This window comes from Desulfoluna spongiiphila (assembly GCF_900101345.1).
Classification (GTDB): Bacteria; Desulfobacterota; Desulfobacteria; order Desulfobacterales; family Desulfolunaceae; genus Desulfoluna; species Desulfoluna spongiiphila.
Genome location: NZ_FMUX01000001.1, coordinates 549,746 through 607,416, shown reverse-complemented (window position 1 = coordinate 607,416; position 57,671 = coordinate 549,746). Strand labels below are relative to the sequence as shown.

Annotated in this window: 49 protein-coding genes (1 of these 49 cut by a window edge); 20 read left to right on the top strand and 29 right to left on the bottom strand. The window is 60.6% G+C overall.

Features of this window, described 5'->3' with window-relative positions; all coding sequences use genetic code 11:
* On the top strand, positions 1-2,510 hold the 3' portion of the coding sequence (locus BLQ12_RS02590; protein WP_092207898.1) for a hypothetical protein. 1,549 nt of this gene lie to the left of the window's left edge; only the last 2,510 of its 4,059 coding nucleotides appear in the window; its start codon lies beyond the left edge, outside the window; it ends in the stop codon at positions 2,508-2,510.
* Positions 2,511-2,797: 287 nt separating this feature from the next.
* Here the strand turns inward: BLQ12_RS02590 and BLQ12_RS02585 are convergent, their stop codons facing one another.
* The gene (locus tag BLQ12_RS02585; RefSeq protein ID WP_092207896.1) at positions 2,798-3,085 is read right to left on the bottom strand and encodes an integration host factor subunit alpha; all 288 of its coding nucleotides are present in this window, start codon (positions 3,083-3,085) and stop codon (positions 2,798-2,800) included.
* Positions 3,086-3,287: 202 nt separating this feature from the next.
* Entirely contained in the window at positions 3,288-4,139 is an 852-nt protein-coding gene (locus tag BLQ12_RS02580; RefSeq protein ID WP_175469449.1) for a ribonuclease H-like domain-containing protein, read from the bottom strand.
* Between the two features lie 217 nt (positions 4,140-4,356).
* Between BLQ12_RS02580 and BLQ12_RS02575 the strand changes: the two genes are divergently transcribed.
* Positions 4,357-4,857: an acyl-CoA thioesterase gene (locus BLQ12_RS02575; RefSeq protein WP_092208163.1), complete on the top strand. Its 501-nt coding sequence runs from the start codon at positions 4,357-4,359 to the stop codon at positions 4,855-4,857.
* Positions 4,858-5,057: 200 nt separating this feature from the next.
* Here BLQ12_RS02575 and BLQ12_RS02570 read toward each other — a convergent pair whose 3' ends face one another.
* A complete protein-coding gene (locus BLQ12_RS02570) occupies positions 5,058-6,539 on the bottom strand; it encodes a sigma-54-dependent transcriptional regulator (protein WP_092207892.1) in 1,482 nt (493 codons plus the stop codon).
* A gap of 193 nt (positions 6,540-6,732) precedes the next feature.
* Between BLQ12_RS02570 and BLQ12_RS02565 the strand changes: the two genes are divergently transcribed.
* Complete coding sequence (locus tag BLQ12_RS02565) at positions 6,733-7,875, top strand: ATP-binding protein (RefSeq protein WP_175469448.1); 1,143 nt, start codon at positions 6,733-6,735, stop codon at positions 7,873-7,875.
* A 251-nt stretch (positions 7,876-8,126) separates the two neighbouring features.
* Here the strand turns inward: BLQ12_RS02565 and BLQ12_RS02560 are convergent, their stop codons facing one another.
* The gene (locus BLQ12_RS02560; RefSeq protein ID WP_092207887.1) at positions 8,127-8,714 is read right to left on the bottom strand and encodes a CDP-alcohol phosphatidyltransferase family protein; all 588 of its coding nucleotides are present in this window, start codon (positions 8,712-8,714) and stop codon (positions 8,127-8,129) included.
* A 375-nt stretch (positions 8,715-9,089) separates the two neighbouring features.
* On the opposite strand from BLQ12_RS02560, the gene bioD reads away from it, so the two are divergent.
* The 12 genes from bioD to BLQ12_RS02495 all read left to right on the top strand — a co-directional run bounded on the left by bioD (position 9,090) and on the right by BLQ12_RS02495 (position 22,047).
* Entirely contained in the window at positions 9,090-9,797 is a 708-nt protein-coding gene (bioD, locus tag BLQ12_RS02555; RefSeq protein WP_092207885.1) for a dethiobiotin synthase, read from the top strand.
* Entirely contained in the window at positions 9,794-10,669 is an 876-nt protein-coding gene (locus tag BLQ12_RS02550) for a pseudouridine synthase (protein WP_092207883.1), read from the top strand. The genes bioD and BLQ12_RS02550 overlap by 4 nt, the downstream gene beginning before the upstream one ends.
* Before the next feature lie 260 nt (positions 10,670-10,929).
* Positions 10,930-11,910 (top strand): biotin synthase BioB, encoded by a 981-nt coding sequence (gene bioB / locus BLQ12_RS02545; RefSeq protein ID WP_175469447.1) that lies wholly within the window; start codon positions 10,930-10,932, stop codon positions 11,908-11,910.
* The gene (locus tag BLQ12_RS02540) at positions 11,910-12,197 is read left to right on the top strand and encodes an ApeI family dehydratase (protein WP_092207879.1); all 288 of its coding nucleotides are present in this window, start codon (positions 11,910-11,912) and stop codon (positions 12,195-12,197) included. The genes bioB and BLQ12_RS02540 overlap by 1 nt, the downstream gene beginning before the upstream one ends.
* Positions 12,194-12,928, top strand: a complete 735-nt coding sequence (locus tag BLQ12_RS02535; RefSeq protein ID WP_092207877.1) for an SDR family NAD(P)-dependent oxidoreductase — start codon at positions 12,194-12,196, stop codon at positions 12,926-12,928. Before BLQ12_RS02540 ends, BLQ12_RS02535 begins: the two co-directional genes overlap by 4 nt.
* Positions 12,929-13,414: 486 nt before the next feature.
* On the top strand, positions 13,415-13,786 hold the full coding sequence (locus BLQ12_RS02525) for an acyl carrier protein (protein WP_092207873.1): 372 nt from the start codon (positions 13,415-13,417) through the stop codon (positions 13,784-13,786).
* Positions 13,787-14,061: 275 nt separating this feature from the next.
* On the top strand, positions 14,062-15,270 hold the full coding sequence (locus BLQ12_RS02520) for a beta-ketoacyl-[acyl-carrier-protein] synthase family protein (protein WP_092207871.1): 1,209 nt from the start codon (positions 14,062-14,064) through the stop codon (positions 15,268-15,270).
* Positions 15,271-15,546: 276 nt separating this feature from the next.
* Positions 15,547-15,936, top strand: a complete 390-nt coding sequence (locus tag BLQ12_RS02515; RefSeq protein ID WP_092207869.1) for a hypothetical protein — start codon at positions 15,547-15,549, stop codon at positions 15,934-15,936.
* Positions 15,918-17,051, top strand: coding sequence for an aminotransferase class I/II-fold pyridoxal phosphate-dependent enzyme (locus BLQ12_RS02510; RefSeq protein WP_092207867.1), 1,134 nt, complete (start codon positions 15,918-15,920; stop codon positions 17,049-17,051). Before BLQ12_RS02515 ends, BLQ12_RS02510 begins: the two co-directional genes overlap by 19 nt.
* Before the next feature lie 367 nt (positions 17,052-17,418).
* Positions 17,419-19,236 carry a hypothetical protein gene (locus BLQ12_RS02505; protein WP_092207865.1) on the top strand — a complete coding sequence of 606 codons (1,818 nt, stop codon included), beginning with the start codon at positions 17,419-17,421 and terminating at the stop codon, positions 19,234-19,236.
* A 63-nt stretch (positions 19,237-19,299) separates the two neighbouring features.
* Positions 19,300-20,727, top strand: a complete 1,428-nt coding sequence (locus BLQ12_RS02500; protein WP_092207863.1) for a hypothetical protein — start codon at positions 19,300-19,302, stop codon at positions 20,725-20,727.
* 774 nt (positions 20,728-21,501) lie between these two features.
* Positions 21,502-22,047, top strand: a complete 546-nt coding sequence (locus tag BLQ12_RS02495) for a hypothetical protein (RefSeq protein WP_092207861.1) — start codon at positions 21,502-21,504, stop codon at positions 22,045-22,047.
* 199 nt (positions 22,048-22,246) lie between these two features.
* Here the strand turns inward: BLQ12_RS02495 and BLQ12_RS02490 are convergent, their stop codons facing one another.
* From BLQ12_RS02490 to BLQ12_RS02445, 10 genes are all read right to left on the bottom strand, one after another.
* Positions 22,247-22,933, bottom strand: coding sequence for a DVU0298 family protein (locus tag BLQ12_RS02490; RefSeq protein WP_092207859.1), 687 nt, complete (start codon positions 22,931-22,933; stop codon positions 22,247-22,249).
* A gap of 65 nt (positions 22,934-22,998) precedes the next feature.
* Positions 22,999-23,358, bottom strand: a complete 360-nt coding sequence (locus BLQ12_RS02485; protein WP_092207857.1) for a DsrE family protein — start codon at positions 23,356-23,358, stop codon at positions 22,999-23,001.
* Positions 23,359-23,548: 190 nt separating this feature from the next.
* Positions 23,549-24,745, bottom strand: coding sequence for an FprA family A-type flavoprotein (locus BLQ12_RS02480; protein WP_092207855.1), 1,197 nt, complete (start codon positions 24,743-24,745; stop codon positions 23,549-23,551).
* 114 nt (positions 24,746-24,859) lie between these two features.
* Positions 24,860-25,018 (bottom strand): rubredoxin, encoded by a 159-nt coding sequence (gene rd / locus BLQ12_RS02475; protein ID WP_092207853.1) that lies wholly within the window; start codon positions 25,016-25,018, stop codon positions 24,860-24,862.
* A 55-nt stretch (positions 25,019-25,073) separates the two neighbouring features.
* A complete protein-coding gene (locus BLQ12_RS28140; protein WP_092207851.1) occupies positions 25,074-26,951 on the bottom strand; it encodes an FAD-dependent oxidoreductase in 1,878 nt (625 codons plus the stop codon).
* 261 nt (positions 26,952-27,212) lie between these two features.
* Positions 27,213-28,181: a flavodoxin family protein gene (locus BLQ12_RS02465; protein WP_092207849.1), complete on the bottom strand. Its 969-nt coding sequence runs from the start codon at positions 28,179-28,181 to the stop codon at positions 27,213-27,215.
* A gap of 211 nt (positions 28,182-28,392) precedes the next feature.
* A complete protein-coding gene (locus BLQ12_RS02460; RefSeq protein ID WP_092207847.1) occupies positions 28,393-29,091 on the bottom strand; it encodes a phosphate ABC transporter ATP-binding protein in 699 nt (232 codons plus the stop codon).
* A 224-nt stretch (positions 29,092-29,315) separates the two neighbouring features.
* Positions 29,316-30,191 carry a PstA family ABC transporter permease gene (locus BLQ12_RS02455; RefSeq protein WP_092207845.1) on the bottom strand — a complete coding sequence of 292 codons (876 nt, stop codon included), beginning with the start codon at positions 30,189-30,191 and terminating at the stop codon, positions 29,316-29,318.
* Complete coding sequence (locus BLQ12_RS02450; protein WP_092207843.1) at positions 30,188-31,054, bottom strand: PstC family ABC transporter permease; 867 nt, start codon at positions 31,052-31,054, stop codon at positions 30,188-30,190. The genes BLQ12_RS02455 and BLQ12_RS02450 overlap by 4 nt, the downstream gene beginning before the upstream one ends.
* 405 nt (positions 31,055-31,459) lie before the next feature.
* Positions 31,460-32,296, bottom strand: coding sequence for a phosphate ABC transporter substrate-binding protein (locus BLQ12_RS02445; protein ID WP_092207841.1), 837 nt, complete (start codon positions 32,294-32,296; stop codon positions 31,460-31,462).
* A 212-nt stretch (positions 32,297-32,508) separates the two neighbouring features.
* Between BLQ12_RS02445 and BLQ12_RS02440 the strand changes: the two genes are divergently transcribed.
* A complete protein-coding gene (locus BLQ12_RS02440; protein WP_175469446.1) occupies positions 32,509-34,242 on the top strand; it encodes a PHA/PHB synthase family protein in 1,734 nt (577 codons plus the stop codon).
* Positions 34,243-34,305: 63 nt separating this feature from the next.
* Complete coding sequence (locus BLQ12_RS02435) at positions 34,306-36,258, top strand: ATP-binding protein (protein ID WP_092207837.1); 1,953 nt, start codon at positions 34,306-34,308, stop codon at positions 36,256-36,258.
* A 250-nt stretch (positions 36,259-36,508) separates the two neighbouring features.
* Here BLQ12_RS02435 and BLQ12_RS02430 read toward each other — a convergent pair whose 3' ends face one another.
* On the bottom strand, positions 36,509-37,876 hold the full coding sequence (locus BLQ12_RS02430; protein WP_092207835.1) for a sigma 54-interacting transcriptional regulator: 1,368 nt from the start codon (positions 37,874-37,876) through the stop codon (positions 36,509-36,511).
* Positions 37,877-39,652 (bottom strand): ATP-binding protein, encoded by a 1,776-nt coding sequence (locus tag BLQ12_RS02425; protein ID WP_175469445.1) that lies wholly within the window; start codon positions 39,650-39,652, stop codon positions 37,877-37,879.
* Between the two features lie 568 nt (positions 39,653-40,220).
* Between BLQ12_RS02425 and BLQ12_RS02420 the strand changes: the two genes are divergently transcribed.
* The 3 genes from BLQ12_RS02420 (at position 40,221) to BLQ12_RS02410 (ending at position 41,710) form a co-directional block, all read left to right on the top strand.
* Positions 40,221-40,625, top strand: coding sequence for a periplasmic heavy metal sensor (locus BLQ12_RS02420; RefSeq protein WP_092207831.1), 405 nt, complete (start codon positions 40,221-40,223; stop codon positions 40,623-40,625).
* Between the two features lie 111 nt (positions 40,626-40,736).
* Entirely contained in the window at positions 40,737-40,991 is a 255-nt protein-coding gene (locus BLQ12_RS02415; RefSeq protein WP_092207829.1) for an SHOCT domain-containing protein, read from the top strand.
* Between the two features lie 101 nt (positions 40,992-41,092).
* Positions 41,093-41,710, top strand: coding sequence for a DUF2284 domain-containing protein (locus BLQ12_RS02410; RefSeq protein ID WP_175469444.1), 618 nt, complete (start codon positions 41,093-41,095; stop codon positions 41,708-41,710).
* Between the two features lie 6 nt (positions 41,711-41,716).
* Here BLQ12_RS02410 and BLQ12_RS02405 read toward each other — a convergent pair whose 3' ends face one another.
* The 13 genes from BLQ12_RS02405 to BLQ12_RS02345 all read right to left on the bottom strand — a co-directional run bounded on the left by BLQ12_RS02405 (position 41,717) and on the right by BLQ12_RS02345 (position 57,620).
* Positions 41,717-42,454: a hypothetical protein gene (locus BLQ12_RS02405; protein ID WP_092207825.1), complete on the bottom strand. Its 738-nt coding sequence runs from the start codon at positions 42,452-42,454 to the stop codon at positions 41,717-41,719.
* Positions 42,455-42,756: 302 nt separating this feature from the next.
* On the bottom strand, positions 42,757-43,557 hold the full coding sequence (locus tag BLQ12_RS02400) for a dihydropteroate synthase (protein WP_092207823.1): 801 nt from the start codon (positions 43,555-43,557) through the stop codon (positions 42,757-42,759).
* 57 nt (positions 43,558-43,614) lie between these two features.
* Positions 43,615-44,247: a cobalamin B12-binding domain-containing protein gene (locus tag BLQ12_RS02395; protein WP_092207821.1), complete on the bottom strand. Its 633-nt coding sequence runs from the start codon at positions 44,245-44,247 to the stop codon at positions 43,615-43,617.
* 27 nt (positions 44,248-44,274) lie between these two features.
* Complete coding sequence (locus BLQ12_RS02390; RefSeq protein WP_092207819.1) at positions 44,275-44,655, bottom strand: RidA family protein; 381 nt, start codon at positions 44,653-44,655, stop codon at positions 44,275-44,277.
* A 46-nt stretch (positions 44,656-44,701) separates the two neighbouring features.
* Positions 44,702-46,261 (bottom strand): BCCT family transporter, encoded by a 1,560-nt coding sequence (locus tag BLQ12_RS02385; protein WP_175469443.1) that lies wholly within the window; start codon positions 46,259-46,261, stop codon positions 44,702-44,704.
* A gap of 191 nt (positions 46,262-46,452) precedes the next feature.
* Positions 46,453-47,871: a trimethylamine methyltransferase family protein gene (locus tag BLQ12_RS02380; protein ID WP_092207815.1), complete on the bottom strand. Its 1,419-nt coding sequence runs from the start codon at positions 47,869-47,871 to the stop codon at positions 46,453-46,455.
* A gap of 76 nt (positions 47,872-47,947) precedes the next feature.
* Positions 47,948-49,132: a mandelate racemase/muconate lactonizing enzyme family protein gene (locus BLQ12_RS02375; RefSeq protein WP_092207812.1), complete on the bottom strand. Its 1,185-nt coding sequence runs from the start codon at positions 49,130-49,132 to the stop codon at positions 47,948-47,950.
* Between the two features lie 540 nt (positions 49,133-49,672).
* Positions 49,673-51,142 (bottom strand): sigma-54 interaction domain-containing protein, encoded by a 1,470-nt coding sequence (locus tag BLQ12_RS02370; RefSeq protein WP_092207810.1) that lies wholly within the window; start codon positions 51,140-51,142, stop codon positions 49,673-49,675.
* Between the two features lie 158 nt (positions 51,143-51,300).
* A complete protein-coding gene (locus BLQ12_RS02365) occupies positions 51,301-52,905 on the bottom strand; it encodes an ASKHA domain-containing protein (RefSeq protein ID WP_175469442.1) in 1,605 nt (534 codons plus the stop codon).
* Between the two features lie 179 nt (positions 52,906-53,084).
* On the bottom strand, positions 53,085-53,903 hold the full coding sequence (locus tag BLQ12_RS02360) for a dihydropteroate synthase (RefSeq protein WP_254781959.1): 819 nt from the start codon (positions 53,901-53,903) through the stop codon (positions 53,085-53,087).
* Positions 53,904-53,941: 38 nt separating this feature from the next.
* Positions 53,942-54,574: a corrinoid protein gene (locus tag BLQ12_RS02355; RefSeq protein WP_092207803.1), complete on the bottom strand. Its 633-nt coding sequence runs from the start codon at positions 54,572-54,574 to the stop codon at positions 53,942-53,944.
* Positions 54,575-54,628: 54 nt separating this feature from the next.
* Entirely contained in the window at positions 54,629-56,176 is a 1,548-nt protein-coding gene (locus BLQ12_RS02350) for a BCCT family transporter (RefSeq protein WP_092207801.1), read from the bottom strand.
* Between the two features lie 22 nt (positions 56,177-56,198).
* Positions 56,199-57,620 (bottom strand): trimethylamine methyltransferase family protein, encoded by a 1,422-nt coding sequence (locus BLQ12_RS02345; protein WP_092207799.1) that lies wholly within the window; start codon positions 57,618-57,620, stop codon positions 56,199-56,201.
* Between the last annotated feature and the right edge of the window lie 51 nt (positions 57,621-57,671).

The following is a 57,671-nucleotide window of genomic DNA, read 5'->3' as shown; positions in this document are numbered from 1 at the left end:
CCACCGCTCTGGTGCGCCTGACAGCCCGGGGAGACGGATGGGCCGCCGGCCTGTGGGGCCAGGGGGTGAGGGGACTTCACGGAGCCGTCCTCGTGGCCCTTGTTGCCGTTTCGTTGCTTTTTGCTTCCCAGCAGCTTCGCCAGGCCCTGTATCCGCAGCTGGAGCTGCGGCATGGGGGGGCGTATCAGGGGCAGCGTCTGGAAACGGACGGGGCTTCCCGGCCCATGGAGTCCATGGTGCAGATGGATGAGGTGGTGTCCCGATCAACCTTTGCCAAGGCGAAGGCCAAAAAACGGCCGCTCCCGAAGGTGGCGCAGCCCCTGGAAGAGGGGGAGACCCAGACCGGGCCGGCCCTTCCCACCTGGGACTGGCTGCGTGTCGCCGCTGTCACCGGACCGGCCTCCGAAGCCCACAGCGTGACCCTGCACCTTGTTTCCCCGACCCTTCGGCGAGGGCTCCATGTGGTTCGGGTTGCCGTGCTTTTTTTGTTGCTGCTTCGCGTGGCCCCCGTGGGCCGAGGCGGCTTTTTCCCTGGGAAAGGGACCGTGTCCCTCGTGCTCCTGGGGATCACCCTCTCCCTGTGCCCCCGGGTGGCCTTTGCCGATGCCTTTCCCCCGGGCCCCCTCCTTGATGAGCTTCGATCCCGGCTTACCGAGCCGCCTCCCTGTTCCCCGTCCTGTGCCGCCCTGTCCCAGGTGGCGCTGACCCTCCCGCAACGCGAGGCGGATCCGGCCCTTCTGGTGCTCCGGGTTGATGCCCAGGCCCACGTGGCCGTTCCCCTCCCGTCGGGGGACGGCAGCTGGCGCCTTGCGTCTGCCGCCGATGAGCGGGGGAGCACCCTTGACCTCCTGAAGGTGGACGGGGAGACCTGGGTGCACGTTGCCCCCGGCATTCATACCGTGGTCCTCAAAGGGGAGGGCGGTGCCGAGGAGTGGACCTTTCGGTTCCCCCTTGCGCCGGGTACGGTTCGGGTGGAGGGGACGGACGGCTGGCAGGTTTCCGGGATCACCGACACCCTCCAGGTGGATGGGGTGATCCGGGCCACCCGCATGGCCACCGGAGGGGATGCTGACAAGCCCCTCACCGGCAAAGGGCGGCTGTTCAGCTGGTTCCGGGTGCAGCGCCGCATGGAGTTCGGTCTGGAGTGGCGGGTGGTGACCACCGTCACCCGCAATGGAGGCGACCTTTCCGGCCCGCCGGTGGTGATGTCCGTTGGTTTACTGGACGGGGAGGAGATCCGTACCGACCTCAAGGGGGTTAAGCGCACCGGGGATTCCGTTGCCGTGACCTTTGCCTCCGGGGTGACCTCGCGGCGATGGGAGAGCGTGCTGCCCCCGGGCTTGCCCCTTGCCCTGAAGGCACCGGACACGGGGCGCGTGGTGGAGGCGTGGACCCTTCATCTGGACCCCATCTGGCACCTGGCCTGGAAGGGCATCGCACCCACCGGAGGAACCGACAGGAAAGGGATGGTGTGGCTGCCCAGGCGGGGAGAGACCGTGGACCTTTCCGTGTCTCGCTTTGAGGGCGCCGGGGGCCGTACCCTCACCGTGGACCGGGCCCGGCTCTCCCTCTGGCCGGGCAACGGGGAGACCCGCATGGAATTAGAGGCTGCCATCCGTGCCTCCAAGGGCTCGGAGGTGGAGGTAACGAGCCGATTCAACGCCCACGTCAAGGAGGTGACGGTCTCCGGCGAGACGGTTCCCGTTCCCGAGGCAGGGGGCAAGCTGACGCTCCCTGTGGATCCGGGGCGGGCAGACGTGCGGGTGACCTGGCGCGCCTCGGAACCGGAAGGGTTTTCTCCCCTCCGCCTTCTGGTGCCCCGCAAAACCTCCCTGCCGGACCTTTCCCTGGGGCGCAGCGCGTCCAACATCGATCTGGTCATGCATCTTTCAAGGGACCGCTGGATTCTCTGGACCACAGGGCCCACGCTGGGGCCTGCGGTGTTGATGTGGAGTATCGTGGCCCTGGTGCTCCTGGCGGGGGCCATCCTGGGGCGGGTGCCCTTCTCCCCCCTGTCCGGAACCGAGTGGGCCCTTCTGGGGCTCGGACTCGTCACCCGCAGTCTGCCCGCCGTGGTACTGGCTGCCGGGTGGTTTTTTGCCCTGGAAGCGAGGCGCCGCAAGCGCCCGGTCAAGCGCCTGGCGTTCAACGCGGTGCAACTGGGGCTGGTGGCCTGGGGCGTGCTGGTGGGGCTGGTGCTGTTTGATGCGGTAAAGACTGGTCTTCTGGGTATTCCGGACATGCAGATTGCAGGCAACGGATCCACCCCCACCCTGCTTCACTGGACCGTGGACCGGGTGGCCGGGGCTTTTCCCGAACCGGCTGTCTGGACCCTTTCTGTCTGGACCTTTCGGCTGGTGATGCTCGCCTGGTCCCTCTGGCTTGCCCTGAAGGTGGTGGGCTGGATCCGTTGGGCCGGAGAGTCCCTCCGGGAGGGCGGGTTCTGGATGCCCAAGCCCAAAAAAGAGCCGGAAACGCCCGCTGCCGATGCGGGTACTCCTGAACCATAAAACAATGGTAACTATTGAGTTCCAAAAAGCGTGCCTCCGGCGGCAAGGTGTGCCACCTTGAAAGTTGGTTGCGGATGCGTTTTGCCCCTCGTTTCTCGGGTCAAATCACATCCGCCTTTAATAAAGACGTTGCCTGAAATGCTTTTTTGGAACCTAATTTGTTAAACTTTTTAAACGTTTATTCCCCGGCAGGGCCGCCGGAGGCACAAGCTGATTCGTTACAAAAAAAAGCCCCCTTCGATCTGACTCGAAGGGGGCTTTTTTTTGAAATCGACGACGCCGGGTGTTCAGCGCTGCTCGTTGATTCTGTCCCGAAGGACCGATGAGCATTTGAAGGTGACGACCTTTCGCTGTTCCAGCATCATGTCGTCTCCTGTGGCCGGGTTGCGCCCTTTTCGCGCTCCCTTCTCCTTGACGCAGAATTTTCCGAACCCACTGACCAGGACATCTTCTCCTGTGCCAATGGTGTCTTTAATGATTTCAATCAGGGTCTCCACAAGATCACTGCTTCGTTTTCTCGAATACCCTATGCTTTCCTGGACTTGATCCACAATGTTAGTCTTCGTAAGTGCCATTGTCGGTGCTCCCGCAAGATATTTCCAAAACTTGATGTTCCATGGGTTGCGTGCAAAACAGTTATTCTTTATATGGGTAATTTTAATGAAAATCAAGAGTGTTACGGTGGTGGAGCGTGTTTTTTTTACTGGGGCGTGTGTCGGCGTGCTTTCCAATTCCCTCTGACTTCACCTGACAACGGGCCGTGGAGATGTCAAATGGTTACCATGGGTTCCCGTGGGAGGATCGGTAAAGCTGCCGCATCTCCTCAATGACTCCATGGTCGGGAATGTGAGGGGTTTCAGGGCTCCCTGCCACGGGCAGCTCAAACCGCGCTCCCTCGGGGATGGTGTCCCGGCGCATGCGGCAGGCCTCCACCAGAAGGGGCTCCATGTTGACGGTGTCCGCCACGTTGTAGGCCAGAAGGGTTTCCAGATAGCGGCGATCCCCGGTGCGTTTGTACCGGTTCCACATCACCACGGCAGAGGATCCGTCCACACCGGCCAGGTCGGTGCGCCCCATGCCGAGGATCTCTTCGCAGCGCTTGAGGCCTCCTTTGATGCCCAGGCTTCCCAGGACGTACCGCAGGTCGATGTGGGCCATCTCCATGGGGATCCCAAGGACCCGCCTGATGACGGGGATGTCGAAGGATTTTCCGTTGTAGGTCACCACGGTGGCGTAGGCGCCGATGGCCTCTTTGAAGTCGGCCAGGTTCTCCCCGTTGACGTAGGTCCGGACGGTCTTGCCGTCGTACAGGGCGATGGTGGTGATGTCGCACCAGTGACCGTCCCCCGTGGTTTCGATGTCGAGATAGCAGGTGGCCTCCTGGAATCCCGGCAGGAGGCGCCACGCTTCACCGGCGGGAAACAGCCCCTGGAAATGGAGGAGATCGCCCCTTTCATAATGGCGGCGGGAGGTTTTGATGCCCGGCAGCACGGTGCCGGGCATGGGGAGCTTTTCCCCTTTTTCATGGGCCTTTTCGTAAAGGGACCAGGTGGTGATGCCCCGTTGCCAGAGTTTTTCTTCGGTGGTTTTTCCGACGCCCTGCATGTGGATGAAACTGTTTTGAATCACAGAAATTCCTTTAATGTGTTGACAATGATCTTGCCGGGTTATTATGTTTCCTGTGCCATGACGGCAGACGGCTTGCCAAGCCGTTGCCGGGCGCTTCCCTTGAGGCTGCAGCTTCGCCGGTTCACTCCGGAGGAGCCGGCCGACGGCCCGTGACGGTCCAGCCACGGGTTGGCCCACCATAAACATCATACTTTTATAAACCATACAAGGAGTCGTTATGCAGGGACACCCCGTCTCAGAAAGCCGTGTGATCCTTTCCCATCTCATGCTGCCCCAGGACGCCAACCCCGCGGGAAACGTCCATGGCGGCGTGATTATGAAGTACATTGACAACGCCGCAGGAGTGGTCTCCGTTCGCCACTCCCGCACCAACTGTGTCACCGCCTCCATCGACCGCCTGGATTTTTTCAAACCCATGTTCATCGGGGAGCTGCTTACTTTAAAAGCGAGCCTCAACATGGTGGGGAGCACCTCCATGGAGATCGGGGTGCGGGTGGAAGGGGAGAACCTTCTGACCGGTGAGAAAAAACACGTGGCCAGTGCTTATCTGACCTTTGTGGCTCTTTATGGTGAAGACGCCAAGGTGAAACAGCTTCCCCCTATTGTTGCGGAGACCGCTGACGACAGGCGCCGAAACGAAGAGGCCCGCTACCGAAAGGCCCATCGACTGGAAGAGAAAAAACGCATGCTGGCCCGGCAGGAAAAGATCGGACTCTAAAAAATACCTCCGGCGGTCCTGCAGGAGGCGAAACTTTTGCCTGATCCATAAAAGCGGGTTTGACAAACAGCTATTTAACACGGTGCCCTCACCATGTCTTGAATGAATGGCGAATGTGATTTTCCCTGAGGAACGAAGGGGAAAGCGCATTCGCAACCAGCTTTCAAGGTGGCACACCTTGCCGCCGGAGGCCTGCTTTTTTAGCCCGTTTGTTCCTGGGCGAACTCTTCGATGTATTTTTTTGCGGTGCGTCGGTCCAGGCCCGTGATGCGGGCCACGTCTCCGTAGGTTCCGTAGCGCCTGTAGAGCATGGCGCAGTAGCCGCAGGTGAGGGATTTCAGGTCCATCTCGCCGTTGCGGACGCCGTGGGTGAGGGCTTCGGTGAGGGAGGCCTCCTCGGTGTTCCGGGAGAGGAGATAGCTTTTCTTGATGAGGACACGCCGGGTGCACTGCTCCAGCTCCCGGACGTTGCCGGGCCAGGGGTAGTGGGCGCCGAGCTGGCGGTCGATGACCTCCCGGACCATGTCCGTGTACTCGGGGGAATCCTTGCCCACCATGCGCTTGACCGTGTGGTTGAGAAGGGTGGTGAGCTCTTCGGGGTCCTCTTCGATACGTACCCGCAACGGGGGTACGGTGATGATGTCCGAACAGAGCCGGTAGAAAAAATCGTCCCGGAACCCCCCGGTGCCCGTGATCTCTTCAAAGGGGCGGTTGGTGGCGGCGATGACCCGGCCGTTGAACCGGGTCTTGAGGTGGCTCCCCACCGGGGTGAACTGGCGCTCCTGGAGCACCTGGAGGAGCTTGATCTGGGTGTGGGCGGGGATTTCCCCCAGTTCGTCTAAAAAGATGGCCCCGTTGGGGCTGCACCGTTCCAGGACCCCCTTGTGGTCCTCCACGGCTCCTGTGAAGGCGCCTTTTTTGTGGCCGAAGAGCTCCGACTCCAACAGGGTCTCCGGGTACTGGGAGAGGTTCAGGGAGACAAAGGTGCGGGTAAAGCTCTCGGTGAAGGCTTTGCGCACCGGGTCAAAGGGGATGTAGCCGCTTCGCCCGATGGCGATGGCGGCGGTGCCTTTGCCCGTTCCGGTCTCCCCCAGGATCAGGGTGGAAAAGTCCTCCATGCGGTTGATGAGGTAGCGGGCGTACAGGCCGATGTCGTGGGTGAAGACGTTGTTCCAGAGATCGCGTCGGAGGTTGCGCATGGCACGGCTCTCCCCCACCAGGGAGTCCCGGATGAGGAGAAAGGCGCGGCGGAGCTGGTAACACAGGGCCATGTAGTGGCAGAACTGATCCGTGGTGAAGCCCCGGGCCTGGAAAAAGGCGTGGGCCTCATCGGCAAAGGGGACCGACAGGGAGGTGTCCCCTGCCTCCACCTGCCGGTGGATCAGGGCGTCGAACCGCTCCCGGAAAAGGTAAAAAAACTCGAAGACCAGGGCGTTTTCAACCAAGTTCTTGTCTTTTTTATCCACCCGGTCGATGCGGGGGCGTCCCGAGGGCTCAAGGGCCTCCAGCCGGGCACTGACCTCACGGATGGTCTCATCGATGAGGCTCTCCACGCGGGCACCGGGAAAAAGCCCTGCGATGCGGGTGTCGATGGCCTCCCGCTCCTCTGCAAAGGGGTTGGCGTAGATGGCTTCACTGACCAGGGTGAAGAAGAGGCGTTGGGTGTCGGTAAGCCGGATCATGGGCTCTCCTTAGGTGGCGCCGGCTGTGCGTGACAGGCACATGGATGACCTTGCGTTGATTTCGGTTGATATGGATGGTACACAAACCATCTGAGTGTGCCCTTGAATCCATGCCTGAGTAAAGGCAAATTTTCGCTCGGCATCTGTTGCCCGGCGTTCCTTCCATCCTTAAGACATGCATTGGGAGACCCTTATGATGATGCCTTGCGAGGACATATCCCCCGACATCCACCAGAAAAAACTGGCCCGGCGTTTCAGCTCGGTGTGGCTCATCGGGCCTCCCATGGGTGATGAGCTGCAATCCCTGGTCTGCCATCTTTTTGAGCCGGAAGAGGCCCGGGTGGCCCTGGGGCTTCCCTCCTACCTGCCCAAAAAGCTCAAGGCCGTGGCCCGGCGGGCACAGATGACCGAGGCAGAGGCCCTTCCCGTCCTTGAACGCCTTGCCGGCAGGCGGGTGATCTACGGCGGGTCATCGGGGTACTCCCTGATGCCCCTGATCCCCGGCATCTTCGAGTATTTTCTCATGAACGGCAAAGAGACCCCCATGCACCGGGGCTTCGGGGACCGCATCACCCGCCTCTTCGGCACGGGGTATGTGAAGGATTTCTTGGGCTGGGTCCGGGCCCCTGCCATCCGCAACATCCCCATCGAGGAGCATGTGTCCCACGAGCAGACCGTGGCCGACGCCGACCTGGTGGAAAAGCTCCTGGCCGCCCACGACACCTTTGCCGTTTTGAACGTCTGCCAGTGCCGCCAGTCCGTTGCCTTTGCAGGCGGCCGCTGCAAACGGGCCCGGGTGGAGGACGGCTGCCTGCTTTTCGGATCCTTTGCCGAAGGGGTGGTCCCCCAGGGCACCGGCTACCACGTCACCCGCGAGGAGATGCGGGCCGTGATCCGGGAACGCTGGGAGCGAAACCTCGTGCTGCTCACCGCCAACGTCTCCCACGAAAGCCCCAACGCCATCTGCACCTGCTGCGACTGCTGCTGCCACGGCCTGGAGACCATCAACCACTTCGGCGGTATGGCCCTCATGGCCGAGCCCCGGTTCAAGGCGGTGGTGGATGTATCCGCCTGCACGAACTGTGGCCGGTGCCTGCGCGCCTGCAACACCCGCGCCCACACCATTGAAAACAAGGAGCACCAGTACGATCCCACCCGGTGCATCGGCTGCGCCGCCTGCCTCTCCGCCTGCCCGGAAGGGGCCATCTCCCTGGAACCCAACCCCTTGTACCTCCCGCCCTCGGAGAGCTTTACCCGCCTTTTCCTCCGGCTGAGCCCCAAGGTGGCCGCCTTCGGCGCCCGCGCTTTTCTGATTCGGCTGAAGACCAGACTCTAACGATTCAGTTTGCCTTAAAAAGCGTGCCTCCGGCGGCAAGGTGAGCCACCTTGAAAGCAGCTTACCGCAGCGCTTTAACCCTCGTTCCTCGGGTTAAAGCGCTGCGGTATTTAAGTGCGACGTGTCTATTTATTTTTTGTTTGAACCCTTATATGGAGACGCTCAAGGAATCGAAATAGCACTCAAAACCTGTTTGTTAAACTTTTCAAAAGTTTAGCCCCCGGCAGGGCCGCCGGAGGCGTTTTTCGTTTTTATTTTTTTGTGTGTTCCAGGGCGTGCCAGATGGAGTGGACGTTGTAGTTCCATTTGGGAAGGATGAGGGTAATGAGGATGGACTCCACGGTGGAGGCCAGGTGGAGCATGGCGGAGAACCGGAAGGGGCCGCTCATGTCCTGGGTGTAGAGGAGCACAATAAGGGAGATGGAGAGGAGCAGGGTGGCGCTTTTCGATGTCCATGTGTGGTAGCTGGGGGTTCTGCCGAATTTGACGTAGCCGCAGGTGAGCTGGGCAAAGCTTCCCACCAGGACCACCATGAAGTAGCGGAGTTCGGCCTCCAGGAGATGGGGCCAGAGCCACCAGATACAGGGCAGAACGGCAAGGGCCAGGAGGAAGTCGGCCATGCTGTCGAGTTTGGCGCCCAGCTCCGTGGTGTGCTTGAGCAGCCGTGCGATGGCGCCGTCAAAAAGGTCCGAGATCAGGGCGGAGGTGAGAAAGGCCAGAAAGGGACGCTCTTCACCGTTCCAGGCAAACCACAGGATCACCGGGGAACAGGCGAGCCGAAAGAGGCTCAGGGTGTTGGGGACGGAATACAGGATTGATCGTATTATCTTTCCAGCCATACGTGGGTGTGCTCCAAGTGAGAATCGGGGGAAAAGTCCCAGTGGCAGGGCTTTTGCATTGTTCTTTGAACAATGTACACTTCATATCACCGCAGGTCTGCCTTCGCAAGCAGGATATCCATGATTTGTTTTGTGTGCGATCCTTTTCTGAATTTTTCTGTGCCCCTGGATAAAATATAGGGATGGGTGTGGGTGATTGAAATATGTGTTTGTTCATAGTACCACTATAGCCGATAGTTTTTTCGGCTTCCCATGGGAGCTGGTCCCGGGGTGTCATGCTGCGCCTTCTCCTTCACACCGTAAGGGGCGGGGAAAGCCCACAGGGTTCACGTGAACCTTATTGTAAAGCCCCCAACCTGTGATTTGGAGACCGTCATGTCCCCCATTCGAGATATCTGCATTACCGGCACCGATACCGATGTCGGAAAGAGCGTCCTCTCCCTTCTGGTGATGAAGATCCTTCGCGCCAACGGCTTGGATCCCCTTTATCTGAAACCCTTTCAGACCGGTTGCCACAGCCCCTCGCACCCGTACAGCGACCCCTCCTTTGTGCTCACCCTCATGGGGGGGCGAGATGAAGCAAGGGATTCCGTTCTCTATTGCTTCCGGGAGGCCAAGGCCCCCTATTTTGCGGCCCGGGAAGAGGGCAAGAAGATCGATCCTGCCGCGTTCAAGACGTTTATCCAGGAAAAAAGGGCCCTGGGGCGTCCCCTGGTGGTGGAAGGGGCAGGAGGAGCCCTGGTGCCGGTGACCGAGCGGCTGAACGTCATCGACCTCCTGGCCGAAGAGAAGTTTGTTCACATCGTGGCGGCCCGGGCTGGCCTGGGCACCATCAACCACACCCTGCTGACCCTGGAGGCCATGGCCCACCGGGGGATCACCCATCCCTTTGTGGTGTTCATCGACCGGGACGGATCCACGGAGCCCGTGATGATCGCCGAGCACATGGAAGCGGTGGCGCGGATCACCGGTATCCGTCCGGTGGCGTCCATCGGGCGCATGTGCTGCATCGAGACCGAGGCCGACGCCATGGCCGAACGCCTGCTTCCCCTGCTGCGGGCCCTGGGCGTGGAGTCTGCATGAGCCGGAGCCCTTTTGCGTCCACGGTGACGGTGGGGGAGGCGGTCCCATCCGGGACCCCCATCCTTGATTTTCTGGGGGCACGCTTTCCGGCTGTGCCCCCGGGTATCTGGGAGGCGCGCCTTGACGGCGGCCTGGTCACCGATGAAAGGGGCGGGACCCTCTCCCGGGCGGCCCGTGTCGAGCCCATGATGGTGCTGCGCTACTTCCGGGAGGTGGCCCATGAAGACCCCATTCCCTTTGACGAAGAGGTGATCCATGTGGACGATCACCTCATTGTTGCCTGCAAGCCCCATTTTCTGCCGGTGATCCCTGCCGGTAAATTTGTGAACGAGACCCTTCTTACCCGGTTGCGCAAACGCTTCGACACCCCGGACATCATCCCTGTGAACCGCATCGATCGCGAGACGGCCGGGCTGGTTCTTTTTTCCCGTCTCAAAGAGAGCCGGGGTCTCTACCAGGGCCTGTTCATGGACCGGAAGGTGAGCAAGGTCTACGAGGCCGTTTCCCTGAACCGCCCGGAAAGAGGCAGCTCCTTTCACGTGGAGAACAGGCTCGTTGAGGGGCATCCCTGGTTTCGGATGACAGAAGACGCAGGATCCCCCAATGCCGTCTCCGACATTGAGCTTATCGCCCCCAGGGGCGCAGGGGGGCTCTACCGGATCAGCCCGGTCACCGGCAAAAAACACCAGGTGCGCCTCCATATGTGCGCCATCGGAGCCCCCATTGAAAACGATCGCCTCTACCCGGACCTCCTGGACGAGGCCCCGCCCGACTTTGAGCGCCCCTTGAAGCTCCTGGCCAAAGAGGTGCGCTTCACCGACCCCGTCTCCGGGGAGCCCCGTCATTTTATCTCACCGAGATCCCTTGATTAACATCCCGCCAGTGATAAAACCGTAGTATTGCCGATCCGAAAAAGAGGGCCCGGGGCCATGCACTGCCCTGTTAACCTGTGGTTGAAGTGAGGTTGACAGGCTGGGGGATATGGCTGTATAACGGGCCTTTAAATGCAGCCAAGGCCCTGCGGCTCCCCCACGCCTGAGGCGACGAGTGCCCGGGCAGCATGCGCAACCGAAACGTTTTTTTGCGGGGCTTTTTTTATCTGAAAGCGATCCGCCGGAGGCACACGCCAACTATGCAGACCCATGAATTGATACGCAAACTCATTGCCGATCCCTCTTGCCGTGTAAGCGAGGAAGACGCCCTGGCCCTGGCCGGTGCGGGACACGAAGCCCTTTTCCTTCTCTTTGAAGCCGCCCGGGTGAGATGCCGCGAGAGCCGGGGAGACACGGTGTTCCTCTGTTCCATCGTCAACGCCAAGTCGGGCAAGTGCTCCCAGGATTGCGCCTTCTGTGCCCAGTCCTCCAGCCATGAGACCGGGGTGGACATCTACCCCCTGATGGACGAGGAGACCCTTGTGGAGCGGGGGCATGCCATGGCACGCGCCGGGGCCACCCGTTTCGGCATCGTCACCAGCGGGCACAGCCTGAACGAGGCTGAGATCGACCGGGTCTGCCGGGTGACGGAGCGCCTCAGGAAAGAGACCGATCTCACCATCTGCGGCTCCCTGGGCATGCTGGACGCCAAACGGGGTGAGCGGCTGCGCTCAAGCGGCATGGGGCGCTACCACCACAACCTGGAGACCTCCCGCAGCCATTTCGACGCCATCTGCACCACCCACACCTACGACGAGGACATCGAAACGGTTCAGCTCGCAGCGGATATGGGGTTCGGTGTCTGTTCCGGTGGCATCCTCGGCATGGGTGAGAGCTGGGCCCAGCGCGTGGAGCTGGCCCTGACCCTGAGGGACCTCAACGCCGATACCATTCCCATGAATTTTCTGACCCCCGTGCCCGGGACCCGCATGGCTAATCGCCCACTGATGCCGGCCCTGGATGCCTTGAAGTCCGTGGCCCTGTTCCGGCTCATCGCCCCTGAAAAACGCATCACCGTCTGCGGCGGGCGGGAGGTGACCCTCAGGGACTTTCAGTCCTGGCTTTTTCCTGCAGGTGCCGACGGCCTCATGGTGGGCAATTACCTTACCACCGCGGGTCGCTCCCTGGACGACGATTTGAAGATGGTGACCGATGCCGGGCTTCTTGTGGGAGAGGTGTGATGACCGCCACCCTGTCCGGCGTTTTTTGCTTTGACGGAGCGGATCCCCTCTACGAAGGACATTTTCCCGGGAACCCCGTGGTGCCCGGCAGCCTTGTTGTGGAGGCCTTTTACAAACGGCTCCAGGAGGCAGGGCATGCACCGATCGAGGCGAAGAATTTCAGGTTCAGGTCCTTCGTGCCCCCCGGCAGCTATCCCTATACGGTGCGGTGCGAGAACGGGCGGGCCGCCTGCAGGCTTTTCCACGGCGAGACACCGGCGGTGACCGGAGAGATGGTGCTCCCATGATGTTTACCGGACACACCGTGCTGGTTGCAGGAGGCAGCTGCGACATGGCCCTGGCCCTTTGTCCCCTGCTTGCGGATGCAGGCCTTCGGCCCGTTTTGACCTTTCGATCGGATGAAGGGAAACAAAGGATCCAGGACGCCACCGACGGCACCGCCTGTTTTTTCGACCTGGAAACGGCCCTTGAGCCCGACGGGTTTTCCCGGCTGGACGCCCAGTTTGAAGGGGGCGGCCCCGATTACCTTGTGGACTTTGCCCACGGCAACTTAGAGAGCCTTGTGGCCACGGCGGACCCCATGGCTGTGGGGCGCTACATGCACGGGAACGTCACCTGCCGGGCGGCCCTTGTTAAGTGGGCCTCCCGCCGCATGATGGCAGGCCGGTTCGGCCGGATGCTCTACGTTTCGTCCACCGCTGCCGTGCTTCAAAACGGCGGCCAGGGTTTGTACGCTGCGTCTAAAAAGGCCTGCGAAGCCATTTACCAGGGCATCGGTATCGAGTTGGGGAAAAAGGGCATCACCAGCGCCATCTTGCGGCCCGGCTACGTGTCGGCAGGGCGCGGCACCCTCTACCTGGAAGAACACGGGGACCGGATCCGAAAACGGGTCCCCCTGGGACGCGCCGCCACCTCCTCCGAGGTGGCCGAGACCCTTCTTTTTCTGCTCTCCGACGCCGCACGACCCATCAACGCCACCGCCATCACCATGGACGGTGGCCTGACGGCATGCAAGTAGAAGGGAAAAACGTGCCTCCGGCGGCCAGGGAATGATCCCCTGGACCCCAGGTAACGAAGGGTCTCACCCCTCGTTCCTCGGGGTGAGACCCTTCGCGAGGTTTTTTAAAAAAAGGCCCATAGCAACTATTCAGCTCGAAATCGCCTCCGGCGGCCCTGCCGGGGGCCAACCTTTTGAAACGTTTGATAAACAGGTCTTGCAAACGACGTGGGCCTTCACGGAAGTATTCGACGAGCCGACGGCTTCAAGATCAACGGACATGCAAACGGAAAGTTTTTGCGGAACTTTTTTCAAAAAGCGACCCGCCGGAGGCAACTGAATGGTTACCAAATGTACGTGGTTAAATTTTATCTTAAAGGCGGATGTGATTTGACCCGAGGAACGAGGGGCAAAACGCATCCGCAACCTGTTTTCAAGGTGGCACACCTTGCCGCCGGAGGCATAAGCTGACTTGTTATATTTTCATAGTGGAGTGAGACGTTACCCATGACTGTGTTAGGAAAAATTCAGGCCACCCTGGCCGATATTCTGGATGTCGACGCGGAAAACATCGGGACCGAAACCTACCTGTTCCGGGATCTGGACGTGGAGTCCATTGACCTGCTGGAGCTGGCCGTGAGCTTAAGCTCCGAGTTCAACATCGATGTGAACGATGACGAGGTCTTCTTAAAAACCCTGCGGGTCTACCTCAGCGAGCCCGGGGACCACATCACCGACACCAGGGCCTACCTCATGGAAAAATACCCGTACCTGACCGCATCCCGCGTGGACGAGATCCTGGCGGACCAGGAGGGCGGCCCGGTCCTCAAGGTGAAAGACATCGCCGATTACGTCACCTGGCGCAGCGATGCCGCGTAAGCAGTATGCGTAAAGCGTTGCCTCCGGCGGCCAAGGGCTGAGCCCTTGGAACCCAGGTTCGCGAATGCTCCCGGCCTTCGTTCCTCAGGCCGATCACATTTGCTGACGGGCTTCGCCCGAGGCCAACGGCATGGGGTAACAGGCCTTGGTTCAAACGCGAATGTGATTTTCCCTGAGGAACGAAGGGGAAAGCCCATTCGCAACCTGCTTTCGAGGTGGCACACCTCGCCACCGGAGGCCTCGCTTTTGGTTTTTTTTTGCATCAAGGAGATTTCATGCGCAGGCGTGTTGTGGTGACGTCCATGGGGGTGGTTTCATCCCTGGGGGCGACACCGGAAGAGATTGGGGAGAGGCTTTCCGTTGGGGCGCCCCGGTTTGTGTTTACCGGGGAGGAGGGGCTCTGGGCGGCACCGGTGGAGGGATTTGATCTCAAGGCGTACACCGGGCGTTTCAAGGCCGGGCGGTACCTCAACCGGGGGGCGCAGTTTGCCGTGGCATCGGCTGCTGCGGCCATGGAGGCGTCGGGGCTTTCGGAGAAGCAGCGGGCCGACACCGGCCTTTTCTGCGGGAGCGGGCCCAACTTTGATGTGGGGGAGGAGTTTGCCAGGATCGACGGCGGGGAGATCTCCGAGGAGGGGCTTTCCGCGTTGTGGATGCTGCGGTTCCTTCCCAACACGGCGGCGTCCGCCATTTCCCGGCTCACCGGCATCCACGGGGAGAACCACACCTGCGGCAGTGCCTGTGCGGCGTCGTTGACGGCCCTTGGCGAGGCCTACCGAAAGGTCCGGGACGGGTACCTGGACACGGCCCTTGCAGGAGGGGGGGACTCGCGGATCAACCGGGGCGGTCTTTTGGCCTACGGCATGGCCCGGGCCCTGCATCGAAGCGAAAAGGATCCGTCGGCCGTGTACGCGCCCTTTGACGCCAACCGGAAGGGGTTCCTGCCCGGAGAAGGGGGGGCTTTCTTCCTTTTTGAAGAGTTGGAGCATGCCAGGCGGCGCGGGGCCGAAATCCATGCCGAGGTCCTGGGGTTCGGTTCGTCCCTGGACGGGTACAACATGACGGCCCCGGATCCTTCGGGCACCTGGGCGGAAAAGGCCGTGCGACTGGCCCTGGACGAGGCCTTTCTACTGCCCGAAGAGGTGGACGCGGTGTCGGCCCACGGCACGGCCACCGATCTCAACGACCGCATGGAGGCAGAGCTTTTCGGACGGCTTTTCGGGGCCCACCGACCGGCCATCCTGGCTCCCAAGGCATGGCTGGGCCACCTGGCCTCGGCCTGCGGGGCCGTGGAGCTGGCCGTGATGCTGGCCGCCTTAAAGCACGGCACCCTGCCCACCAACCCCAACCTTACCAATCCTTTGGACCCGGCCCTCGACATCGTGGTGGAGGGGCGAAGCGCCGAAGGGATCTCGACCCTTCTTTTTGAAAATTTCGGCTTCGGTGGCCAGAACAGCGCCCTGGTGGTGCGCAGACATAGTTAGCCTCCGGCGGCCCTGCCGGGGGCCAAACTTTTGAAAAGTTTGATAAACAGGTTAAAAAAACAGATTCAGTTTAATTTGAACCATAGGCGAATGTGATTTTCCCTGAGGAACGAAGGGGAAAGCGCATTCGCAACCTGCTTTCGAGGTGGCTCACCTCGCCGCCGGAGGCAAGCTTTTTTAACCCACTTTAACCATAGAAGGCTTTTTGCGGAGCTTTTTTATAAAAGCGACCCGCCGGAGGCAACATTGGATCATACTTTGGAATTACCTTTTTTGATGCTTTCCCGTATTTCAGCCGTGGGCGATGGGTTTATGGCGGCGGAATCGGCGAAATTGGGCGGAGAGCCCCATGAATTATTGGAAGCCATGGCCCAGTGCGCGGCCTATCATGTTCGGCATGCGACAAAGTTCAGCCGTCAGGCCTTTCTCATGAAGGTGGCCCGGTACCCTTTTCCCCCGTCCCCTGTGACGGGGATCGTGTCCATGACGGCCAGCCTCACCGGTTCTGCAAGCGATGCCCGGGCCTATGCGGTATCGGCAGAGGTGGGTGGCGAGACGATCACGGCCTCCCTTCTCATCGGCACCACACCCTTTGACGACCGTTTCGAGGCCGCGCGCCTCAGCCCCCATTACCAGGAGATTTTTTCATGTTTGACAAGCGCTTGAGACAGAAGCTGGCCCTCCAGAAAGAGAAGGGCCTCTACCGCAACCCGCCGGTGGTGGATGACGGGGACGGGCGCACGGTAACGGTGGACGGACGCACCCTTGTTAATTTTGCTTCCAACGATTACCTCGGCCTGGGCCGCTGCGAAACCCTTCGCAAAAAAGCGTCAGACGCTTTTTCCAGGTACGGTACCTCCTCTTCGTCCTCCCGGCTTGTCTCGGGCAATGCCTCGGTGATCCGCGAGGCGGAAAAAGCCTATGCGGACTACTTCGGGTACGAGGACGCCATTTTTTTCCCCTCCGGCTACCAGGCCAACCTGGCCATCCTCTCCACCCTTTTCGGTCCGGAGGAGACCCTTCTGTTTGACAAGCATGTCCACGCCAGCACCGTCAAGGGGATGCAGCTGGGGACTGCCCCTTTCAAGGGCTTTCGCCACAACAGCATGGGCCACCTTGAAAAGAGGCTGAAGAGCGCTTCCGGGCATCCCGTGGTGGTGACCGAGTCCCTTTTCAGCATGGACGGGGACACCCCGCGCCTGGCAGAGCTGGCCGAGCTTAAAAAGAGTCACGGGTTTTTAACGGTGGTGGACGAGGCCCATGCCTACGGCGCATTGGGCACCGGAGGACGGGGCATCGCCCGGGAAGTGGCTGATGTGGCCCTGGGTACCTTCGGCAAGGCCATGGGGCTTTTCGGGGCTTTTGTCCTTATGCCCTCCCTGTACCGGGAGTACCTGTTTAACTTCGCCTCCCCCCTCATCTACACCACGGCCCTGCCCGAGGCCCACGCCGTCACCGCCCTGGCAGTGCTTTCGGAGGTGGAGCGGGGCGACGGCAGGAGGGAGCGTCTCTCATCTCTCAGCCGGAAGCTGACCCGGCTCCTCACCGACCGCGGCTTTACCGTCTGCGGCGAAGCCCACATCCTTGCCGTGCAGATCGGCAGCGAGGAGCGCGCCCATGACCTGGTGACGAAGCTCTTTGACCAGGGGTATTTTGCCTTTACCGCCCGTTTTCCCACCGTGCCCATGGGCCAGGCCATCATCCGTCTCAGCCTCACGGCCAATCATACCGAAAAAGATCTGGAAGATTTCTCCGACGCGCTGTTCAGGTTGAGCAGATAGGTCTCTGCCGCAGGGCATGGACCCGGCGGGTCGCTTTTTGAAAACATCGCCGAAAAATAGTTCGGGTTGTCCCAGGCTCTCTTCAACGGCTTTGCGGTGCGGAAGGGAGCCTGTTTCCAGTCGTGGGGCCTGGCTTTTGTTTTCAGTGGGTTGGGGCTGGTCCTTTCTTGGGCGTATCGTCCTTACGTTACCGTTTATATGATATTGTCTGTTACCTGAAAAGTGTTGCTATAAATTTGACGAAATGGTAACAATGTTCACTATAAATAACAGAGTGCGAATATAGAACCCGCGACCACGTGCGCGGGGCAGTGTGGGTATGGCTCGGTCACAACCCCAGGTATCTGCATCACGCAGGGAGGACGGCATGGCTTTTTCGGCCCCGGATTTCCGGAAATATATCGTCTGTGCCCTTTTTTTGGGTGCTTTTTCTGTGTCACAGGCCACGGCTGCCCCCAAGCCCATGAAGGAGTGGGAGCTGGGGGGGGTGGAGGCCAGGACCGGGGTGAACCTGGGTTTCGAGAACCTTGTGGTGGAGAGAACCGGCGGCAGCTCAACGTTTGTGCCGGACGATGAGGGGAAGCCCGACCATTACATCGAGTTCTCCTCCATGGACAGCAGCAAAACATACAACGGCGATGTCTCCATTGTCGCCGAGAAGTACACCTCGCCCCAGCGGCAGTGGTTTGTCAAAGACACGGCCAAGGTTCGAAAAGGGGAAGCGGGCATGGTGGGGCTGGGCATTGACTGGTACTACAAGCACAAACGGACAGATGAGTACCAGATCGACAAGGGAAGCGCCTTTGCCACCCCCGCCGAAGCCCGTGGGGTGACCGCGGTGGTGGTCACCATGGACAACGGTCCCGACCCCTTCACCGTGGAGGAAAGCAGCAGCATCCTCAATTTTTCAGCCATCGGCTCGTACACGGACATGGAGGAAGATATCGGCGACCGTATTCAGTACGGGTTGCTGGGGGCGGACACCGGCACCCTGTCCATGACCGGGGTGAAGAACCTGGGCCAGCAGCTCACCATCTATCCCATCGGAACCATAGACGGGTATGCCGAAGGCGATGGCATTGCCCTTGAGATGCGGAGTAAGACCTCCATTGACGAGGTAACCATCACCCGGGAGATCGGCGGGGAGACGTTTACCAACCTGAGGGCAACAGGGATCCACATGCGTGAGAGTTTCAGCCAGGATCTTCACGCCCAGTACAAGAAATGGGGGAACATGGACAAAGACTACTTTGACGGTGATGCCCCATCGGAGTACCTCGACAGCACCTATGACCCGGATGGCTTTTTTGGGAGCGACTACAACCCGGACCACACCATGCTTCCCCACAACCTTGTGAGGGCTCCTTATGAGGGGGGACCGGATTATTACAACATGTACGACGGGTTCATGCTCAACGGGAACATCAACCAGATCGATTTTGCCGACCGCATTTCCGGAAAGAAGCTGGTCCTGGACCATGGTCAGTTGACGGACGCGGATGTCATCACCGGGAAGAATTTTGATGATCCCGGTGACCTCGACGACGATTATCAGGTCCACAACCAGGGCATGGCCAATGACCTCGATATCCTGGAACGCCCCATCACCATCCAGGTGAAGACCGGGCGGACCTACAAGAGCTTTGATCCGGCCACGGGACAGCCCGAGGACATCTACGATGACCGGAGTTTCATTGCCATCAACTGGCCGCGTCACGGGTCGGTTCGCGTGGAGGAACTTCAGGGGTTTGTCTCGGATCCGGGGGAGTGGCCCTATAACCAGTTCGGTCCCAGCCTGGGGAGCGTGATCCTTGACGGCATGCGTGCCAAGAAGACCTACATTGAAATCCCGGGCCGCAAAGAGATGTACGCCATCACGGAGCAGAACATCAACACCTCGGATCCCAACAACTGGATACGCCATTATTATCTCTACGAGGCCGGGAAACTGCCCGACGAGCAGAACCCCAACGGCCTGCCCGCCTGGGGCCAGCCCGACTGGGATCCCGTGGGACGGGGGCAGCTTGATTTTCTTTCTAAACTTGGAAACCCGTCGAACCCGACGGGCGGGCGGTGGGACATGTACGCCGTCAAGAAAATCCATGGCAATGAAACCTTCGACTTCTGGCATATTTACGAACCGCCTTACCCGGGATCGGGTGCGAGATGGGTTCCCGACCACTGACGCGACATTGGTGATATTGCGATGATGTGAGCACATGGCACAATCGAGGGCAGGAGGCTGCAGATGATGTTGAGTCGGGTGTTTGGAAAACTTGGGCGTGGGCTGAGGAAAGCTGTCTTGCTTGCCGTGTGTCTTTTTTCTTCGCTGGCGCTGTCCCCGGAGACGGCCTGCGCCACCTTGTCTCCCATGGACGATGAGGCCCTTTCTGTGATCGAAGCCCAGGCAAGTCCCATCTCCATGGAGATAGAAAGGGACACGGTACGTATTTTCATGGACAGTTACCTGGAGGTGTACCAGGAGACGGACAGGGTGCGCCTGGGCTACTACTACAAATCCCCGGCGGAGCTCACCACCAGAAAGGGCCTGAACCCGGGAGATTATGTGCGCAAGTACATTCCCTGGTCCGTGCCCATCGCTTACCACCATGTGTTTGAAAACGGAGACCCCCGCATTGAGTGGCACCCCGGGGACGTGCCCGCCCCGGACAACACCCCCTGGGGGAGCAAGCGCTTCAGGGTGGACATGAACCCCTGGGTCACGGATGAATCCCAGAAGGTCTATTCTCCCTGGCAGCTGGCCACGGAGTACACCCTCCACAAGGGGGAGGACAAGAACCTTTCCCAGGAGACGGTCTATGTACCCTATGTGGATGACGACAACTACCTGTACAAGTACAAGTACAAAAAAGTCCTGGATATCGCACCGTCCCACAGCTGGGTGGACGGGGCCCAGGGGGACAACAACGCCAACGGGCTGTTTTCCACCCGCCCGTACCGGAACCGGAATTACCTGGACTGGGATTTTTCCGTGGACAACCTGAGGATGGGGATCAGCCCGGACGAACCGGTCCGCATCAACGGGCTGGTGATCCGCCTCAAGTATGACAACATCGCCTCCCCCGATCGAAAGCTCACGGACATCATCGTCGGGACCAACGACATCCAGGGGGACCTCTCCTTTGATTACAAGCGGGCCACGGGAATCTACAGCCCCAAGATGCCGCACCAGGCCCGTCAGATCGCCCTTCAGACCGGAGGAGACGGCAACAGCCTGGCCGGTTCGGACCTTGGCGAGGAGTTCAACTCCACCCCCATTCCCGCCATTTATCAGCGCGATACCATGATGTCCCTTGTGGACCAGTTCAACCTCTCACGCAACTACAAGAACCCCAAGGGCAAAGCCTGGGTGGACGCCGTGCCGGACAACCCCTTGAGCAATGCCCAGCACTCGGGTTTTTTCGTCCGTATCGGCCTGGATCGAAACAGTCCCCATTTCGGGTACCAGCTGGTCGGCGGGTACAACGAGCGCATCGCCTGTTCGTTTCAGTACAAAGGGGAGTCCATCAACACCTCGTTGTACAACTGGTGGAACGGCATCGAGCCTTCGGCGGCAACAACCCAGTATCCGGCATCCCTTCAGAAAGTCTACCAGAATGACCCCAATGTCACTGGATACTCCTATTTTGGACAGGACCCGAACTATTTCCCGTGAATGGGGCCTGTGCCCTGCCCGTTGTCGGTTTTACACCCAAGGGGGACCGCAGAAGATGTCATCCGGTTGAACCAGGGGGTTCAACCGGATTTTTTTTTGTGGGTGCGGTGGCATCCGGCGTAAAAATACACCCTGCCGCGTGGGCGTGTTTACTGGAAACTCCTTTCTTTTGCGGGGTGGATGGCCGGTGAGGCATTGCTTCTTTTTCTCTGCGAAAAGGTGTTGCTTTTTATGTATAATTGATATAATTATCCCGCTCGTTTGTTCCTTCTGAATCTCTTCATGTCTTTTCTTTCATCCAATTCGGATCGATATCTTTGCCCAGAGACGTAAAGTGAGTTCTGTATGACGGCCTTGGAAGAAGCTGAAGGGCGGATGTGTGTATACTGCGTGTGACGGGGAGCCTTGTGGTTTTTGGGGTGGGATCCGGAGGGCGGGGTATCGGATCTGCCGGGGGCCTTTTGCGGGGAAACCGCGGGGCGCTTTTTGCATGCCGGAAGAGATGGTGTGGCAGGGGCAACAGGGAGCAGCGTCATGGGGAACCAATGGCTCTGGCATACATAAAACAGGCAGGTACCAGGCGGCGGGATAGAACCCCTGGCTTATGAGCGGCATGTGGCTTTGCGTCTCCCGTTGAGACGGCCGACACCGTTTGTTTGTACATGTCGTGTGTGCCCGAGACCCAACCCTTCGGCAGATCCGGGATCTGCTTAAATGAATGATTGCATGAGCCCAAACCGAAACCATCTATATACGATAAGGAAACCTAAAACGATGACTCAGGTAAAAAAACATTTTTTCAGCGGCGGCCTGAAAGGGGCTGAAGCGGCATTCGGCGAGCAGGCAGAAAAGTACGGAATCACCGAGACCACCTACGCCTTTGAGGGGCAGACCCTGACCCGTGAGGTGAACGTGGAAATTCTTTCCGAAGAGACCCTTAAAAAAGGCGATGTCAGCATGGAAATCGTCTCTGCCCGCATGGGGCGGCGCTACGCCCAGGCCGACAAGATCCGCAAGGTGTTCCAGGTGATTTTTCACATGGTGAACAAGGGCTGCCAGGTACTGGCCATTGGCTGGATCCAGGACGACAATACCGTCAAAGGCGGCACGGGATGGGCTGTGGAACTCGGTAAATTTTTCAACCGTCCGGTGAGTGTCTTCGATCAGGAGAAGAACCAGTGGTACACTTGGAAAGAGAACCGCTGGGCCCTGGACACCCCCGTCATTACCCAGGACACCTTCTGCGGCACCGGGACCCGGAACCTCTCCGAGCAGGGCAAAGCCGCCATCGAAGAACTTTTCACGCGTTCCTTCGCTTAGTGGAAAAAAAGCCTTCGGCGGCCCTGCCGGGGGCTACACTTTTAAAACGTTTAACAAACAGGTTATAAAAAGCCGTTTCAGGTCAACCTGGATCAAAGGCGAATGTGATTTTCCCTGAGGAACGAAGGGGAAAGCGCATTTGCAAGCCGCTTTCAAGGCGGCTTACCTTACCGCCGGAGGCATGGCTTTGGTTTTTTTGTTATGCGTCAAGCAGCTTACGCGCCTGATCACCCACGGTGGTGGGGGTGAACTCCCAGCCGGTGTAGAGGGTGAAGGGGTGGGTGGATCCGGTAAGGGCCTGGGCCTGGGGACGGGCCGCCTCATCGCCTGCGCGGGCGGCAAAGAGCAGGGCAAGGCCCTGCTTCACCGGGTCTGTCGACCGGAGGTGGCTGCGGACATCGGGAAGGGCGGGAGTCACTTTTTCCGGGTCGGCCTCCGCCAGCCTGCAGAGCCCCCAGAGGGCGCCGCGCTGGAGGATTTCGTGTTCCAGGAAGTTCCCCTCTTCGCTGACGTACGAGCAGAGGATGCGGTGGTACTCTCCGGCAAGCAGGCTGTTGACGGCCGTGATCTCTCCCATGGCTTCAGGCGCGCCCCAGCCGATTCCCCCGGATTCATCATTCAAGGTCCACATCAGGCGGCGCATGACCACGCGCGCCTCTTCCATATTTTCCCTCGCCAGGGCATCGGTAACCATCCCCAGAGCGGTTACGGCCCGCCATCTTACATCATCCTGTCGATCACAGAACATGCCGATGAGGGGACTCACCAGGCGCCTTAAGGGGTGGCAGAGGAGTTCTTCCCTGACGCTTTCGGCCGTGCCTTCCAGAAGGAGGGTACGAAGGGCACGTTTGATCTCCCGTCCACCGGGGATGTCACTGTCAGTCATGGGGCCTCCTTGCGGGACGATGCGAGGGCGTCCGGGAGAAAACAGGTTAAACCGAGTCTTACTCTTTAGAAATTAATCACCGTGTAGCCCTTTTCAACATAGCGGGCAATCGAGGGGTGGCCGCTCATGTCGGACAGGGGGGCAAGGCCCGAGGCTTCTGCGCCTTCCCGGGCGCCGAGTTTGGTGGCGCAGGCAAGGCAATAGCCGTCGATGAGCCCTAAGTCCGATGCCTTCTTGAAAAGGGCGGGCAGCGGGGCATCCAGGGACTCCAGTTCAGAAAGCAGGGTGGTGGCAGGCCCTTCCAGAACGATCTTGACGGGGTGGCCCTTGTCGCTGAGGTCCAGGCCGTTTAAGAGCACGTGGATGAAGCAGCCGGGTTCCTGGCGGTAGGCGAAGAGAGCAAATGGGGTCTGTTGTGCGGTCATGGATGTCTCCTATAGGCAGGGCCGCCAAAGGCGAACCGGTCAGGCTTGAGGAAATACGTAACGAGGCAATGGCTTACCGGAATACCGCTGGGATTTGACCCGGGGAACGAGGGGGCAAATCCTGGCGGTAACCTGTTTTCAAGGTGGCTCACCTTGCCGCTGGAGGCATTGCGTTTTCTTACCTTCAACCTTAGCTTTTGGCCTTGACGGCTTCGCCGATGCGGACACCGTAGTCGTAGCAGGCCTGAAGGGCTTCGGAGTCGGGTACGTAGAGGGTGCGCAACCCGTCGTCAATGCGCTCGAAGCCCATGGTGTCGAACTCCTTGTTGAGGAGTTTGACGGCTTCACCGCTCCAGCCGTAGGATCCGAAGGCCGCCCCCAGTTTTCCCTGGGGCTTGAGCCCTTTCATGTAGGCAAGGACATCGCAGAGGGTGGGGAAGATCCCGTTGTTGAGGGTGGGGGAGCCCAGCACGAGGGCCCTGGAATCCATAAGCTCGGTCATGATGTCGCTGCGGTGCCAGTTGCGGACACTCATGGGGATGACCTCCACACCTGTGGAACGGGCGCCGTCCACGATTTTCCGGGCCATCTTTTCCGTTGAGTTCCACATGGTGTCGTATACGATGATCACCTTCTCTTTTGTCTCCTGGCGGGCCCAGGACGCGTAGCGCTCCAGGATCATCTCCGGGTTTTTCCGCCAGAGGATGCCATGGTCCGGGCAGATCATGTTGAGGGGCAAACCCATGGATTCAATGGATTCCAGGAGCTTTTCAACCCGGGGAGCAAAGGGCAGCAGGATGTTGGCAAAGTATTTTTTTGCGTGCTCGAAGAGCCCCTCTCCCATCTCGTCGTCGAAGTTTTCATGGGAGGCGTAGTGCTGGCCGAAGGCATCGCTGGAAAAGAGGATGCCGTCCTCTTTGAGGTAGGTGAACATGCTGTCCGGCCAGTGGAGCATGCGGGTTTCAATGAAACTCAAGGTCCGCTTGCCCAGTTTCATTTCCGTGCCCGGCTTGACCACGTGCAGGTTGATTTTTTTGTCGTTGAAGTGTGCGGAAAGGGCCTTTTCACCCATTTTGGAGCAGTAGACAGGGGTCTCCTCTCCGATGAGGTGAAGCACCCGGGGCAGGGCGCCGGAGTGGTCCATTTCAGCGTGGTTGCTGATGATCAGGTCGATCTTTTTGGGATCGATGACCTTGCGGATGTTCTCCATGAACTGGTGGGTGAAGGGTTCCTTCACCGTGTCGATGAGCACCACCTTGTCGTCATCGACGATAAGAAAGGAGTTATAGGTGGTCCCCATGTAGGTGGAGTACCCGTGAAAGTCTCTGATGTTCCAATCCTTGACACCCACATCGTAGATGCCTTCGGCGATTTTTAGTGGTCTCATGGCTTGCTGTCGTCCTTTATCCTGATCGGATGGAAAACCCGGATCCCCGGTTTGTGTTCCAAAGGGGGATCCGGGTTGTCGGTACCCGGGGGGTGTCTCCCGGGGTGTTACATTTTAAACTTCTTCAAACTCTGATTTTCCCACACCGCAGACCGGGCAGAGCCAGTCTTCGGGAAGGTCGGCAAAGGAAGTCCCTGCCTCGATGCCGTTTTCGGGATCACCCTCTTCCGGGTCGTAGATATAGCCGCATACCGTGCATTCATACTTTTTCATCAGGTCACCTCACTTGGGTTGGTTGAGCGTGGCTTTGTCGTAAAAAAACCGTCAGCTACTTGTCGAAATATCGCTTCAAAAGCCCGGCAAAGGCCTGGCCGTGTCTTGCCTCGTCTTTACACATTTCATGAACGGTGTCGTGGATGGCGTCCAGGTTGAGCTGTTTGGCTCGGGTGGCCAGGTCTTTTTTCCCCTGGCAGGCCCCGTGCTCTGCATCCACGCGTACCTGTAAGTTGGTTTTGGTGTCCGCAGAGACCACTTCGCCCAGGAGTTCGGCGAATTTGGCCGCATGCTCGGCTTCTTCAAAGGCGATGCGTTTGTAGGCTTCGGCCACTTCCGGGTAGCCCTCGCGGTCGGCCTGGCGGCTCATGGCAAGGTACATGCCCACCTCGGTGCATTCCCCTGTAAAGTTGGCGCGAAGGCCTTCGATGATCTCGGGGTCCACCCCCTCGGCCACGCCGATGACATGCTCGTCGGCCCAGGCCAGGCTGCCGCCTGCACCCTGCTCCTTGAACTTTTCCTTGGGGGCCTTGCACTGGGGACAGTGGTCCGGGGGGACGTCCCCTTCATGGATGTAGCCGCAGACCGTGCAGCCCCATTTCGTGGCGGCCTTTTCTTCGGCAACTTCTTTGAATTTCGCCGAGGGGACGCCGCACTGGGGACAGGCGTCAGGGGGGGTGCTGCCTTCGTGAACATAACCGCATACCGTACAGACAAATTTTTTCATTTCCGAATTCGCTCCTTTGTTCCAGTTCAATTTTCGCTCCACGTCGCTGCGCTCAGAAGGGCTTAAGGGCTGATCGCCGGCAAGGTGTTTCCGAATCTCATCAAAATATTCGATGTTTCCCACCATCTGGCACCCGGTGAGGCACCCCTGGTGGAAAACGACTTTTTTGTACACATTGTCATCGCTTCGGGTCACGGACTCTTCGGCGCCGTCGGCGTCCACGTTGCCGGCGGACGCGAGGTAGATTCCCGTGACTTTGAGCATGGTGGAGAAGGTGGGCTCTTGGTATCGGGCGGTGTGTCCGCTCATGTTGAGCCCTGCTATCCGTCCCTGGGCAAGGCCCGTGGCCCAGATGCCGTGGATGGTGCCGTTGTATGCGGCGCAGTCTCCGGCGGCGAAGACACCGTCGCAGGCCGTCTCCATGGATTCATTGACGGGGATGCCGTACTCCGAAGGGATCCCCGATGCCTCCGCAAGACCGGATTCGGGCCGGATTCCTGCGGAAAGAAGGACCATGTCGGCAGGAATCACCACCCCTTCCGAAGAGATGACCCCTGTGACCTGCTCGTCTCCGGTGATCTCCTTTGCCACGGACCCGGTGTGGAACTGAAATCCACGTGCCACCATTTTTTCCATGAGCAGCTCGGCCCCTTGGGCATCAAGCTGCCTCGGGAGGATCCGGTGGGCGTATTCAAGGACCGTCACCTTTTTTCCCCGTTTGATAAGGGCGTGACCCGCTTCAAGGCCCAGGAGACCGCCGCCGATGATCACCACATGTCGGATCTCCGGGGCGCGGGCAAGGATCCTTCTGGCATCGCCCAGGCTGCGCAGGGTAAAGACCCCTTTCTTCCGTACTCCGCCGATGTCCGGCACATGGGGCCTCCCGCCGGTGGCGATGAGGGCCTTGTCCCAGGCGATGGATTCCCCTTTTTCTGTTATGGCCACGCGGGTCTTTTGGTCCAGGTGCGTGATGCGGGTGCCGGTGGCCAGGGTGACCCGGTTGTCCTCATACCACTGGGGGTTGACCCCGGGAAGTTCCGTTTCAGGAAGCTCACCGGAGATGTAGTCGCAGAGGCGAATACGGTTGTAGAAAGGGGTCTCTTCGTCGGTCACCATGGTGATGCTGCCGGCCGGGTCGTTGTCTCGAATCGTTTCCGCTGCGGTCATTCCGGCGATGCCGCTTCCGATGATCAGGTATCGTTGCATGACGTGTCCGTTTCCTCTGTTGGGCGCCGAAGCGTCGGTGCGTGGCCCCTGGCTGGCAATGCCGGGGGCGGCTCATGGGGTAAGGGTAAAGCATCTTGCATGCCAGGACTGGCAATAAAATGGGAATGTGCGGATTTATCATCCTTTTCGGCCAGGGGGCGCAGGCACCTGCCGGGGCCACGGGGGCCAGATCTGTATCAGGTGGACCCGGGTGGATCGTTTTGTCTCATGGCTGCCGTGAGACACCTATAGCCCCTGGTGTCACAGGGAGGCCAGGAGTTTTCGGACGCGGGTTTCCACCTGCCGGATGAGGGCCATGGCCTCGTCGTCGTTTTCAGGGGGAGACGCGGGCAGGTCCCAGGTGATATCGGCTGTTGCCATCGGGTTGTCGGTCAACGATCCATCCATATCCACTATCAAATTTGGCGAAAATGTGTCCAGGCTTTCGTTGAGATCAAAGATCGGGATGTATCTGATGTCCGTTTTTTTGCGCTCCATCCAGGCATCGCACCGGACCTTGAGGTGGGCCCCGGGCTCGGTGCCGGCATGGCTGACCCAGATGGTGGACGGGGAGAGTGCCATGGCAAGGGCCCAGGCGATTCGGCTTTTGACGGCGCCGTCCCTGCAGACAAAAAGGATGTGGTGCTTTGGCGGGAAGAGGGGGCCTGCGGCAAGGTCGGCAGCGGCATAGACCCTTTTCTCCGTGTCTGCGCGTCCGGCCAGGACCCCTTTGCCTTCGGCCCCGCGAAAGGTCAGGGCTCCTGCGTAGGTGGCGTCGATGGCATCAAAGAAGTAGCGGGCGTTCAGCACAAAGGAGGTAAAGAGATCGTCTCCGTGGGTGGCCGCCGACGAGAGGATATACCCCCGGCGTCTTTTTTTGCCGGGGTCGCTCAGCTTGAGCCGGTACTTCCGGGACCAGAACATCTGCCCCCGGTCCATGGCGGACTTGAGCTGTCCCGACGGGCCGTAGAAGTAGACGGGAGAGGCCATGACAACCACCTCCGCCCGGCGGAGCATGGGGGCGATTTTCAAGGCGTAGTCATCTTCAAAGATGCACCAGCCGCTCTTTTCACACGATCCGCAGCCGATACAGAATGCGAATTTCATTTGAGGGATGGGCAGGGTCTCTGTTTGAAAACCGCGACTTTTTAAGCGGTCGAGGAAGAGACCCAGGGTGTGATTGTTGTTGCCCCCTTTTCTAGGGCTTCCCTGCAGACCCACTGCTAACATCAGGCGATTCCTTTTTTAGGTGGTGATGAAAGAGAGGCCCGGATCCCGGTGTGAGGGCGGATATGCCCTTGGCGCAAGGGGCGGGATGCGACAGGCGCGGGCGCTTATTTCTCGTGGAATCAATGCGATGAAACGTTTTTGTCATTATAGCAGTCGGAGAGGCATTTTCAAGGCGGATCTGCAAAATGACGCCCACCCATTCGTCCCGGGGTCAGCCGTCCTGAAGGGCTTCAAGGTGCCCCCCGGTGAGCCGGTAGACCCCATCGGCAAGGCGGCTCACCTGGGCCTCGGAGTGGGAGACGAGAAGGATGGTGCAGTGGCCCTTGAGTTCCAGGAGCTGTGATTCGATGTGGTCCCGGCTCCTTTCGTCCAGGGCCGAGGTGGGCTCGTCCAGGAGCAGGATTTCAGGCTCGGTAACCAGGGCCCGGGCCAGGGCCAGGCGCTGCTGCTGTCCACCTGAGAGGCGTGTGGCAGGCGTGTGGAGCCGGTTGTCTACCTCTTCCCAGAGGCCGGCCCGGGTGAGGGCGCGCTGCACCCGCCGGTGGACGTCCTCTTTTTTTCGTATCCCCGCAAAGGAGAGGGGCAGGGAGACGTTTTTGAAAATCGAGAAGGGAAGGGGGGACGGTGACTGAAAGACCATGGCCGCCTTGCGCCTCAGGGCGGGCAGGTCGAGTCCGCTGCCCAGAAGGTCCACCTCCCCGTCGTGAAAGCGCGCCCTGGCCGAGCCGGTGACCCGGGCCCCTTCCTCGGGGGACCAGAGGTGGTTGATCACCGAAAGGAGAGTGGATTTGCCTTCCCCGGAGGGGCCGGTGACGGCCGTGAGGGATCCTTCCGGAACCTCCATGGAGACGGTGTCCAGGATGGTGTGGGGACCATAGCGAAAGGAGAGGTCATGGATCGATAGTTTCATGGGCGTCTGCTGCTCTCTTTTATTGTAAAAAACTGCCTCCGGCGGCAAGGTGTGCCACCTTGAAAGCAGGTTGCGAATGCGTTTTCCCCTTCGTTCCTCAGGGAAAATCACATTCGCCATTGATTCAGGTTAAATGGGGTCTGTTTTTTAAGTCTGTTTGTCAAATTTTTCAAAGGTTTGGGCCCCGGCAGGGCCGCCGGAGGCATACATTGAATAGCTGTCTTTTATGTATGGTTGCCAGGGCCAAGGCGTTTGGTGATCCATGCGGAGAGGCCGAAAAGACCGGCACAGAGCAGGAGCAGGAGCAAGGCGGCCCCGTAGCCCCTGGCAAGCTCTTCGGGGCCGGTGTACTCCGAGGCGATGGTAAAGACCGTAAAGGAGAGGGCTTCGAACCGCCCGAAGAGGGCGTAAGGCACCCCGGCGGAGGCCACCACCCCGGTGAGCATGATGGCGGCGGTGTCCTCGGCGCATCGTCCCAGGGCCAGGATGGCCCCCCGAAAGATGCCGGTGGAGGCCATGGGGAGGTAAACCCTGAAGATGGCCTGCACCGGGGTGGCTCCCATGGCCGCCACCACCTGCCGGGTCTCCTGGTCGATGGCCGCAAGGGCCAGCTGGGTGTTCCGGACAATGCCGGGAAGCACCAGCACCGAGAGGGTCAGGGCCGCCACGCACAGGCCGGGTCCCAGGGCTCCCCCGCTGATTTTGTGCAGGAGGATGGCAAAGGAGAACCCGAAGAGCCCTACCACGATGGACGGGACCCCGGCCAGGGTGTCGATGCACAGGGAGAGGGCGGCCCGGGTCTTGGGGGTGCCGAAGTGGCAGAGCCAGATGCCGGTGAGGATGCCTGTGGGAAGGGCCAGGGTCACGGAGAGCAGCACCAGGCAGAGGGTGCCGCAGATGGCGGGGAAGAGTCCGTCAAAGACCCGGGTGGCAAGGGTGAGGGCCTCCCAGGGCGACACCTCGCCGAAGATGAGGGACACCTTCAGGGCGGGCAGTCCCTTGAGGACGATGTACCCCAGAAAGCAGCCCGCCCCGGACAGAAGGAGCAGGGTGGAGACCAGGGCGCTACCGTATACCATGGCGCGTTTTACAGGGGTCATGCTTCCGGCCTCCTTGTGAGGCGCCTCACAAGAAGTGTCAGGGCAAAGATCAGCAGGTAGAGCAGGATCCCGCAGGCAAAGACCGAACGAAACTCCGGGCTGTCGAAGTCTGCGGCCATGACCAGGGCGATGTGGCTGGTAAGGGTGCGGGCCGGTCCCAGGGGATCGCCGGGGGCAAGGACGGCGTTGCCGGCCAGCATCAGGGCGATGAGGGTGTCCCCGGTGGCCCGGCCCAGGCCCAGGAGCAGGGCCCCTGCCATGGCCCGGGTGGACTGGGGCAAGAGGAGCCCCCACACGGTCTCTTCCGGGGTGGCGCCCATGGCCGCGAAGCTGCGCAGCCACTGCCGGGGCAAGGCTTCAAAGGCGCTGATGAGGATCAGGATCATGGTGGGGCTGATGAGCAGGGCCAGCACAAGGACGGCGGCTACAATGGAGAAGCCGGAACCCCGTCCTCCCAGCTGCCGGACCAGGGGGACGAGGAGAAAGACGGCGGAGAACCCGTAGACCACGGTGGGGATGCCGGTCATGAGGCTGGCCAGGGCCTTGAGCCCTTTTCGGAGCCGGACAGGGGCCAGGTGGGTGGCAAAGCAGGCAAAGCCGAGGCTCATGGGAAAGGCCAGAAGGGTGGCGGGAAGGGCCACGGCCAGGGTACCCCCGATCATGGGCAGGAGTCCGAAGCGCCCCTGACCCGGTTGCCACACCGGGGTCAGAAGGGTGGCAAAGGTCCCCTGCTCCAGAAGGGGGAGAGCCAGCCAGCCCATGAACCCGAAGATGGCAAGGGTCAGGCCCATGGTGACGAAGGCGGCCCAAGCGGCAGCCCCCTCACCGATCCACTCGTGGCATCTTTTGGGGGTAACGAGCATGAAAAGCGTGCCTCCGGCGGCCAGGGGATGATCCCCTGAACCCCAGATAGCGAATGCCCTCTCCCTTCGTTCCTCAGGGAGAGGGCATCCGCAACTTGTTTTTAAGGTGGCGGCACCCCTTGCCCTTGGAGGCAGCCCGGTTAAAGATGCCTCGGGCAGCCCTGCCGGGTGCCAAGCTTTTACCTGTATTTATAAAAAGCGGGTTTGACAAACAGCTATTTGGCACGATGCCCTCATGAGGCATTGAATGAAAGGCAGATGTGATTTCCCCTGAGGAACGAAGGGGAAATTGCATTTGCAACCTGCTTTCAAGGTGGCACACCTTGCCGCCGGAGGCTGTTTTTTCGCATGTGAGTCGTTACAAAAGCAAGGCCTGTTTGTAAAACCCAACCGGAGGTATTCTGATTATCCCTTCACCGGAATAAAGCCTTTTGCGGCGATGATCTCCTGGCCCCGGGGGGAGTAGAGGGCGTCGATGAAGGCGCGGGCAAGGCCTCTTGCCTCACCTTTGGTGTTGCTGAACAGGCCGCGGGCAATGGCGTAGGTGCCTGATTTTACGTTGGCAAGGGTGGGGGCCACTCCGTCGATGGCAAGGCCTGTTACCGAGGCGTCCAGGTGGCCCACGGAGAGGTACCCGATGCCGTAGGGGTCTCCGGCCAGGGCGCTTTTCATGGCCCCGTTGGACTTGACGAAGTTGGCCTTGGCGTGGATCTCCCCTTTGCCGAGGGCCTTTTTCCAGAAGACGGAGCGGGTGCCGCTCGAGGCGTCCCGGGTGTAGAGGTTGATGGCGCGGTCCGGGCCGCCAAGGGTTTTCCAGCTGGTGAGGGTGCCTGCGTAGATCGCCTTCAACTGGGCGGTGGTGAGGGCGTGAACCGGGTTGTCCGGGTGCACGGCAACGGCCACGCCGTCCACGGCCCACCGATGCAGGACAAGGCCGTATTTTTCGATTTCCCGGGGTTTCGGCGACCTTCCCGAGTTGCCGATGGCCACGATGCCTTCACCCACCTGTTTGATGCCGAGGCCGGATCCGCCTCCTGCAATGGAGATCCTGATGGCGGGGCTGGCCTTCATGATCTCGGTGGAAAGGGTTTTCATGACGGGGATGTGGGCTGTGCCGCCGGAGATGGTGAGTTCTCCTTTTAAGGGGGCAAAGGCATTCCAGTTTTCTGCCCGAAGGTCGGCGCTCACCGGCGAGACCGCCCAGGCCAGTAGGGCCGCAAGTATCCAGATTCCACGTTTCACGGTTCGCCTCCTTTGGCGTTTTCTGTGATGGTTTTTCGGTATGCTTCATTGTAAAATGAGGGACGACAGAATCTGCTATCACAAGCTCCCCTCTTCCTCAAATCGATTGATTCAATGCAACGCCCCCTTCGCATAGACATCATCCATGGACTATCCCCCGGGCCACAGGCATGGCCGAATCGTTTATCACCAGACACCAAGGGGTGACCCCAATGACGCGAGAGAGACCCGAAAACCGGGCTTTCCAGGAACTGGACAGCCTCTGGCATGCTGTTCAGGGACGGTGGACCATGAATTTTTCCCCCGTGGCCACGGGGCTGGCCTTCAGCGACTGGCTCCTTCACCTGGCCAACTCGCCGGGCACCCAGGCCGCCTTGTGGACCGGGTTCTGGGGGCTGGCGGCCGAGGCCCTGGCCGAAGGGGCCAGCCCCCGGCCCGGAACGGAAGCGCCGGCAGGACGGGAACGTTCCCGGTGCCGGTTTGACGACCCGGCCTGGGATGCGGAACCCTATCGCAGCATGCGGGTGCTTTACGAAAAGGGGTGCCTCTGGTGGGAGGCCTATGCCACGGATGTGCCCGGCATGAAGCCCCGGCACCAGGCATTTATCTCCTTTATCGGCCGGGAGATGCTGGCGTTTTATTCTCCCTGCAATCACCTGTGGACCAACCCGGAGCTGTTGCGCCTGACCGCAGACGAGGGGGGCGGGAACCTGGTTCGCGGAGGGCTCTTCTGGATGGAGGACCTGATGCGGCTGTGCGGCGGGCCCGTGCGTCGGGACGAACCCGGCCTGGAGGTGGGCAGGGACCTTGCCGTCACCCCGGGGGAGGTCATTTACCGCAACCGCCTCATGGAGTTGATCCAGTATCGCCCCACCACCAAAGAGGTGGTGGACAACCCGGTGCTGATCATTCCGGCGTGGATCATGAAGTACTATATCCTTGATCTGTCCCCTCAAAATTCCATGGTGAAGTACCTGGTGGACCGCGGACACACCGTGTTCATGATCTCCTGGAAGAACCCGGGCTACGAGGACCGGGAGACGGACCTTGAGGACTATATCGAGCTGGGGGTGATGGATGCGGTGGAGAAAGTCGAGGAGGTGATTCCCGGGAAGAAGGTCCATGCCGTGGGCTACTGCCTGGGAGGCACCATCCTTGCCATGGCTGCCTCGGCCATGGCAAGGGACGGGGACGATCGTCTGAAAAGCCTGACCTTTCTGGCCGCCCAGACCGACTTTACCGAGGCAGGAGAGCTCATGCTCTTTATCGGCCACGCCCAGCTGAGTTTTTTAGAGGACATCATCCGGTTCCAGGGCTACCTGGACACCGGGCAGATGGCCGCCGCCTTCCAGATGCTCCGGGCCTACGATCTCGTCTGGGGAACCTGGGTGAACCGGTACCTCAAAGGGATCCGGGAGCCCTTAAACGACCTGATGACCTGGAACGCCGATGCCACCCGCATGCCGAGCCGCATGCACAACAGGTACCTCCGGGATCTCTTCTTGAACAACGACTTTTTTGAAGGGCGTTTCCGGGTCAAGGGCCGCCCGGTGGTGATCAGCGACATCCATGAGCCGGTCTTTCTCGTGGCAACGGAGCAGGACCATGTGGCTCCCTGGACCTCGGTGTACAAGTTTCACCTCTCCTCGGACGCCCGGTCCGTCACCTTCGTGCTGACACGGGGAGGGCACAACGCAGGCATCGTGAGCGAGCCCGGCCACCCAGGGCGTTCGTACCGCATCGCCACAACGCGGGAGGGGCAGCGCTTCATGCCGCCGGGGCATTGGTACCATGACACCCCCGTCAAGGAAGGCTCCTGGTGGGTGGACTGGCAGAAGTGGCTCCTGGGAGGGTCGGGGAAAAAGGGGCCACCCCCTTCCATGGGCCGGTTCACAGGCATGGGGAGGGGCTGTTCGGCTCCGGGGGATTACGTGTTCGGACGGTAAGGGCTCCGTCCGAATGAACGACATGTGGATCGGCCGTAGCTGCCGACCCGCGGGGGACCCGTGATGATGAGATCTTTTCGATGCAAGCTGATGCTTTTTTTCCTTTCCCTGGTGGCCCTTTTCTCCCTGGTGGCGGCTTTCTGCAATCACCTGGAGAACAGGGCCGTGATACGCGATGTCATACGGGGGAAGGGGCGGGTCATGGTGGAGACCCTGAGCCAGGCCTGCAGGGCCGGTGTCCTGAATTCGGATGTGGTTTTTCTAAACCGGACCGTGCGTCACGCGGCATCCCTGGACGATGTGGTGCTGCTGGCGGTGTATGACGCCTCCGGGCGCGTGATCCTGGACAGCAGCCAAGGGGAGGTGGACGCCTCGTTTCCCGGGGTACCCGGAGCGGGCACGGGGTTTCGCGAAATGGCCGTGACGCGTAACGACCGGCTTGTGGCCTTTGATTTTCTTGCCCCGGTGGTCCATGCCGGTGGAACCGAAACGGTCCGGCCCTCGGTCTCTTCGGAGACGCAGGTGATCGGGTATGTCCGCATGGCCCTTTCCACCCGGGCCATGGACAGGGCGCTTTACCAAAGCCTCACAGGGCCCCTGGCCATGGGCCTGGTGTTTCTCCTGCTGGGGTCTTTGGCCGTCGCTGTGTTTTCCCGGTACCTGACCCGGCCCATTGTCCGGCTCTCTGCCCTGGCAGGCCGGGTCGGAAAGGGGGAGGGCGTCCTGCCGGAGGCTGTGGGGGGCCGCGATGAGATGGGGATCCTGAACGCCATGGCGGAACGCCTGAGGGACTTTGAGGCCGAGAAACGAGCCTTTTATGCGGAGAAAAAGGACCTGACGGGAAGGGTTGAAGACCGGAACCGAAAGTTCAGGGAGAGTGAGCAGCGGTTTCACCAGCTTGCCGAGAACATCACCGAGGTGTTCTGGATCCGTTCCCTGGACTGGAAAGTGGTCCACTACGTGAGTCCTGCCTATGAAACCCAGTGGGGGTACAGCTGCGAGAGTCTGTATGAAGCCCCCCTCTCCTGGCTTGAGCACATCGTCTCCGAGGACAGGCAGGTGGTGGAGGCCTTCATGAAAGAACGGGATCATGGAGACCGTGCCGACGGATTTCCCGCCTTTCGGGTGCGATGGGCCGACGGGTCTGTGCGGTGGATCGAGGTGAGGTGGTTCCCCATGATCGATGAAAAGGGCGCCACCTGTCGCATTGCGGGAATTTCACGGGATATCACCCGGAAAAAGGAGGCCGAGGAGCTGGCCAGGGAGAACCGGGAGCGGAGTTCCCGCATGAAGCGCATGGAATCGTTGGGCGTCATGGTCAGCGGCATTGCCCATGACCTCAACAATATCCTCTCGGCCATTGTGGGGTACCCGGACCTGATCCTCATGGACATGCCGGAGGACAGCCCCATGGCCCGGCCCGTGAAGATGATCAAACAGTCCGGGGAGCGGGCTGCAGAGATCGTCTCAGACCTTCTCACCGTGGCCCGGGGCGCGGCCGTGGAGAAGGGGGCGCACAACCTGAATCTTAGCGTGCGGGAGTGCCTTGCCTCGGCCGAGTTCCGGAAGCTGGAACACCTGTACCCCGAGGTGAGGTACGTCCCGGACCTGGACGAAAACCTCCTGAACGCCCGTTATTCTGCCTCCCACCTCAGAAAGAGCATCATGAATCTCGTGACCAATGCCTCGGAAGCCATCGACGGGGCCGGGACCGTCACGATCTCCACGCGAAACGTCTACATGGATCGTCCTTTCAAGGAGGGTGGGGACGTTGCGCGGGGCGAGTACGTCGTGCTCCGCGTCCGGGACACCGGCCCCGTCATCCCTGCCGACGACCTTCAGAGGCTCTTCGAACCCTTTTATTCGCGCAAGGTGCTGGGACGCAGCGGCAGCGGCCTGGGGCTCTCCGTGGTGTGGAACACCGTGCGGGACCACGACGGCCACATGGATGTGACAAGTGACAACGGAGGAACCCTTTTTGAGATCTACCTGCCCGGGACCCGGAGCCCGGGTTAGGGCTCGCGCAAAAAACAAATGCACCATGTTTACGAAAGATGCCTCCGGCGGCCCTGCCGGGGGCCAAACTTTTGAAAAGTTTGACAAACAGGCTTTAAAAAAAGATTCAGGCCAATCAAAATCAAAATCAAAGGCGAATGTGATTTTCCCTGAGGAACGAAGGGGAAAGCGCATTTGCAACCTGCTTTCGAGGTGGCACACCTCGCCGCCGGAGGCCTCGCTTTTGTTTTTTTTTGAGCCCTCGGGGGCGTCAGGCACCCTCCAGGCCGTAGGTTTTGAGTTTGAGGTGGAGGGTTTTGCGGTTGATGCCCAGGCGCCGTGCGGTTTCGCTTTTGTTGCCCCCGGTCTCCCGGAGGGTGGCCAGGATGGCCTCTTTTTCCAGCTCGGCCAGGGGCCTGCCCGCCATGGACGTGGGGTTTTCCGACCGGGTTGCGGTCTCGTTGCCTGAGGCCAGGGTCATGGGGAGCTCGCGCTCGGAGACAAACTCGCCGCACATGAGGATCACGGCCCTTTCCAGGGTGTTTTCAAGCTCCCGGACGTTGCCCGGCCAGGGGTGCCGGATGAGCCGGTCCATGGCCTCGGGGGTGATGCCCTTGACGGTTTTCCGGTTTTTTGCGGCGTATTTGTCGGCAAAATGCTGGACAAGCAGGGGGATGTCCCCGTCGCGTTTTCGAAGGGGCGGGATGGTGAGGGAGACCACGTTGAGGCGGTAGTAGAGGTCTTCCCGGAAGCGCCCCGCCTTTACCTCGGCGGCCAGGTCCCGGTGGGTGGCGGCGATGATGCGCACGTCCACGGAGATCACGGATTCGCCCCCCACCCTCTGGAACTCCCGCTCCTGGATCACCCTTAGGAGCTTGGCCTGCATGGCGGCCGAGGTCTCACCGATTTCGTCCAGGAAGAGGGTCCCCCCGTCGGCCTGCATGAAGAGCCCCTCGCGCCGCCGGTCCGCCCCGGTAAAGGCGCCCCGTTCGTGGCCGAAGAGCTCGGATTCCAACAGGGTGTCGGTGAGGGCGGCGCAGTTTACCACCACCATGGGGTTGTGGCTCCGGGTGCTTTTCCGGTGGATGAGCCGTGCCACCAGCTCTTTTCCGGTGCCGCTCTCCCCGGTGATGAGGACCGTGGCCTCGGAGGGGGCGATCATCACCAGCATCTCCCCCAAATCCTTCATGGCCGGGCTGGAGCCGATGACCTCATCCAGGGGCGAGTCCCCGAGGTCGGCCCGCAGCTGACGGTTCTCTTCCTTTAATCCCGCATGTTCAACGGCCCGGTCCAGGGTGAGCTTCAGCAGGTCGAAATCCAAGGGCTTCATCAGGTAGTCGTATGCCCCGGATTTGAGGGCGCTTATGGCGGTCTCCACCGAGGAGTAGGCGGTCATGATCAAAATGGGAATGGCCGGGTTGTAGGCCTTGATCTCCTTCATGGCGGAGATGCCGTCCATCTCGGCCATGCGCACGTCCATGAGCACCGCGTCCCAGGACGCCTCTTTCACGCACGTAACGGCCTGGAGCCCGTCGTCGGCGGTGCCGGTCTCATGGCCCCAGCTCTGGAGCAGGGTGTTTAATGTAATGCGATGGCCCCGGTCGTCGTCTACGATCAGCACCCGTATCTTTCGGTTCATTTAATCTCCTTGTGGCAGCCCGATGTCAAAGCGTGTGCCCTGGTCCGGTCGGCTGTTCACCTCAATGGTGCCGCCGTGGGCTTCGATGATGTTGTGCACGATGGCAAGCCCCAGGCCCGTGCCGTCGGCCTTGGTGGTGAAATAGGGGTCAAAGATGCTTGAGAGGGTTGCGGCATCCATGCCGCATCCGGTGTCGGCCACCGACAGGCGGATCATCCCGGGGGGCTGTTCAAGGGTGACGGCAAGGCGTCCACCTGTTTCCTTCATGGCCTGAAGGGCGTTGAGAAACAGGTTCAGCAGGGACTGGGTGAGGCGATCCGCGTCTAAAATGCCCATGACCGGGGTTTCCGGCGCCTCCACCGTCACGGTCACCCCAAGGGAGTCGGCTTCGGCTTCCACAAGGCGAACGGCGCGCTCCACAAGATCGCCCACGTTGTGGCGTGCCGTGACCAGCCGGGTGGGCCCTGCGATGGTGAGGAGCTCCGTGACGGCCCGGTTCAGGCGGTCCACCTCGTCGATCATGACGCCTGCGGTCTCCCGGGCGTCATGGGACTCGTCAAAGAGCCCCCGGAAATAGGTGGCGATGCCCTTGATGGAACTCAAGGGGTTCCGGATCTCGTGGGCCACGCCTGCTGCCATGTCGCCGATGGCGGCCAGTTTTTCCTTGTGGCGCAGCTCCTTTTCCAGGCGCTTGACCTCCCGCAGGTCCCTTAATATCACCACCCGTCCTACGCTGCCCCCGTCTTCATGGACGATGGACGAGGCGCTGATGCTTAAAGGGACGCTCCGGCCCGAGGGGAACCGGCAGAGGTGTTCCTCCTCGTGGAGGGGGTTTCCGGCGTTGAGGGCGGTGTCCACGGTGTCCATGAGGCCGGGCAGCACGGACGCGGCGGGTTTTCCTCGGACCACGGAGCTTTCAAGGCCTGAGATCTCTTCGGCGGCGGCGTTCATAAAGGCGACGGCCCCGTCTCTGTCCACCACCATGAGCCCCACGGGAAGGGAGGTGACCACCTCCCGGGCCATGGCGCTGGTGTCCCTTAAGCTCTCCTTGGCCAGGCGGTAGGTCTGGAACCAGAAGAGCGAGGCAATGCCCCCGACCCCGAGAAGAAGCAGGAGCCCTGAGATCACCAGGGTGCTGCGCAGGTCCCGGTTTCGGACCAGATCATAGGGCGTCCGGTCCAGGGCCAGCACAATGAGGGGTTTGTCCCTCTCCTCGGGAAAGAGCCTGTGGTCTTTCTTGTCCTTCCAACTCCCTCCCATGTGATCCCCCCCATGCATGCGACCCATGTGCTCGCCCATCCGTCCGGACCGGCTGTCGGCGATGAGGGGCTTGAACTCCCGCCACACCAGAAAGGTGAGGTTGCCGTCGGCCTCTTCCCTCTGCACGGCGCGCAGGCCCTTGGCCTCCTTTGCCTCTCGGGGAAGCCTGAGACCCAGGCCCAGGGCGTCCCGGTCGCTGTGGGCCAGGATCCGTCCCGACGGGGAGGTGATGGCGATGAAAAGGACCCCGGGCTGGCGGCCCGTCTCTTCCAGGAGATGCTGGAGCTGGCCCCGGCCCCATCGCATCCTCAACATCCCGGCACGGGTTCCCGCCTCGATGGTGCGGAGGAGGGCATCCCCCTTTGCCAGGAGCAGCCCGTCGGCATTGTCCACCTCCCGGCGGTGGTTGCGGACCGCAAGGAGAAGCACCACCAGGATCAGGATCAGCACGGCGCCTGCCGCCACCCAGATGCCGGACCGGCTTGTGTTGGACGATCGTTCCAGTGTCAGTTTCATCGCAGCATACACACCTTTGTTGCAGTCATGGATAAGTGCCTTTCGGCGGATCGGTTCCTCGGATTGCCGGGCCATGGCTCAGGCCCGGCCCTCCTGCATGCACCTTGCAAGATTGACGCCACCGTTAGGATATATGTGGCGTTCGGGGGAGAGGGCCTGCCGTTATCCTGACGGGGTCTCCACATGATGAGGGCCAACTGCCCTGAATAACATCTGTCTGATGGGCGTGGGGGAAAGGGTGACCGACCCCTTGCGAAACCGATTCCCCGGGGTTCTTCTCGGCTTCGATGCCACGGCTCCGGCACCATGTGGGGCATTTTTGGACACACCCCGCATGGTACGATGCCATGTGGGGTATAATACCACACACCGCCCATGACCCGCCATCCCCTTGTTGGGACGTGTTGTGAAAATATAGGTAATGTTTTCAGGTTTTTGTAAAAAATAAAACCGACTTGGCACAACTCTTGGAATATCTTCTTGTCAAACGCCGGCATCTCCACCGGCATCAGGTTTCAAACCAAACAACACAACATGTCATTTGAATAAAACAAGAAGGAGTCAGACCATGAAAAAAATCACACTTATCCTCATCGCCGTAGCCATCACCGGGTTTTCCGCCACGCAGGTCCTTGCCGGACGAAGCCATCAGGGGTACAGGGACGGGGGCTGCATCCAGCAGAACATGACCGACGAGCAGATCCAGGCCCGGCAGGCCTTTATGAAGGATACCGCTGGACTGCGCCAGAGCCTTGCGGAAAAAAAAGGCGAGTACCGGGCCCTGATGGCCGGAGAGAACCCCGATCCCAAAGCGGCCGGTAAACTGTCCGGTGAGATCGCAGGGTTGAAAGACCAGCTTCGTGAAAAAGCCGTGGCCGCAGGGGTTCCCTTCAAGGGGCGAGGCATGGGTCACGGAATGGACCATGGAATGGGCGACGGGTACCACAAGGGCCGGAATCACAACAACTGGTAGGACCCGGCACAGGCCAAACACGCATCCCGGATCGGCGCCCGGCGCGCTTGATCCGGTATGTCGTTGGCACCTGCCCGCACCATCATCGTTTATGAGCCAAAGGAGGCCATCATGTGGCAATGCAACACCTTGTTCGGATTCTCCGGGATGGGTATTCCCCATGCCTGGGGATGGATCGTTCATTTTCTCTTCTGGGCAGCCCTTATCGGGTTTGTCATCTGGGCGTTCAAGCGCATCACCCGTCAGGGGTCGGGCCCTTCCTCCATGGGAGGCGAGGCCGCATCCATTCTCGACAGCCGGTTTGCCCGCGGGGAATTGACGGCCGAGGAGTACCGGCAGGCCCGGCAGACCCTGGGCAACAGGTAGCTTCCGGGGCGCGGCGGCGTATTTTCACTGCATCCAGCTTTCCACCTGTGGTATATACTGTTGGAAAACCCAACTCAATTTATCGGATGCGGAGAGGCCAGATGACGAATACCCAACCCATGAGTCTTCAGGATATAACAGAGCAGATGATGGCCATTGCCCGGGAGTTCGGTGCGTCCGACGCCAAGGTGGTGGATGCGGCAGCACTGACGGTGAACCCGGAGCTGGTGCGCTATTGCCGTGAGCCGAAGTGTCCCAACTACGGCACCTCCGGGCATTGTCCGCCCCATGGCCCCTCTGCGCGTGAATTTGAGCTCTCCCTCGACTGGTATGAAAAGGCGGTGGTGTTCAAGTACGACCTGCCGGTGTCTGTCTTGATGACCGATGAGCGGCTTCCGGTCTCCCGGAAGATCCATGAAACCGCTGCGATCCTGGAACGGTTTGCCGGAAGGGCAGGATGCGTGATGACCATGGGGGTTGCCACGGGTGGGTGCAAGTCGCTTTTTTGCAGTGAGTTTGATGACTGCCTGAGGCTGAAAGGCGGCCTCTGCCGTCACGAGGGGCTTTCCAAGCCCTCCATGTCGGGGCTTGGCCTGGATTTTACCGCCCTGTGCGAGCTGGCCGGGTGGCCGGTGAACAAAGTGACCTCGGAAAGCTGTGCCTCCGATGGAGGCATGGGAGCCCTGGCCGGTCTGGTGCTCATTGGCCGGACCCCGTAATCCCCCTTAACCCGCTTTTCTGTGGGTGAGGGTGGCCTTGTGGTTGCTGCAGGTAAGGGTGCAGCTTCCCCCCATGCGGCAGAGGCGGCAGGGCGACCCGGCCCTTGTGTCCGTGAAGCCTGGTCCGATGGCGATGACCACCGAAAGGGTGTTCATGGGAGAGAGGATGGCGTCGTCTCCCTGGGTGATTCCGATGGAGTCAATGGGGAACAGGGCGCACAGCTCATGCTGGCTCTCAAGTTCCCACCCCTCGATGGAGCCGGGGCTTAGCGGGGGGCTGACACCGACCCCCTCTTTTTTTGCCCGGTTTTCAGCCAGGCGGGTGAGGACCGATGCGGTGCGGGTGAGGGCCGCAAGGGATCCCATGTTGACGAAGTGGGCTTCCATTTCCAGCCCCTCTGCCATGACGCGGTGCAGCAGGGTGTCCACCTTGGGCCCCAGGGTGTAGATCGCGGCCAGAAAGCGGCTGGCACGGTGAAAGTACGGGGAAAACCCGCCGGTGGTGAGGCGGGCCGTGGTGCCGGAGACCGGTTCCGTGGCCACGATTTCTTCAGCTTGAACCTCCGTCAGCTCGAACCATTGAAACAGCGCCTCGGGCCGGATGATGCGGTTCATCTCTTCGGCGATGGTCCCTGCGACGGCCGGAGCGTCCGGTTGGCTGGCCCATGCCGGGGCGGCCAGGGCAAGGACCTCTTCCGGCGTAATGCGTGCATCGATGGTGAGGATGCGTCCTGTGTTTCCCATGATGTTACAACACTCCACAGCCTGGTGACCCTTCGGGGGGCCGGGTTTTTTTGTGCAAAAAAAAAGCCCGCGGGGACGATCCGGAAAAGGGGATCTGTCATGCGGGCTTCATTGCCTGTGCTCAGGGGCCTACGCCATTGTGGGCTCCCTAATCATATTTTTTCGTAAAAATAACACACTCAAACCGTCCAGGGCAAGGCGAAACGTGGAAGGGCCGCATGCCAGGCATGGGCCCTTCGGGTCGCGCGCGCGGGATCCGTACCGGCAGGGTCGGGGGAACGCCCCTGCCGGGCAGGGGCGGATCAGGCGACGATGTCACCTGTGCGCACGGCTTTCAGGTAGTGCATGCAGAAGGTGTCGGCTCCTTTGAGCATGTCCCCGGTTTTCAGTACGGCCATGATCTCTTTGTCCAGGGGATCCATGATGGCCGAATCAAAGCCCCGGGCCATCATCATGGCCAGGAAGACGCGGTTGACCATTTTGCGCTGGGGCAGGCCGTAGGAGATGTTGGAGAGGCCGCCTGTGGTGTGGACCCCTTTGAGCTCCGTCATGATTTTTTCCACGGCGTCCATGGCCATGGTTCCGTTGCCCGCGGCCACGCTCATGGGTTGGATCAGGGGGTCGATGAAGATGTCGTCCCGGTCAAAGCCGATGCCTTCGAGTTCTTCCACCAGGGCTTTTGCCCGGGCAAAGATGTCGTCCACGGTTTTGGGCATGCCGGAGTCGTCCATGCACAGGGCGATGATGCGGCACTCCTTGCCTTTCAGGTACTGCATCATGGGGTCGAACCGGTCTTTTTCCAGGCTGATGGAGTTGATAAGGGGCGTCTGCTCCACCAGGCCGTAGGCCATCTCCAGGATGGCCGGGTCCGGGCTGTCCAGGCACAAGGGGAGTTTGGTTGCTCCCTGGATGACGGAGAGGAGCCATTTCATGTCCTCTTCCTCATGGCCGATGCGGGCCCCGGCGTTGACGTCGATGTAGGTGGCCCCGCAGGCTTCCTGCCGTTTGACGTCGTCAATGATGTAGTCGGCATCGCGGTCGGTGACGGCCGCCTTGATTTTTTTTAAGGTGGTGTTGATGCGTTCGCCGATGACGGTAAACATGGTCCCTCCTTGGGGTGTAATCAGAAAATAAAGCGAATGGGTTTCGGGGTGCGGCCTTTACCTGAGCATGGCCTTGGCCAGCTTGCTGGCGGAACCGGCGTCCGGGGCATAGGCATCGGCCCCGATCTCATCGGCGAAGTCCTGGTTCACCGGAGCACCCCCCACCATGATTTTGATGCTATCGCGTTTGCCGCTCTCGGTGATTTTGGTCACGGTATCCCGCAGCATGGGCATGGTGGTGGTTAAAAGGGCGGAAAGGCCTACGATGTGGGGCTTGAGCTCTTCGATGGCGTTCATGAAGGCGTCGGCGTCCACGTCCACGCCCAGGTCGGTCACCTCAAAGCCTGCGCTCTGCATCATCATCACCACGAGGTTTTTTCCGATGTCGTGGAGGTCTCCCTTCACGGTGCCGATGAGCACCCGCCCCGCCGAGGTGGTATCTTCCTCGGAGAGCAGGGGTTTTAAGATCTCCACGGCCTCGCCCATGGCATGGGCGGACATGAGCACTTCGGGGATGAACATCTCCCCGGTTTCCATGCGCTCTCCCACGATGTCCATGCCCGAGATGAGCCCGGAGGAGAGGATGTCGTTTGGGGCAACGCCCTGGTCCAGGGCCTGGTTGACCTGGGATTTGAGGGTCTCGCCGTCCCCGGCGATGAGGGTTTCTGTCAGGGTTGTCATGTCAAACATAAAAAGGACTCCATTGGGTTGGGATGATTAATCCAGGCCTGCCACGGCGGCGATCTCCACATCCAGGCCGTCAAAGATCCCGGCTGAGGCCACGGTGATCCGGGCCGGTGGGTTGTGCGGGAAGTAGGAGGCATAGACGTCGTTGAAGGCGCCAAAATGATCCATGGAGGAGAGAAACACAGTACAGTTGAGGAGGTTTTCCATGGAGGCGCCGGCTGCCTCAAGGACCGCTTTGATGTTCTCCATGCAGCGCCGGGTCTGCTGGGCCACGCTTGACCGCTCAAAGAGGCCTGTTTCAGGATTCATGGCGAGCTGGCCGGAGAGGTAGAGGGTGCTGCCGTGGCGAATGGCCTGGGCATACGGGCCCACGGCCTTGGGGGCACGGGGTGTTGTGATGGTCTCTTTCACGGTGTGGTCTCCACGATGAAACGGGCGGCAGGAGCCGCCCGGAGGGTTATTTGGGGGTTTCATGGGTTCTGAGCATTTTCACCATGGCAAAGCAGATGGCGATCATGACAAAGATAATCATCAGGGACGCGGCGATGGAGGAGAGCTGCAAGCCCGAGATCCCCTCTCCGAAGAGCACGAGGGTAACGCTGATGACACCGATGGCGATGGCCCACAGGGCCCGGATGGGTTTGGGAGGGACCTCGGGGTTCTGGCTTTTTCGCGTTGAGATCTGGGCACAGACATAGGCAAAGGAGTCCACGGTGGTGGCCAGGAAGAAGAGCACGAGAAAGAGGAACATCACGCCCATGAGGTTGCCCAAGGGGAGGTTGCCCAGCACGGCAAAGACGATATCGCCGGAGCCTGATTTCATCTGGCCCACCAGGTCGATTCCCTGCTTGATCTGCTGGTGCAGGGCGGTGGACCCGAAGGTGGCAAACCACATCCACGTGGCAAAAGGCGCCACGGCCATGTGGACAAGGACCACCTCTTTGATGGTCCGGCCCCTGGAGATGGAGGCGATGAACATGCCGGTGGCCGGGGCACAGGCGATCCACCACGCCCAGTAAAAAATCGTCCACCCCTGGGGAAATCCCCCTGCCGCAATGGGGTCGGTGTGGAAGCTGAACTTAAAGAAGTTGTTGATGTAGATGCCCAGGGAGTTGAATCCGAGGTCGCAGATGAAGAGGGTTGGGCCGAGGACAAGGACCATGGCCATCAGGGCAATGGCCAGGGGGATGTTGATGTTGCTGAGGATTTTGATCCCCTTGTCGATGCCTGAGATGGAACTTGCCGTGTAGAGGACGAGCCAGACACCGGCGATAAGAAGGTAGAGCCCGGTGTTGATGGTGAGCCCGAAGAAGTGGTTGAGGCCCGAGGCAAGCTGCATGATGCCGAAACCAGCAGAGGTCGCAATACCGAAGATGGTTCCCAGCACGAGGAAGGCGTCCAGGGTTTTGCCGATGCGCCCGTCGGCGAGGTGCCCGATGAGGGGGCGGAGCATGGTGGAAAACCGGGGCGCTTCCCCCCGTCGAAACATCAGGTACCCGATGGGGGCCGAGATGGCGAGGTACATGGCCCACGGTGTCCAGCCCCAGTGGAAATAGGTGTAGGCCAGGGCGATCTCACCCGCCTGCTGGCTCAAGGGGGCGATGCCGAAGGGGGGTGAGGAGTAAAAGCTCAGGGGCTCGGCCGCGACCCAGTACACCACGCCGATGCCGTACCCGCAGGCGAAGATCATGCTGAACCAGGAGAAGAAGGAAAACCGGGGTTTTTCATCATCCTTTCCCAGCTTGACGTGGCCAAAGGGGCCGAAGGCCAGCCAGAGGGCGAAGGCGCAGAAAAAGATACCGGTGATCAGGTAGAGCCAACCGAACTGGTGGGTTGCAAAGTTGAAAAAAGCCTTCATGGCTTTGCTCATCGCTTCCGGGGCGATGAGGGTCCACGCCATGAATCCGATGATGGCGGCCATGGACATGCCGACGACATACCGGTCCATGCGAAGGAACCAGGCCCCGTAAGGCTTGGCAGGGGTTGGCGGGGTGGTGGTGCTTTCACGTTGACTCATGCTGCTCATCTCACTCCTCCTTACTCTCAGTTGCCGCCGTGTGGGCCGTGACCGTTCGGGGCCAAGGTGCACAGGCGGTGGCAGGCATTCCCGGCAAGTCCAGGGACTGCATTGGTAGCGGACCGGCCGGGAAACAGACGCATACATCATCAAAAAGGGTCGATCGTTTCCGGAGAGGACCCGTCGGGTATTCAGGTCAGGTGGTTCAGAACGGTCAGGTCCACTCCTTTTTCCTTCAGGTAATTCTCCAGGGCCTCCTGTGCTTCAGGGGCCAGGGCCGGTTCTTTGTAGGTCTTCACCAGGGCCTCCATGGTCTGATGGATTTTCCCAATGGATGCCTCAAAGGCCGTGGTGCCTTCGGGCAGCGGGCCGCTTAAGGCAATGCCGGAGATCCAGGAGGCCTTGCGGCAGTTTTTCATGGTGTGGGGCGAGGTGAGGTATTGGCCGCCCGGACCGGCCGACCGCACGGCTTCCACGGCCAGGGCATCATCATCGATCGGGGTGTCGGCAAAGAACCGTTCGACCCGGCGGATGATATCCACATCGGCGATGAATTTTTCAAAGGACATGGCCGCCCAGCCGTCGAGGATTCCGGCGCTGTGGATGACAAGGCTGACCTTTTCCTGGACCGAGACGAACATGGACATCATGGCTTCGGCGCCGCTTTGGGCCGTGGGGCCGTTGGCATCGGTGTTGGTGCCGCCGCAGCGGCAGGGGATGCCGTACATGCGGGAAAGGCCGGCGCAGTAAGTGACGGCCAGGGCATGATCGGGGGAGCCAATGTTGACGCCTGCCGTGCGCATGTCCACCGGGGTGGTGTTGATGGCCATGACCACCGGGGTGCCGGGCTGGATGATCTGGGCGATGGCGACACCGGCCAGGGTCTCCGCGTTGCCCTGGGCAAGGCTTCCTGCAAGGGTCACCGGGGCGGTGGTCCCGCACATGACCCCCGCCCCGATGATGACCGGCTGGCGGTGGGTGGCGTAGGCCCACAGGGTTTCCAGGGTGTGGCTGTCCATCTGCAGGGGGCTGAGGGTGTTGATCAGGGCGATAAGGCGCGGCTTCTCGCGCAGGGCCTCCCGCCCTCCGAAGAGAAGGGCGGCCATCTCCATGACGGCCTCCACCTCCGGGGCGGAGCCGGGCTGGGACATGATGCACTTGTCTGAAAAGCGCATGGCCGCGTAGGTCATGATGAGTTGAAACTGCTCGGCGGGGATGTCCGAGGGCTGGGCGAGGATGCCCCCGTTGATGCAGAACTCGGGTGTCTGGTGCACCAGCTTGATGAATCGGAGGTAGTCCGCCAGGGTTGCGTTGCGCCTTGACCCGTCGGCTTCGATGATGGCCGGGCTGCCGTATCCCCCGATGTAGGCCGTGGTGCCTGCTCCGATGGTGACGTTGTGCTCAGGGTTTCGGGCATGGAGGGTGAAGTGGGACGGGGCCTGGCGGATCCGCTCCATGATCTGGTCCTCGGTGAAAAAGGCGGTCTCTCCCTCCACGCGGATTCCGTTTTTTTGCAATGTCTCCAGGGTCTGCCGGTGGTGGAGGCGGACGCCCACCTCCCGGAGGATGGTCATGGATGCCTGGTGGATTTTTTGAAGCTTTTCGTTCACGGTGTCCTTATCCTTGGCTTGAAATGGTGTCGTTACATACGGCTTAATTCAAAGGCCTTGGTGCCGGCATTGCCGCTTATCCCAGGGGCACGCGAAGGTAGGTGTTGGATTTTGCCGGGTCCAGATACTGGGCCATGGGGCCCTGCTCCACAAACCGCCGGTGGCATCGTTGCATGTTCTCTCGGGAGAGGGTGACCCCGAGGCCCGGCCCTTCAGGCACCGGCACGGTGTTGTTGACGGCGTTGTAGGGGCCTTCTTCGATGACGTCTTCGGTCATGAAGCGGAAGAGGGACTGGTGGGGCTCGCAGATGTGGCGCACGGCGGCGGTGACATGGAGGTAGGCCGTGGTGGCAAGGCCCGTGTCTCCGCTGTAAAACCAGAATCCGATGCCCATGTGCTCACAGGCCGCGATGAACCGCAGGGTCCGGGAGATGCCCCCCAAGGCCGTCAGGTTCAAGACGAAGGTGTCCGGCACTCCGATGCGTGTGGCAAGGGCCAGGTCGGGGGTGTGTGTGGAAAAGGGGATGGCGGAGTGCTTTCGTAGTTTTTCCATCTCCCAGAAGGTGGGCACCGGGTCCTCGAAGTTCCGGATGTTCAGTGGCTCGATGCCGGAAAGGAGCTGTTGTGCCGACGGCAGGGTCCAGGCCATGTTGCCGTCTAAGCGGATCATGGCGTCCTCGCCCACGGCATCCCGCACCGCCCGGGTCACCTCGATGTCCAGAGCGGGGTTGCCCGTGGAGCATTTGCCTTCAAAGAAGGTGGAACCGTGCTCTGAGCGCATGCGGGCGCAATAGTCGGCGATCTCCGCGGCCGTTTTGAGGCCCCCGGCGTTTCCGTTCTGCGGGCGAAAGGCATAGTACTCTGTGAAGGGAATCTCTTTGCGAACCGCTCCCCCGAGCAGTTTGTACAGGGGCAGGTTCCAGGCTTTGCCGCGGATGTCCCAGAGGGCCATCTCAATGCCCCCGAAGGATTTCAAGGGGGTGTTGCCGTCCGTGTTGGCAAGGACCTTTGTCTCCGGGACACACAAGAGCTCGCAGGCTTCCAGGTCAATGGGGTCCGCCCCGATGAGTTTCGCTGCCATGTGGTCGTTGATGTCCGCTTCGCACTCCCAGGACGGCGCCTCTCCGATGCCCACGATCCCGTCGTCGGTCTCCACTTCCACAATCACGCGCGTGATGCCCGTGTATTCCCCGACGGACCAGATATAGGGTGCGTCAAAGGGAATGCTGACAGCCGTGGCCTGGACACGAGTTATTTTCATTTGTCTTATCTCCTGTGTGATTAGGGGCATTGCCGGATGCAAGGGAAAACAACCCACTCCCGGGGTGGGTTAACCTCCGTGAATGGTACTGTTTTCTTAGTGCAAGAGGGGTACCATATCTGTTTTTCTGGTGGGGTAGATGTGGGCGGATGGCAAAGAGAAGTAGGTGAATGGGGTATTATTACAGTTTGTTGCGATGTTGTGCTTCACTGGAAAAATATGAATGGTTCATGCCGGAAGGAACTCCGGATGCCAAATATATTTGTCGTATTTGCCTTGGGGTGACAAATATTTTTGTCAAAAACTGTAAAATATATTTGTCATTTATGGCTGACTGCCTCCGGCGGTCCTGCCGGGACTATACTTTTGCCAGATTTTATAACGACGGGGAAAGCGCATTCGCAACCTGCTTTCGAGGTGGCACACCTCGCCGCCGGAGGCATTGCTTTTTTTTTTTGAGCCCTTTTGATCCTGTGATTTATTCGACTTTAACCATAAAGGGCTGCTTTCCCATCAATTTTAATCCCAGAACGCCCGGCGTTATTGATGTTCGTCCCCCCGGATGCCGAGTTTTCGCATCTTGTGGTACATGAGCTGGCGGGAAATACCCAGTGCCCGCGCTGCCTTGGCCGCATTGCCTTGATGGGTGGTGAGCTGGCGGCGAAGGATTTTTTCTTCGTAGGCATTGAGGAGCTCGGGGAGGGTCGCCTCGCCCTCCGAAGGCGGAACAGGAAGGGCACCAGGGCCCGGGGGTGGTGACTCAAGGCCGGCAATGGGCGTGGGGGCTGGGGGGGTGACCGCCGCCATAAAGTGGCTGGGCAGGTGGGTGCTTTCGATGTGCCGCCGGTCCCCCACCAGGTTCATGGCCCCTTCGATCACGTGTTCCAGCTCCCGGATATTGCCGGGCCAGCGGTATGAGACAAAGAGGTGCATGACGGTTTCCGAGACGCTGTGGATGGCGCGGTTCAGTTTGACGTTGCACTTTGCGATGAAATGATCGACGAGGAGCGCAATATCTTCCATGCGCTGCCGCAGCGGCGGGATGGAAATGTAGACCACGGCAAGGCGATAGTAGAGGTCCCGGCGAAGGGTGGTATTTTCTATGGCTTTTTTGGGTTCCTCGTTGACGGAGCTGATGACCTTGAGCTCAATGCTGATCTCCGTGGCGGAGCCGACCCTCCTGATTTTTTTCTCCTGGATGGCCCGCAGCAGTTTGGCCTGAAGGCCCACGGGCATGGAGTTGACCTCATCCAGGAACAGGGTTCCGCCGTTGGCCTTTTCAAACAGTCCGGCTTTGTCCTGGGCATCGGTAAAGGCCCCTTTGGAGGTTCCGAAGAGGATGCCCTCCAGCAGGGTTTCAGGAATGGCCGAACAGTTGACGGCGACAAAGGGCCTGTCCCTCCACGGGGCCTCGTTGTGGACGGACTGGGCGAAGAGCTCTTTGCCGGTTCCGCTTTCACCGTAGATCATGATGGGGGAAGGGGAGCTTGCCGCCATTTTTGCGGTGTGGAGGCACCGTTGCAGCTCAGGTGAACTGCCGACGATATCTTCGAAGGTGAATCGTCTCTCCCTGGTTTGGGTGTCGCGATTCCCGAGGCGGAACCGTGAGGTCTCGTCCACCTCTTTTTCAATGGCACTGTACTCCCTGACAAAGCAGATGGCGCCCTTGAGGCGCTGGCCGTCAAACAGGGGAAACACGTTTTGCATGGCAAAGACCGCCCGCCCATGCCGCGTTCGGTAAAATTGCGTGTGGTGAATGATGGTCTGGCCGGTGGCCAGGCATGTGAGGGTGGGGCTGTCTTTTTCCGTGACCGTGTAGACGTCCGTCAGTTGACGACCCAGGGCAAGCTTTCTGTCCGTGCTGTCGATGCGGGACAACGCCTCATTGTAAAAAAGGATTACCCCTTTGGCGTCGGTGATCAGGACCCCGTCGTCTGTCTCGGACAGGATGCCCGTCAGGTCCTCCAGGCTGAGGCCGATGCGTTTGTAGAGTGTGTCCGGGTCCGTCATGGCAGGGTACCTTTTAGAGTCGGTGGTGAGGTCATGGTGGATGTAAAGAACTCTAATGGAGGAGGCGCCGTGGTTTCAAGGGGAAAGTGGGTTTTCCCTCTTTTCCGGAAGGGGATGCCCGCACCGGGCCTGAAGGGCCGGCACGGGGGAAAGTGGCTTTACGGAAAGCCAAGGGCGTTGATGAAGAGCTCGTTGAATGCGGGGTCGTCGGCCAGGTTGAAGACCCGGGTGCGCTCGGCAATGGTCTCCATGGCCGTGAACTTTTTCCGGTCGCACAGGGCCAGGACCGCTCCGGTACCGGCGGCATTGCCCACAAAGCGGATCTTTCCCCGGCAGGCCGCAGGGAGCATCCCGATGACCAGGGCGTCGTCTTCTACCAGGACGCTTCCAAAGGCGCCGGCCAGGAGGATCTCGGTGGGGGCGTCCGTGCCGGAGTGTTTGAGAAGGAGCTCAATGCCCGCCATGAGGGCGCCCTTGGCGAGCTGCATGGCCCGGATGTCCTTTTGGGTGATGGTGACCGCAGGGAATCCGGAGGCCTTGTTTTCCGGGGCGATGGTGTAGACGGGGTTCCCCGTGGCGTCGGTGTGGATGGCGCCCTTGATGCGCCGGGTATCAAAACGGCCGTCGGGGCGCACCAGGCCGGTGCGCAAAAGTTCGGCCATGGCGCTTATGATACCGGAGCCGCAGATGCCGGTGGCCCCTGTCCGGGGCCTGCCGATCTGGGTGAAGCTTGCCCGTCCGGTCTTCCGGTCGATGGTGACGCGGTCGATGGCGCCTTCCACGGCGGGCATGCCGCAGGAGAGGGCGCCGCCCTCAAAGGCGGGGCCGGTGGCACAGGAGGCGGCATAAATCCCGTCGTTGTTTTTCAGCATGATCTCTCCGTTGGTGCCGATGTCCACCAACAGGGTTCCGGGCGGAGCGTTCATCAGGTCCACGGCCAGGGCGGCGCTGATGATGTCGCATCCCAGAAACCCCGAGAGAAGGGGCAGGGTGGTCCAGCGCGTTGCAGGGGCGAGGGTGAAGACCCGGGCGTCAAAGGCCAGGCGCCGGATGTCGGTAAACACGGGGTCGTACGGGGCCACCCCCAAAGGGGCCGGGCTGACCCCTGCGAGGATATGGATCATGGTGGTGTTGCCCACGGCGACGATGCTCTTCAGCTGGTCCGCCGATGTGCCCGCCTGCTTGAGCAGCTCCCGGCATCCCCATTCGATGGCACGGACCACAAGGGTCCGCTGGGTGGACAGGGCCTCCTCGTCCCTCCGCACCGCGTCGATGCGGGCCATGACATCGGCCCCGAAGGTGGTCTGGGGGTTTTTTACGGACAAAGAGCCCAGGAGTTTTTTGTTGGAGAGACTTAAAAGGTACAAGGCGATGGTGGTGGTGCCCAGGTCCACGGCCACGCCCAGGTCGTCCTCCCGGATATCCTCTCCGGCCAGGGTGTAGTGGGCCGGGAGCAGGGCCGGGGCCTTGGTGACGGGGGTGGCCGTCATGAGGGTGGCCGCCGGGATGGTGAGGGAGATGTCACCGTGGATCCGCGTTCGGCAGGCCAGGCGATGGGGGCTCTTTTCGTCGTCGCCGTTATGGGAGACGCGGTTCAACGACGTTTCCGAGAGGGTGACCCGGCACTTGCCGCAGATCCCCTTTCCCCCGCAGTCCGTGCGAAGGAAGATCCCGGCCGATGCCAGGGCCGGGGCGATGAGATCCCCGTCCCGACAGACGATGACCCGCCGTCCCGGCAGGAGGGTGAGGGTGTGCTGTTTCATGGTTTTTTTTTCCAGTGTATCCAAAAAAAGACCTTCGATGGTCAAAAAGCCAGCCTCCGGCATGCGTTTGTCTTTTCTAATTTTGGGAAGGGCCGCATGCCAGGCATGGGCCCTTCGGGTCGCGCGCGGGATCCGTTACCGGCAGGGTCGGGGGAACGCCCCTGCCGGGCAGGGGCGGATCAGGCGACGATGTCGCCTGCGCGCACGGCTTTCAAGTAGTTCATGCAGAAGTTGTCGGCTCCTTTGAGCATGTCCGCGGTTTTCAGCACGGCCATGATCTCTTTGTCCAGGGGGTCCATGATGGCCGAGTCGTAGCCCCGGGCCATCATCATGGCCAGGAAGATCCGGTTGACCATTTTGCGCTGGGGCAGGCCGTAGGAGATGTTGGAGAGGCCGCCGGTGGTGTGGACCCCTTCGAGCTCCGTCATGATTTTTTCAACGGCATCCATGGCCATGTTCCCGTTTTCCGCGGCCACGCTCATGGGCTGGATCAGGGGATCGATGAAGATGTCGTCCCGTTTGAATCCGATGCCTTCGAGTTCTGCAACCAGGGATTTTGCCCGGTCGAAGATGTCGTCCACGCTTTTGGGCATGCCGGAGTCGTCCATGCACAGGGCGATGATGCGGCACTCCTTGCCCTTCAGGTACTGCATCATGGGGTCGAACCGGTCCTTTTCCAGGCTGATGGAGTTGATAAGGGGTGTCTGCTCCACCAGGCCGTAGGCCATCTCCAGGATGGCCGGGTCCGGGCTGTCCAGGCACAAGGGGAGCTTGGTGGCCCCTTGAATGACGGAGAGGAGCCACTTCATGTCCTCTTCTTCATGGCCGATGCGGGCCCCGGCGTTGACGTCGATGTAGGTGGCCCCGCAGGCCTCCTGCCGCTTGACGTCCTCTGCGATGTAGTCGGCATCGCGTTCGGTGACGGCCGCCTTGACTTTTTTCAGGGTGGTGTTGATGCGTTCTCCGATAACGGTAAACATGGTCTCTCCTTCATTGATATATTGCCGTGAAAAATGAACACCCGAACCGCTCAGGTTTACCGGAGCATGGCCTTGGCCAGTTTGCAGGCGGAACCGGCATCGGAGGCGTAAGCGTCGGCGCCGATCTCATCGGCAAAGGCCTGGTTCACAGGGGCCCCGCCCACCATGATTTTCAAGGAGTCTTTTTTCCCGGCCTGGGCGATTTTGTCCACGGTGTCCCGCATGGCGGGCATGGTGGTGGTCAGAAGGGCGGAGAGTCCCACGATGTGGGGGTTGAGCTCTTCGATGGCCTTCATGAAGGCGTCGGCGTCCACGTCCACGCCCAGGTCGGTGACCTCAAAGCCTGCGCTCTCCATCATCATCACCACCAGGTTTTTTCCGATATCGTGGAGATCGCCCTTGACGGTGCCGATGATCACGCGGCCTGCGGTGCTCGTTTCGCCTTCGGCCAGCAGGGGCTTCAGGATCTCCACGGCCTCACCCATGGCCTGGGCCGACATGAGGACCTCGGGGATAAACATCTCTCCGGTCTCCATGCGCTCTCCCACGATGTCCATGCCAGCGATGAGGGCGTCGGACAGGATTTCACCTGCGGGGGTGCCCTGGTCGAGGGCCTCTTTCACTTGAACCATGAGGGTGTCGCCGTCGCCGGAAATAAGGGTTTCGGTGATGGTTTTTAAATCAGACATGATGACTCTCCATTGTTATGTGTCGGGTTGTTGGTGATCCTGTTTTATATCCGTTCATGCCTTGGGTTTTCCTTCCCGGATCAGCTCACGGGTGAGGGAGGCCAGCAGGAACAGCATGACGAAGACAAAGGGAAAGGCGCCGATGATGGACGCCGTCTGGAGGGCTTTGAGCCCGCCGGACCAGATGAGGACCATGGCAAGGCCCCCCAGCAGAAGGCCCCAGAAAACGATGAGGAGCTTTCCTTCGGCGGATTCCGGTCCCCCCCCGTGGCCGCCGGTGGAAAACCGGCTGATCACAAGGGTGGCCGAATCGGCCGAGGTGATGAAAAACGAAGCGATGAGCAGGTTGGCCAGAAAGGCCAGCAGCCCGTAGAGGGGCAGGTGCGCCAGGGTTTGAAACAGTGCCGCCTCAAGGCTCTGGCTCACCGCGCTCATCAGGCCGGCTCCCTGCTCCAGCTCCAGCCAGACGGCGGTGCCGCCCAGGGCGGTGGAGAAGAGGATGGAGAAGAGGGCCGGCAGGAACATGACCCCCAGGACAAACTCACGGATGGTCCGTCCCCTGGAGATGGTGGCGATAAAGGCCCCCACAAAGGGGGCCCAGGCGATCCACCACGCCCAGTAGAAGACGGTCCAGCTCTCGGTCCAGTCGCGGTTGCCGAAAAGGCTGAAGGTCGTGGAGAGGGGGAGGATGCCGGTGGCATAATCCGTGAGGGCCACCCCCAGGGTTTTGAGAATGAACCCGAAGGGGCCTTTCACCATGAAAAAGATCAGCAGCAGCACCATAAGTGCCACATTGAGCAGGGAGAGCATGCGGATGCCGCGTTTGACGCCGCTCAGGGCCGAGGCGATGTAGAGCACCGTAATCACACCGATGACCGCCGCCGTGGTGGCCGTTCCCCCGGGAAGTCCCCAGGAGAGGTGAAGCCCGCTGGTAATCTGCAGGGCCCCGAGTCCCAGGGAGGTGACGACCCCCATGACCGTGGCCCAGACGGCCAGCATGTCCACCAGCTTGCCTGTTCGGCTGGCGGCCCCGTTGCCCTTTTGCTTTCCCTTGCCCCTTGGAAAGAGGCAGTGCGAGACGGTGCCGGGAAGCCCTTTGCGGAACTGGAAGTAGGCCAACGGCAGCCCCACGGCCACATAGGTCCCCCAGGCGTGGATGCCCCAGTGGTGGCAGAAGATCTGGAAGGCGAGCCGCGCCGATTCCGCCGTGGCCCCCACCCCTTTCGGGGGGGAGGCGTAGTGGTACAGGGGCTCGGCAATGGACCAGAAGACCAGGCCGATGCCCATGCCGGCGGAAAAGAGCATGGCAAACCAGCTGAGCCAGCCGTACTCCGGTTTTTCGTCGTCGCGGCCCAGGCGTATCCTGCCGTAAGGAGAGAGTGCCAGGGCCAGGGCCGCGACGACGAAGAGGTTGACGCTGGAGAGGTAGAGCCAGCTCCAGCTTTGGGTCAGGTAGCCAAGGGCTGCTCCGCTCATGCTTTTCAGCAGGGCGGGGGCTGCGGCCCCGAGCAGGACAAAGGGAACCACCAGCACGGCCGATCCAGTAAAGACTGTGGTGTCAAGGTGACGTCCGATGCGCCGGGTGATTCCTCCTGATTCCATGGGGCTTCCTTTCAACGATCGATTAAGCGTTTTTGCGGCGGTTAACGTATTCGGTGAGCTCCTTTTCCACGGAGGGATCGATGTCGGGTTTCTCGTATTTGGCCAGGCGCTGGCTCATCTTGTCTCCGGCCACTTCATGGATGCGTTTTTTGCCCCCGGCGCTCCAGGCGTCGTAGTTGGTGCGGGTCATGAGATCGGGCAGGAAGAACTCGGTGCGGCAGAGCTTGAAGGTCTTGGGGTTGGTGAGGTACTGCCCGCCGATGCCGGTTTTTTTGATCATCTCCACGTCGATGCCCTCTTCGTCAAAGGCGATGGGCTTGAGCATCTGGCGCACCATGCCGGCAAGCTCCTCGTCCATGAGGAACTTTTCAAAGCTCATGGCGATGTAGGAGCCCAGGATGCCGCAGGAATGAAGGATGAAGTTGATGCCGGACCGGGCCGCCGTGGAGAGGGCCAGGGCCGATTCGAGGCCGGCCTGACCGTCGGGGTAGAGGGCGTCGGTGAGGCCCCCGCCGCTTCGGCTGGGCAGGTTGTAGAATCGGGCCATCTGGGCGGTGACGTTGGTATTTTTGGTAAGGGCCGGGGCGCCGATGGAGAGGGCTCCGGTTTTCATGTCCATGGCCGACGAGGTGGAGCCGTAGATCACCGGGGCCCCTTCCCGCACCATCTGGGCCAGGGTGATCCCGGCAAGGATCTCCGCGTTCTGCAGGGCGGCGACGCCGCCCAGGGTCACGGGGCCCGAGGCGCCGGCCATGATAAGGGAAGCCACCACGCAGGCCTGGCCGTTGCGGGCCAGCTCGATGAGAGAACCCACCATCTCATCGGAGAACTGCAAGGGGGACAAGGAGTTGATGAGGGAGACCGACACCGGGGTGTCCATGATCTTGTCTTTGCCCCCGAAGACGATGGACGCCATCTCAATGCCGTCTTTGGCCCCCTGGCGCGAGACCGGGGAACCCATGCAGGGCTTGTCGCAGAGGAGGAAGTTGGAGAGCATCATGTCCATGTGGACGGTCTCCGGCGGCATGTCCGAAGGCTCCACCATCATCCAGCCGTTCATGTCGATGTATTTGGAGGTGTGGATGAGCTTGCAGAAGGTGTCGTAATCCTCCATGACCGCTTCCCGCTGCACCCCGTCGGCGTCGATGATGTACGGAGCGCCGTAGCCGGGGACAAAGACGAAGTCGTCTTCACCGATGGTGACGTTTTTCTCCGGGTTCCGCCCGGTGACGGTGAACTTGGTGGGGGCCTTTTCCACGGCGCTTTTCACCTGTGCTTCGGTGAGGAACACCGTCTTGCCCTCGGTCTTGACGCCGTTTTTTTTGAAGATGTCGATGGCTTCATCGTCGTTGAAGACAATTCCCGTGTTTTTGAGCAGATCCATGGCGCTGTCATGGACCCGGGTAAAATCCTCTTGGGTTAACTCCTGCATTCTGTCGTACATCGATGGTCTCCTTCGTTACGAAATGTCCGGGAAATGGTGGGAACCTCGGCA

What these genes read in the sequence shown, in the direction of transcription:
- BLQ12_RS02535 (WP_092207877.1), top strand. Translation starts at nt 12,194, where the DNA reads ATGATGTTTACCGGACACACCGTGCTGGTTGCAGGAGGCAGCTGCGAC.
- BLQ12_RS02415 (WP_092207829.1), top strand. Translation starts at nt 40,737, where the DNA reads ATGTGGCAATGCAACACCTTGTTCGGATTCTCCGGGATGGGTATTCCC.
- BLQ12_RS02480 (WP_092207855.1), bottom strand. Translation starts at nt 24,745, where the DNA reads ATGAGACCACTAAAAATCGCCGAAGGCATCTACGATGTGGGTGTCAAG.
- BLQ12_RS02485 (WP_092207857.1), bottom strand. Translation starts at nt 23,358, where the DNA reads ATGACCGCACAACAGACCCCATTTGCTCTCTTCGCCTACCGCCAGGAA.
- BLQ12_RS02440 (WP_175469446.1), top strand. Translation starts at nt 32,509, where the DNA reads ATGACGCGAGAGAGACCCGAAAACCGGGCTTTCCAGGAACTGGACAGC.
- BLQ12_RS02375 (WP_092207812.1), bottom strand. Translation starts at nt 49,132, where the DNA reads ATGAAAATAACTCGTGTCCAGGCCACGGCTGTCAGCATTCCCTTTGAC.
- BLQ12_RS02575 (WP_092208163.1), top strand. Translation starts at nt 4,357, where the DNA reads ATGCAGGGACACCCCGTCTCAGAAAGCCGTGTGATCCTTTCCCATCTC.
- BLQ12_RS02465 (WP_092207849.1), bottom strand. Translation starts at nt 28,181, where the DNA reads ATGTTAGCAGTGGGTCTGCAGGGAAGCCCTAGAAAAGGGGGCAACAAC.
- BLQ12_RS02560 (WP_092207887.1), bottom strand. Translation starts at nt 8,714, where the DNA reads ATGGCTGGAAAGATAATACGATCAATCCTGTATTCCGTCCCCAACACC.
- bioB (WP_175469447.1), top strand. Translation starts at nt 10,930, where the DNA reads ATGCAGACCCATGAATTGATACGCAAACTCATTGCCGATCCCTCTTGC.
- BLQ12_RS02510 (WP_092207867.1), top strand. Translation starts at nt 15,918, where the DNA reads ATGTTTGACAAGCGCTTGAGACAGAAGCTGGCCCTCCAGAAAGAGAAG.
- BLQ12_RS02550 (WP_092207883.1), top strand. Translation starts at nt 9,794, where the DNA reads ATGAGCCGGAGCCCTTTTGCGTCCACGGTGACGGTGGGGGAGGCGGTC.
- rd (WP_092207853.1), bottom strand. Translation starts at nt 25,018, where the DNA reads ATGAAAAAGTATGAATGCACGGTATGCGGCTATATCTACGACCCGGAA.
- BLQ12_RS02410 (WP_175469444.1), top strand. Translation starts at nt 41,093, where the DNA reads ATGACGAATACCCAACCCATGAGTCTTCAGGATATAACAGAGCAGATG.
- BLQ12_RS02385 (WP_175469443.1), bottom strand. Translation starts at nt 46,261, where the DNA reads ATGAGTCAACGTGAAAGCACCACCACCCCGCCAACCCCTGCCAAGCCT.
- BLQ12_RS02500 (WP_092207863.1), top strand. Translation starts at nt 19,300, where the DNA reads ATGATGTTGAGTCGGGTGTTTGGAAAACTTGGGCGTGGGCTGAGGAAA.
- BLQ12_RS02370 (WP_092207810.1), bottom strand. Translation starts at nt 51,142, where the DNA reads ATGACGGACCCGGACACACTCTACAAACGCATCGGCCTCAGCCTGGAG.
- BLQ12_RS02435 (WP_092207837.1), top strand. Translation starts at nt 34,306, where the DNA reads ATGATGAGATCTTTTCGATGCAAGCTGATGCTTTTTTTCCTTTCCCTG.
- BLQ12_RS02490 (WP_092207859.1), bottom strand. Translation starts at nt 22,933, where the DNA reads ATGACTGACAGTGACATCCCCGGTGGACGGGAGATCAAACGTGCCCTT.
- BLQ12_RS02540 (WP_092207879.1), top strand. Translation starts at nt 11,910, where the DNA reads ATGACCGCCACCCTGTCCGGCGTTTTTTGCTTTGACGGAGCGGATCCC.
- BLQ12_RS02515 (WP_092207869.1), top strand. Translation starts at nt 15,547, where the DNA reads ATGCTTTCCCGTATTTCAGCCGTGGGCGATGGGTTTATGGCGGCGGAA.
- BLQ12_RS02570 (WP_092207892.1), bottom strand. Translation starts at nt 6,539, where the DNA reads ATGATCCGGCTTACCGACACCCAACGCCTCTTCTTCACCCTGGTCAGT.
- BLQ12_RS02505 (WP_092207865.1), top strand. Translation starts at nt 17,419, where the DNA reads ATGGCTTTTTCGGCCCCGGATTTCCGGAAATATATCGTCTGTGCCCTT.
- BLQ12_RS02585 (WP_092207896.1), bottom strand. Translation starts at nt 3,085, where the DNA reads ATGGCACTTACGAAGACTAACATTGTGGATCAAGTCCAGGAAAGCATA.
- BLQ12_RS02405 (WP_092207825.1), bottom strand. Translation starts at nt 42,454, where the DNA reads ATGGGAAACACAGGACGCATCCTCACCATCGATGCACGCATTACGCCG.
- BLQ12_RS02365 (WP_175469442.1), bottom strand. Translation starts at nt 52,905, where the DNA reads ATGAAACAGCACACCCTCACCCTCCTGCCGGGACGGCGGGTCATCGTC.
- BLQ12_RS02350 (WP_092207801.1), bottom strand. Translation starts at nt 56,176, where the DNA reads ATGGAATCAGGAGGAATCACCCGGCGCATCGGACGTCACCTTGACACC.
- BLQ12_RS02565 (WP_175469448.1), top strand. Translation starts at nt 6,733, where the DNA reads ATGATGATGCCTTGCGAGGACATATCCCCCGACATCCACCAGAAAAAA.
- BLQ12_RS02520 (WP_092207871.1), top strand. Translation starts at nt 14,062, where the DNA reads ATGCGCAGGCGTGTTGTGGTGACGTCCATGGGGGTGGTTTCATCCCTG.
- BLQ12_RS02425 (WP_175469445.1), bottom strand. Translation starts at nt 39,652, where the DNA reads ATGAAACTGACACTGGAACGATCGTCCAACACAAGCCGGTCCGGCATC.
- BLQ12_RS02455 (WP_092207845.1), bottom strand. Translation starts at nt 30,191, where the DNA reads ATGACCCCTGTAAAACGCGCCATGGTATACGGTAGCGCCCTGGTCTCC.
- BLQ12_RS02525 (WP_092207873.1), top strand. Translation starts at nt 13,415, where the DNA reads ATGACTGTGTTAGGAAAAATTCAGGCCACCCTGGCCGATATTCTGGAT.
- BLQ12_RS02420 (WP_092207831.1), top strand. Translation starts at nt 40,221, where the DNA reads ATGAAAAAAATCACACTTATCCTCATCGCCGTAGCCATCACCGGGTTT.
- BLQ12_RS02430 (WP_092207835.1), bottom strand. Translation starts at nt 37,876, where the DNA reads ATGAACCGAAAGATACGGGTGCTGATCGTAGACGACGACCGGGGCCAT.
- BLQ12_RS02395 (WP_092207821.1), bottom strand. Translation starts at nt 44,247, where the DNA reads ATGTTTGACATGACAACCCTGACAGAAACCCTCATCGCCGGGGACGGC.
- BLQ12_RS02495 (WP_092207861.1), top strand. Translation starts at nt 21,502, where the DNA reads ATGACTCAGGTAAAAAAACATTTTTTCAGCGGCGGCCTGAAAGGGGCT.
- bioD (WP_092207885.1), top strand. Translation starts at nt 9,090, where the DNA reads ATGTCCCCCATTCGAGATATCTGCATTACCGGCACCGATACCGATGTC.
- BLQ12_RS02450 (WP_092207843.1), bottom strand. Translation starts at nt 31,054, where the DNA reads ATGCTCGTTACCCCCAAAAGATGCCACGAGTGGATCGGTGAGGGGGCT.
- BLQ12_RS02345 (WP_092207799.1), bottom strand. Translation starts at nt 57,620, where the DNA reads ATGTACGACAGAATGCAGGAGTTAACCCAAGAGGATTTTACCCGGGTC.
- BLQ12_RS02355 (WP_092207803.1), bottom strand. Translation starts at nt 54,574, where the DNA reads ATGTCTGATTTAAAAACCATCACCGAAACCCTTATTTCCGGCGACGGC.
- BLQ12_RS02460 (WP_092207847.1), bottom strand. Translation starts at nt 29,091, where the DNA reads ATGAAACTATCGATCCATGACCTCTCCTTTCGCTATGGTCCCCACACC.
- BLQ12_RS28140 (WP_092207851.1), bottom strand. Translation starts at nt 26,951, where the DNA reads ATGCAACGATACCTGATCATCGGAAGCGGCATCGCCGGAATGACCGCA.
- BLQ12_RS02400 (WP_092207823.1), bottom strand. Translation starts at nt 43,557, where the DNA reads ATGTTTACCGTCATCGGCGAACGCATCAACACCACCTTAAAAAAAATC.